The organism is Parabacteroides caeci, from assembly GCF_023656795.1.
Classification (GTDB): domain Bacteria; phylum Bacteroidota; class Bacteroidia; order Bacteroidales; family Tannerellaceae; genus Parabacteroides; species Parabacteroides segnis.
This window is the reverse complement of sequence record NZ_JAMOKT010000055.1, coordinates 1-47519: the sequence shown is the minus strand read 5'-3', so window position 1 is coordinate 47519 and position 47519 is coordinate 1. Positions and strand designations below refer to the sequence as shown.

Below are 47519 nucleotides of genomic sequence, written 5' to 3'. Positions count from 1 at the left end.
GCATTTACAAGAGCTGTTTAATAAGACTAATTTCAATGATGTCAAAGAACAATTTAATCCCCTTATTCCGGGATTATTTGATTAATTAATAACTCGTCCCGATTTTAACGGGACACTAGTGAGTTGAGTTTATTATTTATTACTGTATATAAATTGTTCCTGATTCAACCTTGCAGATCAACGTGCGGTCGCCGGTCTGATACTTTTTCCCTTCCAAGGAACGGACTTCCACCTCACGCAAGGCTCCGTTCTGGGCGACCTGAACGATATAGCGAACTCCATCGTGTGCATAGATCGTACATTCCCGGCCCACCAGGGCTTCTGTCTTTTCCGGTTTATTTTCTTTCTGAAGCTGATAGGCTTTCTTATAGAGAAACCATAGGATAAAAACGAAGAGCAACCCGATCAGTATGCCGATCAGGAAAGTAGAGATGGCCGTACTTTTGGCAATATACATATACCATCCGAAACCGATGCAGAAGTGGGTTAATCCTTTAAAAGATATTGCGCTGCTGAGATCGACATCAATATCCGTGTCCGTATCCAAGTCTCCGAAAAAGATAGACATGATAAACTGTATCAGAAATATGGCGGAAGCAACAACTGCGATACCAAGAAAAATAGTATTGACCATGGCATTGAATTATTAGTTTACACGAAAATAAGGATTATTTTATTAAAACGGGCATATATAAGAAAAATATGTATGTTTGTAGTAAATATATCATATCCTCTTATGCTTCGTTAAGATACGCAATTGAGAAGATGCCCAAAAAGATGAAAGTGTTGGCAATGGCTAGATAAGTCCGTTCAGATAGTCGATAAACCATTGGTTTCTTGACGGGTCGCCCCAATAAAGATGGGTGTATCCGGCTAAGACGTTCTTATATCTGTATAAAGGGGTAGCGACAGGGCTTCCTTTGGCTGTACAAGCGGTAGCGACAGAAGCTAGTTCCTCTTTCTGAGGCTCAATACGGGAATAATGGAACTCGTGTCCGGTCATTACATAATCATTATAATATAATGTACGGTATCCCAAACGAAGTTTCATTTGCTCCATAGTAGTCGACTGGTTCAGTAAACCGACCATCGGAAAACTATTCCCATCCGACGATTTTATTCTATTGCATAAATACATCATTCCTCCGCATTCGGCAAGTAGCTTCCCTCCTGCTTCTGCATAATCGCGGACGGATTGAAGCATGGAACGGTTTGATGATAAACCGGAAAGGTATAATTCGGGATAGCCTCCGGGCAAGTAAACAAAATCGGATTCCGGTAATACGGAATCGTGAAGCGGACTGAAAAAGGAAACTTCTCCCAGCCTGTGCAACAATTGAATGTTCTCCTCATACGCAAAATTAAAGGCGGCATCACGAGCGATCAAGATTTTCAAAGGAGAAGGTAGCGTTTGTTCAGGCTGAACAATATGAGAGTTAGAAACAGGTTGGCAGGCGGTCAATGCCAATAGTCTGTCGATATCGACATGTTTCTCTACCAGGGCGGCTACACGGTCGGCAAATGTATCAAAACAAAATGCCTCATCCAGGGTTAAGCCCAGATGGCGACTCGGTATCTCTACGTCGGCCTGTTTGGGAAGGTATCCTAACGCTTCGACACCGGCATCTTCACAGGCTTGTTTCAAAAAGGAATAATGAGTTTCGGAAGCTACAAAATTGAAAACGGCTCCAACAATGTTTATCTCCTTATAGAAGTTTTTGAAACCGTACAGCAAAGGGGCAACGGAATAGGCTGTACTTTTTGCGTTTACAATCAGGACGACAGGTATATTTAATGTACGCGCGATTTCAGCACTACTTCCCTGCATAGCATCGTATCCGTCAAAAAGCCCCATCACGCCTTCGGTTACTGCATAATCGGCTACCGAAGTATAGCGTCGATACAAATCACGTATATGTTGTTCGGACATCATGAAACTATCCAGATTGATGGAAGGACAGCCGGCGGCCATTTTATGATGGCGCGTGTCGATATAGTCCGGACCACATTTGAACGGCCGGACTTTTCCATACCGGTTCTTCAACGCCCGAAGCAAACCGAGTGTAAATGTTGTCTTACCGCTTCCTGACGATGCGGCTCCGATCAGTAGATGAGATTTCATAAATTAATCAGATATTTATAGCAACTGGTTGTAACTGGTTCCCCTCTCAAGAAGGGAAATAGTTACTCCCGTCACTACAAATTGATAACTCAATTATTTCTAATATTGTTCCTTCTCATTCGGGAAGTCCTGTGTCTTCACATCTTCGATGTATGCCTGGACAGCACGAGTGATTTCTTCTCCGATATTGGCATATCTGCGAAGGAAACGCGGAGAGAATCCCATATTGATTCCCAACATATCGTGCATAACCAAAACCTGACCGTCTACACCTCCACCGGCACCGATACCGATAATAGGTATGCTCAGTTCGGAAGCAACACGTGCAGCCAGTTCTGCCGGAATCTTTTCCAGCACGATGGCGAAACATCCGATCTCTTCCAACAGATGAGCGTCGTCAATCAACTTCTGTGCTTCTGCTTCTTCACGGGCACGGACGGTATAAGTACCGAACTTATTAATAGACTGCGGAGTCAAACCCAAGTGTCCCATCACAGGAATACCTGCACAAAGGATACGTTCGATAGATTCTTTTATTTCACTACCTCCCTCCAGTTTAATACAGTCGGCATGCGTCTCTTTCATGACACGGATAGCGGAAGCCAAAGCCTCTTTGGAGTTTCCCTGGTATGTACCGAAAGGCAGGTCGACTACCACTAATGAACGCTGTACTGCTTTCATAACCGATTTACCATGGTAAATCATCTGATCCAATGTGATAGGAAGCGTTGTTACATTACCGGCCATTACATTCGATGCTGAATCGCCGACAAGAATAACATCCATACCAGCCTGATCGATCAGTTTAGCCATAGAATAATCGTAAGCCGTCAACATAGAAATTTTTTCTCCACGTTGTTTCATTTCCATCAGGCGATGTGTCGTCACCTTTCTTGTATCATCTAAATCCCTCTTTGCAACTGACATAATGCTTTTTGTTAATTGTTACGGCGGCAAAGTTAAGGATATTCTGTAATTAGCAAGACAAACAATAAAATATTTATGCCGTACAACATATGTTTATTTTTGTATATCTTTGCGCCCGTTTACATATAACGTTTAATATACAAGCAAAGATGAAAAAGTTAATTTTTACTTTGGTGGTTGCATTTATGGCAATCATCAGTGCTGATGCACAGGTTTATGTAGGTGGTTCATTCAATCTTACTCACGACAAGAACGCCGATGTTACCAATTTTTCTATTGCACCAGAAGTCGGTTATAACCTGAACGAAAACTGGGCTATTGCAGCAGAGATCGGTTATACACATTTCAAATCGGACGAGAACAAGGCTAATGCGTTTAATTTCGCTCCTTATGCCCGTTTTTCATTCTTCGAAAAAGGTATTGTCCGTTTATTCCTGGACGGTGGTGTTGGTATCTCCACCTATAAAAGAGAAAGCTACGATAGCGTCAACGGTTTCGAAATCGGTATCAAACCGGGTATTGCACTTGAAATATGCAAGAACCTGACATTTGTCGCTAAATACGGATTCGCCGGTTATCGCGATGATTATAAATATGCCAACAGTACATCCGGTATCAGCCTGAGTTCTGAAGACCTGACTTTCGGTTTCCACTACGAATTCTAATTATCAATCAAACAGGAAGTGCCTGTCTTTATCCTACTCCGGATAGACAGGCTCTTTTTCTTTCTGAACGCCACTTCCTCAAAAAATATCCTGTTGCCCGAAATATATCATTATATTTGCATTCACTGAAATATAATGATATAATATGGACAATTCAGATTTACTATTCCGGAAAGCAAAAGAAGCAGATATAGCACGTATCTGGGAAATCATCGGACAAGCCAAAGCGCAAATGCGACGGTTGAACAGCCATCAATGGGATGAGAATTATCCGGCACTTGAAAACATTGCCAAAGATATTCAATCGGGAAACGGATATGTCTTTTGTAATAAAGAAAATATAGCTGTCACTTATGGCGTTATTTCTTTCGACGGAGAGCCTGCCTACAAAGAAATCGACGGTAAATGGACAAATGATCTTCCTTACATGGTGGTTCACCGACTGGCCGTAGCCGATGAGATGAAACATCAAGGATTGGCGAAACGTTTTATGTTGCAGGCGGAAGAAGTAAGCCAGAACAAGGGCATCTATGAATTTCGCATCGACACCAACTTCGACAATCAGTATATGCTCCGCTTAATAGATTCTTTGGGATTCAGTTACTCTGGAGAAGTTCCTTACAGGGGAGATAAACGCAAAGCGTTTGAAAAAAGCATCCGCCCCCACTCCTCTTCTTTCGGGATTCCGGGTTATACGATCCGGGAAGCTATTTATGAAGATGCAGAAATCATATACGAAGCGATAGATAAACATCGTGAGGATTTACGGATCTGGCTACCGTTTGTCGATGGCTTAAACAGTGTTGCGGATGAACAGTCATTCCTGGAATCTACATTAAAAGTGCCTTATAGAGAACGGGATGTCGTATATATCATTGAAAAAGGCTTTGCGATCTGTGGTCTGATCGGTTTTCATTTCTCAGACCGAGCAAACCATCGTACGGAAATAGGATACTGGCTGCTTCCGGAGTTTCGGGGAAAAGGTGTTATTACACGGGCCGTCCATTATCTCTGCCAATGGGCGTTCTTTGAAAAAGATTTCAACCGCATCCAGATACGATGTGCTGTTGGCAATCAACCCAGCAACGCCATTCCTCAACGTTTAGGCTTCACACTGGAAGGAACAGAACGTGACGGAGAATTACTTTCTTCCGGTGAATATACGGATATTCATGTGTATAGTATCCTTAAAAAGGATGTCACATGTGCATAATTTGCACATACCACTTCACTTGGTAAAAGTAGTAGTTAATTTAATCAATTAAAATAATTAAGATGGAACAAGAAATTCAATTAAACGAACATAATAAGGCTGAATATCCCCCGATGCACACAGCCGAACATATTTTAAATCAGACGATGGTTCGCATGTTTGGTTGTCCGCGTTCGAAGAATGCCCATATAGAAAGGAAAAAGAGCAAGTGCGATTATGAATTATCGGAAGCGCCTACCGCTGAAATGATGGCTGAAGTAGAACGCCGGATAAATGAAGTAATAGAACAGCATCTGCCTGTAACGATCGAATTTATTCCGAAAGCGGAAGCCGGAGCCATTGTCGATCTCAGTAAATTACCGGAAGATGCAAGTGAGACATTACGTATTGTTCGTGTCGGAGATTATGATGCCTGTGCATGTATTGGTGCACATGTCAGCAACACTTCTGAAATAGGGCGGTTTAAACTATTGAATTACGATTATACTGACGGACGGTTACGCCTGCGGTTCAAACTGGAAACTGCATAAACAAAGATATAACTATTAAAGAAAGGCTCTTATCCCAAACACAGGTAAGAGCCTTTTCTGATATTAATCGAATTAACGGGAACGAACTTCCCTTCTCATAAAAGAAACGTAAGACAAGGCAAAACAAACAACTGTCGCTGCAATCAACCCTGTCAGCTGCGGCCAGACAACGATCAGGCTCTGGCCTAAAGGCAACGGACTGGGGATAGCCCCATGCACCTGTTCCATCGTCAACGGTCCCAGACTTCTGACAGAAGGCATCAGCAAGGTAGTCGTTGCATCGCTGAACAACTGGCTCGGCGCGAAGCGCAACAGGTTAAGCATAAAGCGCTGATAGCTGATTATCTGGTAATCGCTGGCAAATCCGGAAGGACTGAGTGCTTTCCCTATCAGATTGATGATCATATTATAGAACACACTGAAAAATAACCAAATGGCCACACAAGCCAGTGCAGATGTCGCAGCCTGACGGAACTGTATGGAAAAGAATATCGACAGGTTCAGCCAAAAAGCAACATAGAAGATACTGACAATGATAAAGAACACCATCCGCAAAAACTCTTCCGCCGTCGGAGGAATACCGATCGCTATCAATCCGAATCCCATCACCAAGAATCCCAAAGAAAACAACATGATGCCAATAACAATCAATGCCCCGACAAATTTGGCATTAATCAGGTAATCACGATGGATAGGTTGAGACAGGATACGACTCAATGTACCTCTGTTTTGTTCAGAATTGATCGCATCGAATCCTAACGCAATCCCCAGCAAAGGCCCCAGGAAGCTGATAAAGACAACAAAAGAAGGTAAAGTTCCATCCGAAACGGTAAACAGTTTCAGGAAAAGGAACGCATTGTCTGGGTCATTAGGCTTGATAGAGTCTCCGATATTAGTCAGAGCAGTATATAACGACCCCATACAAGTCAATGCAATAAGGACGATCATGATAATAAAACGCCAGCTTCTCATATGATCGGAAACTTCTTTATTCACAATTACCCAAAAGGGATGATATATTCTATTCATGACCTTTACCTCCTTCGAAATAATGATTATAAATATCATCGAGTCCGTGCTCTTTCTTCTGTTGCTCCGTCAGTTCAATGTCGGCCAATAGTTTACCACTGCTGAACAGACCGACACGGTTACAGACCTGCTGAACCTGGTCCAGATGATGGGAAGAGAACAGCACCGTCAGCCCTTCTTCATGACTCAGCTGATGAATCAGGTCCATAAACTCACGGACACCGGCAGGGTCTATTCCAGATGTCGGTTCGTCCAGAATGATCACTTCCGGATCTTTAATCAGGACATCTGCCAAGCCTAAACGCTGACGCATACCCCGCGAATATTTACCGGCTTTCTTATTCCCTTCATTCATCAGACCGACTCTTTCAAGCAATTGAACAGCTTTTTCCTTTGCATCCTTCTTCGGAATACCATTCAGCTGAGCCGTATATACCAGATTCTCTATCCCGGTCATGTCGTCATAAAACCCGACATCTTCCGGCAGATAGCCAACTATCCGTTTTACTTCTATCGGGTGCGTGGTAGAATCTACTCCACATACTTTCACAGAACCCGAAGTCGGTTCAGTCAGTCCCAGCATCATCAGGATCGTTGTAGACTTTCCAGCTCCGTTAGGCCCCAGTAATCCGAATATGTCCTTTTTATTAATGATCAGGTTCAAATCATTTACCGCAGTAAAACCACCATACTTTTTTGTCAGTCCGGTAAGTTCAATAACTGGTTGACCCATGGCTTACCTCCTTCCATATTTGCGGAACAGATAATAGACGCCTCCCAATACCAAAACAATGATCAGAACACCAACCCAGCCCCAGATCATCGGAGTTTTTACGGAAATACGAAAATCGGTTGTAGCATTTACCTCCGGAGTCTTGACAGTCATCTTTGTTACATAATCTCCGGGAAGAGCCTTTTTAGAAGCCTTTACTGTAGCAACAACGTTTGTAGTCTGTCCGGCTCCCAGCTTCATCACTTTTGCCGGTTCGAAAGTAACCTCCCAGTCTACCGGTTTGCTGGCAGAAAGCTCTATATCTTTTAGTTCGGCAGAACCGGTATTTTTCACAACCAGATCGATCCGTTTCGTCTCACCGGCTGTTATATCAGAACTGAGCAAACCTCTAGGAGTAGTCAATTCCATTTCATAAGAACCGGTTACTACCACTTCCAGGTCCAGATCGGCAGAAGTGGAACCCGTCGAGGCATGAACAGGTATTTTATAACTTCCTGCTGCAACATTAGCCGGCGGGTTGACGTCGATAGTTATATTCTGGGTTGCATTAGGTTCTACCTGTGCAGATGTTGCCTGCTTATAATTCGGCTTGAATACCACATTCCATCCCCGCTGTACATCGGCTGTCAAAGCATAGAGTTGCTGCTCCGCTGTACGGTTCTTGATCGTTGCGTTGAATGTAAATGTTGATTTGGAATTTCCCTCCATATTCGGCTGCGTAGTCGTGAAATCGGTCTGGTAAGTTCCCTGCTTGGAGACGGTAATCGTAAGCGGGAGTTTCGCCATTCCGTCGGCAGAGACCGTAAAATTATAAGTACCTTTATTCACTTTCACCGGTACTTCGACCTTTAAAGAGAAATTTTTCTTTTCATCCGGCAAGACCGACAACTGACTGATTGTAAAACCTCCGGACTTCACCTCATAACTCCATCCCCGAGGCATTCCTTCCACGGAAATTGTCGCATTCTTCACTTCATCACTCTTGTTGATGACGTCAACACTGTAATCAATCGACTCTCCCGGCGGAACAGAAATCTTTGTGTAGGGAGTGTACAACATCACGCTCTCTTTTGTGTCCGTAGCGTGGATCTTACAAGGGATAACACCCAATAACAGTACCAATAGTAGGTTTAAACAGTTAATTTGCATTTTCATAATGATTTTTATAGAGTATACAAAAATGATTACTTAATTAGCTGATGACAAATATATAAACTGTGATTATTAGCAATCATTAAAAGTGTTAAAAAAAAACTATTACGCAGGTCCTTCTTCCTTTAAAACCTTCTCTTGTTGGCGACAACAGAAAGTTCAGTACTCTATACATTATATATAGACAAAACCAGAAGACGCCATTCGGATGCTAAATAGACCGAATTATTATGTAAATGTAACACTGAAATAAAATATTTTTATGTAAGTTTGCGAGCGCTAAGAAAGACATTTTATACAGAAATTTAAATACAAGAGTTATGCAATCAATTGACAATTTCAATTTTGCCGGCAAAAAGGCATTTGTAAGAGTTGACTTCAACGTTCCATTGGACGAAAACTTCAACATCACAGACGACACTCGTATCCGTGCCGCTCTTCCTACTCTTAAGAAGATCCTGGCAGACGGTGGCAGTGTAATTATCGGTTCACACCTGGGCCGTCCGAAAGGCGTTACAGATAAATATTCTTTGAAACATATCCTGAAACACGTTTCTGAACTGCTGGGCGTAGAAGTTCAGTTTGCTAACGACTGTATCGGTGAAGAAGCCGGCGCTAAGGCTGCTGCATTGCAACCGGGCGAAGCATTGTTGCTGGAAAACCTTCGTTTCTATGCGGAAGAAGAAGGCAAACCAAGAGGTTTGGCTGAAGACGCAACAGACGATGAAAAGAAAGCTGCCAAGAAGGCCGTTAAAGAAAGCCAAAAAGAATTCACAAAGAGACTGGCTTCTTATGCAGACTGCTATGTAAATGATGCATTCGGTACAGCTCACCGTGCTCACGCTTCTACAGCGCTGATCGCTGATTACTTCGATACTGACCATAAGATGTTCGGTTACCTGATGGAAAAAGAAGTAAAAGCTGTCGATAAAGTAATGAGCGACATCACTCGTCCGTTCACAGCTATCATGGGTGGTTCTAAAGTTTCTTCTAAAATCGAAATTATCGAAAACCTGCTGGGTAAGGTAGATAACCTGATCGTAACAGGTGGTATGACTTATACTTTCACAAAAGCTATGGGTGGTAAGATCGGTAACTCTATCGTTGAAGACGATAAGTTGGATCTGGCTCTCGACCTGATGAAGAAAGCAAAAGAAAAAGGTGTAAACCTGGTATTGGCTGTAGACGCTAAGATTGCTGACGCTTTCAGTAATGACGCAAACACTAAATATGCTGACGTAAACGAAATTCCTGACGGATGGGAAGGTCTTGACATCGGTCCTAAGACTATCGAAATCTACGCTGACGTTATCAAGAATTCAAAGACCATCCTTTGGAACGGTCCTACAGGCGTATTCGAATTTGAAAACTTTACTGACGGTTCACGTGCAGTAGGTAACGCTATCGTTGAAGCTACAAAGAACGGTGCATTCTCTCTTGTTGGTGGTGGCGACTCTGTTGCCTGCGTTAACAAGTTCGGTATCGCAGACCAGGTTTCTTATGTATCTACAGGTGGTGGTGCTTTGCTGGAAGCTATCGAAGGTAAAGTTCTTCCGGGTATCGCTGCTGTAAAGGGCGAACCGTATAAATAAGAAAATACTCTTATCTAAATAAGCGCAAAGGCTGTCCCTGAAAAGGTGACAGCCTTTGTTTGTTTCATCCTATAGAAACAGTTGTTTCATTATGGGGAAACATTTGTTTCTATAGGTAGAAACACTTTTTACCATAGAAGGAAGAATCATTCGGAAAGTGTCATTCTTCTATGGAAACTTATACTCGGATCAGAATATATTCTAATATCAGTCTTGCATATTGGAACTCAATCTAAATATTTTGTACCTTTGCCCGACATTATTCGAAAATCATTGAAAACAACATAGAATTAAAGAAAATGGCAAAAGAGCTGAAAGAACTGACTAAGAGAAGTGTGAACTACTCTCAGTGGTACCAGGATTTGGTTATTAAAGCGGATCTGGCAGAAAATTCTGCTGTACGTGGCTGTATGGTTATCAAGCCTTACGGATACGCTATTTGGGAGAAGATGCAACGTATCCTCGATGATATGTTCAAAGAAACAGGACACGTAAACGCTTACTTCCCTCTGTTGATCCCGAAATCATTTTTAAGCAAGGAAGCCGAACACGTAGAAGGTTTCGCCAAAGAATGCGCTGTTGTTACACATTATCGTCTGAAAACGAACCATGACGGTACAGGTGTAGTTGTCGACCCGGCAGCTAAACTGGAAGAAGAACTGATCATCCGTCCGACTTCTGAAACAATCATCTGGAACACATACCGTAACTGGATTCAGTCATACCGCGACCTGCCTATCCTATGTAACCAATGGGCAAACGTGATGCGCTGGGAAATGCGTACACGCCTGTTCCTCCGCACCGCAGAATTCCTGTGGCAGGAAGGTCACACGGCTCACGCTACCCGTGAAGAAGCAGAAATCGAAGCAAAAAAGATGCAGGAAGTATACGCAAACTTTGCTGAAAACTATATGGCAATGCCGGTTATCAAAGGTGTAAAATCTGCCAGCGAACGTTTCGCAGGCGCTTTGGATACCTACACTATCGAAGCGATGATGCAGGACGGAAAAGCGTTGCAGGCAGGTACTTCCCACTTTCTGGGACAGAACTTCGGTAAGGCTTTCGATGTTACTTTCATCGACAAAGAAGGCAAGAGTGATTATGCATGGGCTACTTCATGGGGGGTTTCAACCCGTCTGATCGGTGCCCTGATCATGTCTCACTCGGATGATAATGGTCTGGTATTGCCTCCGCACCTGGCTCCTATCCAGGTAGTGATCGTTCCGATCTATCGCAGCGAAGAACAGTTGGCACAGATCAGCGAAAAGGTAAACGGTATCGTAGCCAAACTGAAAAAGATGGGTATCTCCGTTAAATACGACGATGCAGATAACAAGAAACCGGGATGGAAGTTTGCTGAATACGAACTGAAAGGCGTTCCTGTACGCCTGGCAATGGGTGGACGCGATCTGGAAAACAACACGATCGAAGTAATGCGCCGCGATACGCTGGAAAAAGAAACCATCACTTGCGACGGTATCGAAGAATACGTACAGAATCTGTTGGAAGAAATCCAGCAGAACATTTTCCAGAAAGCTCTCGATCATCGTACAGCTTGCACGGTAACTGTCGATACTTACGAAGAGTTCAAGGAAAAAATAGAAGAAGGCTTGTTCATCATGGCTCACTGGGATGGTACTCCTGAAACAGAAGAGCAGATCAAGAACGAAACCAAAGCAACTATCCGTTGTATCCCATTGGAAGGCGACAAAACACCGGGTAAGTGTATGGTTACCGGCAAACCTTCCGCACAGCGCGTATTGTTTGCACGGGCTTATTAAGCAACATAGAATAAAAAACAATAACTATTCAAGAGGATATGCCATGATGGTGTATCCTCTTTGACGTATTATAGTCTACACACTACTACACTGGAAAGTACTGAAAAACCGACTAAAGAAGGAGGGAAATATATCAAATTTTACACGCTTTTTATCTACATATATGAAGGTATCATTTTATAAAGTAAAAAAGTCAAAATTAGAACTAGAGCCTACACCCAAAGCCCTAATTTTGTAAAATAAAGGAATATATATTATTCCGGTCTATACCTAACTTAATACGAATGCAGATGAAATTAACCTTCTCCCCCTTATTGGCCGTCCTGGTTATCATACTGGCAGGATGTACTTCCGGCCATACGGTCAGTATCAAAGATCTTCGGGTTGAAATGAAAGAAAACCCGGTAGGCATTGGTGTATCACAGCCCCGCTTTATGTGGAAAATCTCTTCCGGATCACCCGATCTCATGCAGACCTCCTATCAGATACAGGTTGCCGAATCTCCCGATAACCTGAAAAACGGAAAAGAACTGCTTTGGGACAGCGGTGAAGTGAAAAGCGATGAGTCCATACTCATCCCCTACGGAGGCAATCCGTTACAATCCAGAAAACAATATTATTGGCGCATTAAAGCCAATACGAATCAAGGTTCAACGGATTGGAGCCCGATAAACACCTGGTCGATGACCTTGCTCAATCCTTCCGACTGGAAAGCAACCTGGATCGGAGAAAACAATCTTTCCAACCCCGGAGAGACGAAAGAAGGGAAAACACGTCTTGCCGCCCGCTATCTCCGCAAAGAGTTTGTTGCGGATAAACCGGTTCAGAAAGCTGTTCTATACATTTCCGGCCTTGGTTTTTCCGAATCCTATATCAATGGGAAGCCCGTTAGCGAAGATATTTTCGCGCCCGGACCATCCTGGTATCCCAACCGTGTATATTATAATGTATATGACGTGACAAATCTGTTGTCAAAAGATAAAAATACAATAGGCGTTGCCTTAGGTAACGGTCGTTATTTCGCAATGAGAGACCGACAGGAAACTCTGCCCTCCCTGCTTGCACAACTGGAAATCGAGTATGCCGACGGCTCGCAAACCGTCATAGTCAGCGATACCTCATGGAAAGTAACCTCCAAAGGCCCGATCATCGCCAACAACGAATTTGACGGCGAAGAATATGACGCCCGCCTGGAACTAAGCGGTTGGAACAAAAATGGTTTCGACGACTCCAAATGGCTCACGACAGATGTCATGACAACTCCCGCCGGTAAATTAACCGTACAGTCAAATCCGAACCTCCGTATCCAGGAAGAAATCAAGCCGGTCAGCATCACCGAAAGACCGGACGGCAAATATATTATCGATATGGGACAGAATATGGTCGGCAGGTTGGCTGTCAGCCTGAAAGGAAAGAAAGATCAACCTGTCACCATGAAATTTGCTGAATTACTCAAGGAAGACGGTTCGCTTTACCTGGCAAACCTGCGTAGTGCCAATGTGACCGATATATATACCCCGGCCCGCGACGGTCAGTTCAGCTGGGAACCGATATTTGTCTATCACGGATTCCGTTTCGTTGAGATTTCAGGACTTGACTATAAGCCGGAATTATCCGCCTTTACCGGAAAAGTAATCTATGACAAAATGAAAACGACCGGAAAGTTTGAAACTTCCAACCCACTGGTCAACCAGATCTATAAAAATGCCTATTGGGGTATTCGCGGCAATTACCGGGGCATGCCAACCGACTGTCCGCAGCGCGACGAACGCCACGGATGGCTGGGAGACCGTGTAACCGGAGCTTACGGGGAAGCATTCATCTTCAACAACGCCCTCCTGTATAATAAATGGTTGCAGGATATCGAAGACTCCCAAAGCCCGGAAGGAAGCATCTCCGACGTATCTCCCCGTTACTGGACGATATACAACGACGATGTCACCTGGCCTGCCGCCTATTTCTATGTAGCCAACCTCTTATACCGCCAGTTCGGAGATAAGAGTGCCATCATCAGACATTACCCGTCTATGAAACGCTGGATGGAACACATGCAGCAAACAGCCATGCAGGATTATATCATCGTAAAAGACACTTACGGCGACTGGTGTATGCCCCCGGAATCACAGGAGTTAATTCATTCGCAGGACCCAGCCCGTAAGACTGACGGTGCTATCCTGTCCACCACCATGTATTACAGCCTGCTGAATATGATGAGCGAATTTGCCCGGTTAAGCGGACAGGAAAACGATATTGCAACCTATCAGGAACTGGCAGCAAAGATGAAAGAAACCTACAACGCGAAATACTTCCATCCGGAAACAGCCCAATACGGTAACAATACGGTTACAGCCAACATCCTGTCATTACGTTTAGGACTCGTTCCGAAAGGATATGAAGAAAAAGTGTTTGCCAACATTGTCAAGAAAACGGAGGGAGACTTCGGCGGCCATGTCAGTACCGGTGTCCTGGGCATCCAGCATCTGATGCGCGGTCTCACAGAATACGGCCGGGTAGATATGGCCTGGAAGATTGCGACAAACGACACCTACCCGAGTTGGGGATACATGGCAAAGAAAGGTGCCACCACCATCTGGGAACTCTGGAACGGAGATACCGCCGACCCTGCCATGAATTCCGCCAACCATGTCATGTTATTGGGCGACCTGGTCATCTGGTACTACGAAGACCTGGCAGGAATCAAATGCGCTCCGGAATCCATCGCTTATAAAAAGCTGATCATGGCTCCGGTATTTCCCGAAGGGCTGAATGCCGTTTCGGCCTCCTACGAATCAGTCTACGGAAAGATCAAAAGTGCCTGGAAAAAAGAAAACGGTACTTTCAGCTGGGATATTACAATCCCCGGTAATACCTCTGCCGTCGTACGGATACCGAAAGAGTTCCGGATCAAACAATCCAACCAATCGGGTATCAGGAGGGTGAATGACACTGCCTCCTATACGGAAATCGAGATAGGTTCGGGCTGTTATCACTTTAATAACTAAAAATAAATATGAAGAAAAGTCTGTAAATGATATCTTTGATCTTAATCATTGGTTTGCCATTTACAGATTTTTTTACTCCGTCAAAAAGATCGCCCAAGCTATAGAATACGAATAATTTAATTACCTTTGGGAGTAAAATAAATCAGTACCTGTATGGAACTCACTCTCCCTTCCAAGTTGAATGCCTCCGAAACGATCGTGCTCGACACCAATGTGCTTGTCGTTATCGGGGCAAATGGTGCCGGCAAAAGTTCGTTCGGCAGAGATCTGCTGGAGCGTTACTCCGACAACAGTAAAAAGATATCCGGCATGCACTCCCTGTTTATCAGCAGTGAAGAACCTGTGCCTGTCGAAGGCAATGAACTGGCACGCCTGCAATCGATGATCGCGGAACGCATCTTCATGCCCCGCCTTTCAGAATACGAAAAACTGATCCTTCACCTGCAAAGCGAAGAATTTGAGGCGGCAGTAAACTATAAGGAAGCCTGCAAGCTGACCCCGGACCTGGAACCGCCCGTTACCAAAATAGACCGTATACAGGCCATCTGGGAGAAAATGTTCCCACATAACCGCCTGGTCAGGAAGTCCGGCTTTATTGAACTAGCTTCCACCAGCCGCGACGGCGATTCTTATACGGCCGGCAGAATGAGTGACGGAGAGAAGATCGTCTTCTACCTGATAGGCGCCGTACTCTGTGCCCGTCCCAACGAACTGCTGGTGATCGAAGAACCGGAAATACTGCTTCACAACTCGATCAAGAACCTGCTTTGGGATGAGATCGAAGCTATGCGTCCCGACTGCACATTCGTTTATCTGACGCACGATATCGACTTTGCCACTTCTCGCCCGGAAGGCAAGCGGATATGGATCAGGGACTACAATGCCGACGCCCATGTTTGGGACTACCAACTGATAGAAAACAGCGACAGCCTTCCCGAAGAAGTATATATAGATATCCTCGGGAGCCGCAAGCCGATCCTGTTCATCGAAGGGACCGACTCCAACAGTATCGACAACCGCCTCTACCCGCTGATCTTCCCCGATTATATGGTCAAGCCGATGGGTGGCTGCCAAAAGGTGATTGAAACGACAAAGGCTTTCCGGCAGTTGCAGGACTTCCATACGCTGGAATCCATGGGGATCGTAGACCGCGACCGCCGTACGCAGGGAGAGATCGACTATCTGCATGACCAGCATATCTTCGTTCCCGACGTAGCCGAAGTGGAAAACCTGCTGATGCTTGAACCGGTGATACGCACCGTGGCACGCCGTATGATGAAAGATCCCGATACCGTATTTACCCTGGTAAAGGAAAATGTAGTCAAACTCTTTGAGAAGGACCTCGAAAGCCAGGTTATCCTGCATGCCAAACACCGCGTCCGCAAGAAACTGGAAACAACGGTCGACCGCAAGATAACGACCGTCGAACAACTGACCGAGCATGTGGAAAGCATCCGCTACAACGTCCATGTCGATGAAATATACAATGGGATAAAAGATAAATTCAACCAGTACATCGAAACGGGAGATTACAAGAATATCCTTCGTGTGTATAATCAAAAGGGGATGCTGCCGCAAAGCCGTGTATGTAACTTCTGCGGTATCAGTAACAAGGAAAGTTATTTAAACTTCGTTCTTTCCATTCTGAAAGAAAACAAAGAGGATGCGGAAGTCATACGTTCTTCCATCAAAGAATCTTTAGGGACATAAAAAGTTATCAAAAATGAGGAAAAAGTCCGCAAAAAATCGTTCTTTTGCAAACTGATATAACGACATTAACTGGTTTAGTCCTCTTACAAAAAGAATATGCGTACACCGACATTACAATATCTCTACCTGCAAAAGCCGGTAACAATGATTATTATAATCTGTATAATCTCCGTGCTTCCCTGGATCGGCTTGGGTGATTTCTCCACTAAAGGAGAGCCGCGTGAAGCATCTGTTGCCATATCCATGCTTGAATCAGGCAATTGGATATTACCCCAGGTTTATGCCAACGAATTTGCCTATAAGCCGCCGATGGCACACTGGCTGATGGCTGCTTTCTCTTATCCGCAGGGATACGTATCGGAGTTTACCTCTCGCCTGCCGTCTACAATCGCTTTTATCTGCCTGATGGGATGCACGCTCATGTTTTTCGGGCGAAGGATAAAATTCCAGCAGGCGTTTATAGCTACTCTCCTACTACTCACGTGCATTGAAATGCACAGAGCGGCGATGACTACCCGTGTCGATATGCTACTGACGACATTCATTGTCATCGGCCTCTATCAGTTGTTCCGATGGGAAGACCGGCTGGAGTTAAAAGGTCTGCCGGTTATTATCCCGGTATTGTTGGGGTGTGCGGTTCTGACTAAAGGGCCTGTAGGAGTTATTTTGCCTCTATTCGTGTTCGGTGCTTATCTGCTGATGCTTCGTAAATACAGCCTGCTGACAATCTTCAAGGCACTACTTTATATCGGCGTTTCGTCTCTGTTCCTGCCTCTGCTGTGGTATATCGCAGCCTGGAAACAGGGAGGGGATAAATTTCTCGATGTCGTACTTGCCGAAAACTTCGGACGTTTTTTCCATCTCAATACGCCCGATATCAATTATGACCTGGGACACGAGAATGGCGTATGGTATAACTTTATGACGCTGGCCGCCGGATTTATTCCCTGGACCATCTTCTTTTTCTTCTCCCTGTTCGGTTTGAACTGGCAGAGAAAAAAGGTATCGTTCAAACAAATGCTAAAAGACAGCTGGAATAATATTCTTTCCATGGAAAAGGAAAAACTGTTCAGCCTGGTAGCATTGGTTTGCATCATCTTCTTTTATAGTATCCCTTCCAGCAAGAGAAGCGTATACCTGATGCCGGCTTATCCGTTCATCGCAATATTCCTGGCACAATACGCCATTTATATCACGGAATACAGGACAAAGGTAACCCGTATCTTCGCTGCCTTCCTGGCATCGGTCACAACTGTGGTACTGATTGCCATCGGATTGACGATGATCGGTGTTATCGACCCCGTGGCTATTGCTTCACAGTACACAAGCCGTACCTCCACCCTGGCACAGGTCGAAGCTGTCAGCAACATATTTTCTTTCAGTTACGGACTGACGGTTTGCATTGTTATCGTCGTTTTGGTGGCGCTGCTGACGGTGCTTTACCAGATGTTCAAAAAGATAAACATCAAGATCCTGTATGCTACGATTGCCCTGAGTTTTACGATCAATTTGCTGATCGACGGGGTTATCATGCGGGGTATCCGCCAGGATGGTTCTGCCCGTCCTTTTGCGGAAAAGGTAATGAAAGAATATCCGCTGAATGAGAATAATATGTTCGTTATGAACAATCTCAAGAAATACAGGAACCTGTACGGGCTTAATTTCTATCTCGGCAACCGCTTCCATAACTTCGAACAGGAGATGCCGGAAGAAGGATTTTTCTTTGCAACTCCCAGCGACCTGGAGGTTGTCCTTAAAAATTATGAAGGCCAATATACTTTTAATATATTGACCTCCTCTGAACGTATCATCCACGAAGTGCGCCGCCCGGTTGTCCTGTGCAGCTTCCTCCGTGTAAAATAAGATTATTTTAATTCTTTGATTTTGATACTGCGGAAAGCAACTTCATCGCCATGATCCTGTAACAGGATATGTCCCTGGGGAGCTTCACCGAAACGTCCTGCCTCGTTATAAGACGGGGCAGCATATTTACTACCTTTCACCAACTCACGAAAAGCATCTGAACCACGATCGTATTCCAATGTTTTAAAGCCGTTCAGCCAATGTTCCACATGGTTATTGGGGAATACTTTCAGGACAGCCTGGTTCCAGTTGCCCACACCGTTGAAACGTTTGTTACCGGCCGGCATCATGTCGTAAAGGCTTGCCAGGGTGCGGCTGCCGGGAGTCGTTGTGTAGAGTTTGGCATCCGGATGCAGTTTGTCATCTAATATCTGGTATTCGAGGCCGTAGGCGGAGCCGCTAGGTTTTTCTGCTTCCGTCACGAAATATTTGATTCCGCTGTTTGCTCCCGGAGTAATTTTAAATTCCAGGCTTAACTCGAATGCTGCATATTCTTTATCGGTCACGATATCACCTCCGTTGGTAGACTCGCCGCCACCGGATTTCAGGACGATCAACTGTCCGTCTTCCACTTTCCAGCCATGATCCGGGAAGGCCTCTTTATGGGCGCCACGCCAGCCTGTAGTTGTCTGTCCGTCGAACAGGAGGTTCCATCCGTCCGCTTTTTCAGCATCCGTCAGGTAGTTGGGGACACGGTTCACTTCAGGAGCCAGGGTTCCCTGCATACGTTCTGCCTCCAGGTTCTCGGTCTTTATGCGGATATTACGCCATTTGATTTCTTTTCCTTCCAGATCGGTATTCTTTCCGATGCCATGCACCTGGAAAGCGATGAAGCCTTTGGCTGTTTCGTCATCATAGAGATTGGCCGTGTTCACACCGTTCAGCCAGATGCGGATATTGTTGCCGATCGCTTCGATACGGTATTTATTCCAATCTGTCTTCTTATAGGCGGCTTGTCCCGGTTTGTTATCGACAAGCGTCACCAGCCAGCCACGGCGTGCCTCGTCGTAAACGCCTCCGCTCCAAGCTCTGTCGGAAGGGTCCATTTCGCATTGGTAGCCATGCACACGCCCGTTTTGGTAATCCGGACGGCTTTCGCTGCGGAACTGCACACCGGAATTCAATGCCGGGTCGCAGAGGGCTTCAAATTCCAGGATAAAATCGCCATACTCCTGTTCGGTAGCCATAAAGCTGTTCGGCTGGCCCGTCACCGAAGTTCCGACCAGACAGCCGTCTTCCACCCGGTAGGGCGCTTCGCCGTTCAATTGCTTGAAACCGGTAAGATCTTTACCATTGAATAACTTTTCCCAGCCGTCATTCGACTGACAGGAACAAAGCAGCGCGAGAGACAGGGCTGCTAACTTCAAAGATGCTTTCATTCTGTTTTTCTTTTAGGTATTATAAATAAGAAAATTGTTTTACTGGTCTGTCAACTAACACATGTGTACGGGCACAAAGATAAAATATTATTCATAAATGCACAGCAAAAGTGTTGCTATTTTACAACAGGTAGAAGCTTTTTCAAAGAATAGCCTTATCTTTGCGTGCAAAATGTAATCAATAAAGGTATTTTTATGAAATTAAAAACGGCTCTCTTTGACTTTGACGGCGTGCTGGTCGACACAGAACCCATTTACGATATTTTCTGGAATGAAGCAGGCGAACGTTACGGAACAGGTATCGACAACTTCGCTGCCGTCATCAAAGGCACTACACTCCCCTATATCATCGAAAAGTATTTTTCCGACCGCACGGAAGAATTTCGTCAGATGATCATCAAAGAATCGACCGAATACGAAAGCACCATGCCCCTGCCCGCCATGCCCGGCTCCCTGGAATTTCTGCACCTGCTGAAAAAGAACGGTGTACAGATGGGATTGGTCACCAGCTCGGACAATACAAAGGTTGAACGGGCATTCAAACTGCATCATCTGGAAAACATGTTCGATACAATCGTGACCGCAGACCGCATCACAAAGGGGAAACCTGACCCGATGTGTTACTTGCTGGCCGCAGACGACCTGCATGTCTCCCCTGCCGACTGCCTCGTTTTTGAAGATTCATTTGCCGGCATACAAGCGGGAACGGCTGCCGGCATGCGGGTTATCGGCCTGAGCACCACCAACCCGGAAGAATCATTGAAGGATAAAGTATATGAAGTGATTCCGAACTTCGAAAAGGTTACTTTCGAGGATTATCTGAAGTGGTAATGAAATAGAATAAAAAAAGAAGGTTGCGGCAGCCTATGTAAAAACGGGCTTAACCGCAACCTTACCCAGTTTATTCAATCTCCGGTCGGTCGCTTTCCTTCTTTTTCTTCTGTCCCATACGCTGGTTGTAGGCTGTCTGCGCATCGGATATCAGAGCGTTGACATTGCGGATAAAAGCAGTAGCTTCGTCCGAAGGATTCGCCAGGCTCCAGGCAAAAGCCAGCGAGGTTATATCGTCATAAATATCATCACCTTGGGCACGCACGATCTTACTGTTGTCTACACTACTAGCCAGACGTTCGGCAGCACGTTGGGCCACCAGTGATTCATATAGATTATTCAAACGTTCCAGTTCATTCGAATAAGGGGTCAGGCTCAAAGCCTGTACGGCAGATGCATTTTCAGGTTTTCTCAGATCGACCAAGAGTCCTTTGATCGTTTCTGTTTCCTGATTGAGCGGGAGGCGTGCGATTCCGGTATATGGTTTCACTACGTTCCGCAGAAACTTACCGGCTTCCTGTTCTGCCTGGAGTGGCAGGGTAGCGGAATTGTTTATCCGGTTCAAAGCATAGACGGCAACGTTGTCGCGTTGCTTGTCAGTGTCGTTCAACGTTTCAGTTTCCTGGCTGATACGGCTCTGGTTGTTCAGATCGGTGAGTTGGTCGATCACTGCATCGAGGGCAGTAAGTTGAGCGGCCGAAACGCCCAATGCAGGGACACCGTTCGATTCATTGACGCTGAGACTTTCGATTTCGGGTCGGTCGCCACCCTGCTCCGGGAACGGAAGGAGGGCACGAAAACGGCGGAGAAAACTGAGGTACTCGGCGTTGTTGAAATTATTTGCAGAAAAATCGGTGAATTTTAAGTATGTTCCCATGATTTCTATTTTTTGTTAACGAGGGCAAGGTAAGCATTATATTTCAAAAGATAACTGTTTTGTCAAAACAATTTCCAAGAAGATGTAAAATCGTTTCCCAAGTCGGGAAAGTATCTTGCAGGGGTGTAAAGTCGTTTCCCAAACCGGGAAAGCATTTTGCAAGAGTGTAAAGCCGTTTCCCAAATCGGGAAAGTACTTTGCAAGGGTGTAAAGCCGTTTCCCAAACCGGGAAAGCATTTTGCAGGGGTGTAAAGCCGTTTCCCAAACCGGGAAAGCATTTCTCAAGGCATCAAACTATCCATAAAATCATTATTATGTTCTTCTTCGATCTTTCCCTTTAATTTTACTTTATAACTGTCTTCACTCAAGTTGAAAAAGTAATAGGCGAGTATCGTAAAAGCTCCCCCAATAAATAAAAAAGAGGTATATAATAAAATCTCGAGATAATCTCCAAGATTATCATAATAAATGATATTCCATAAATAAGGTAACAGGAATAGTACCAAAACAGCCAATGATGTGATCACAATTATTTTTGTCATGAACATCTTTTTATATTTCTTGTCTTTATCCAACGCTATATCCATTTCAATGCCTATATCTAAACTTCTGAATCGTATATAATCTTTTACTTTCATTTTCATCAGTCCAAAGATATCTTGCTTAATCGTCAAAATCAGTTGTTCCAATCGATCGGATGGTTCCGGTTGCTTCGGTGCTTCCGGTTGCTTCGGTTGTTCCGGTTGCTCCCTGCTATCCAATTGCTTTTTCAATTCATTCAACTTTCGCTGAGCATCTATTTTCTGTTCCCATAAATTCCGTCGTTCTCCTATCAGAGCTATATTCTGATCTAACTCTTTTATCAGTTTATTTCTCAGCTGCGACACTTCTTCACGAGCTTCGTGCTTCTGTAGCTCCAGCTGTTCCTTGAGTTCAACCACTTGTCCGGAGTATTTTTTCGTCATTTCCTTTTGTTCTGCGAGTAGATGTGAGACTTCAGATTTCTGTTTTTCTCTTAGTCGCTTCTGTTTTCTGGTGACTTCTTCTTCCAATCTTTGCTCATTTTTTGCCCAAAGTTCTGCCAGACGGGTAACTAGTTTCCCAGACAAATCTCCGCTGGTTCTCATTGTTTCCAGCTCCTCAAGAATCATCTTTTGTCCAATTTTCAAATTTTTCAATGCCTCCATTTTTTGTCCTTTTGCCGCCTGTTCATGTTCCCATTGGCTGGCATAGGCATTAAAATCTTCCAGAACCATGCAATCGAATCGATCCTTATAAGCGGCATTTATCAAAAACAAATAACCGTTATCCTCACGCAATTGCAGGACTAATACTACTCTATTCCAGAAAAAAAGACGCAGGTCGCATATGAAGTCCGATTTTACCAGATGCACCGATTGGTTATAGGAGTTATATCGCCAGGTTCCTTTCCTCTTTTTACCCTTGTTCGAGATTGTCAAAAATCCGTCTTCCCAAAACGTCAAAATCTCATCTACGCCATTTTCACCGAGTACGAACCATTTGTGTTCGCATAATAGTCCTCTTACATGCTGTCCTTTGACAACATTGCGGTGACTCTCCGATATTTCTTGCTGGAATATTTTCATTCAGATCAAATTTAAGTGACAAACTCCGTTTGAAAAACAACACTCGCAAATATAAACAAAAAAAGGGGATAAACATTTCTGCTCATCCCCTTTTCTGTTTTTTTATTGTAAAAATTGATCTATCAGAAATTATATCCGATGCGAAGCGCCAAAAGCGGCTGAGATAATCTCAAGTCTCCCCAGGTTTTGAGTATATTATATTTGAATTCCAAACCGACACTCAACTGATCGGTTGCATATACTTCACCTCCTAAACCGATATTGGCACCTAAACGAGTCTTATTCAGACTTGCACTATTACCCAAACTTACTTTCCAGAATGAAAGGTCAAGACCTGCCAAAGGATAGAAACCGAACATATCACTCAATTTGAATACATAGTGGGCATTCACGTCGATAGCCCAGGCACTCAAACCATCATCTTTCACAAAATAAGACAAAGATGGCGCCAAACGAACCTCATCCGTCAGATTATAACGATAATCCAACCCCAACAACGCATTTCCATTCTCGTTAAACCCATAACCAAGATTAAAACCGAAAGACGATTGTCCTTGCTGAGTCTGTGCAAATGCACTCATGCTGATAATTGCCAGCATGCACATAACAATTAATTTCTTCATACTCTCATTAATTTAGTTCAACATTATGCGCAAATATAATTATTTTACTTTAAGTCTGTCACCTGCACTTTTCACAATACTGCGATAATAATCCTCATCGTAGCCAGGGAAATCAGGATATTCGGACAGCCCGTAGCCATTTTGCTTGAACTGGCCGTTTTCTTCTTTCTTAACGTTTCCGTCCATGTATTTTACTAAAAGATACTCGCCGAGCTTCTTCCAGCGGGCAGTTGCCTGATCGGCAGTCGTCGTGCTGAACCAGGTCAGGAACCGGACTGCTTCCGCCGGATTCTTGGCATACAAATCGGAGGCTGCCTTGTCGATAGCCGGAATTACCTCTTTATAACTGTTTTCCAATTCCTGCTGAACCGGACGAATGTCTTTGATCATAAAACTGTATTTGCCGTAAGCCTGGTTTGCTACCCAGTTGTGAATCCAGAATGCGGAAGTCCACGAGAAATTCATAATGTCCCCGTTTCCTACCCGGTAGCACTCGGGCGATTCCGTGATAGAGCAATACAGCGGAGTGAACACAGCCATATCGGCATCATCCACACCGAACCAAAGGATTCCACCGATCGCATCGGGCAACCAGTTACGCATCTGCGGAACGATTACAAAACCGGTCTGCTGCGTAGCGATGGCACGTTCGTTGGTATATTCTTGTCCATCTACCTTAAACGTCATCGGACGCCAGCGATACGGCACTTTATAAGAACCGGCTCCGGCGTCTTTCGTCATATCCAGATCGGTTCCTTCAAAATGGTCGCGCATACCGTTCTGAACGTCCTGAACAGACAACAGACGGTCCGGCTTCACATACAACGGCATCGGCTCCTTGGAAGGATCACCCTTGATAAAGTCGGTGTACTTATCCATTGTTTTATCGTATTTACGGAAGAAAGACCATACACGTGCTTCACAACCTCTCAATGCGCTGAAGTCGTAAGGACAATAGGCCTTCTGGAAACTGAAGTCTTTATCTTTTCCGCTGAAATACCCTTTTTCGCGGGCCAAAGAAACAACATCGGGCGAATACATACAGTTTTCCTTGTCATCAAAAGGAATCTGCTGGATGCGCGACTGGTTGGCATGTGCAGAAATGCAATCATCCGGAATACGGATGGCCACCCAAACAGCCCCTTTGTTACCCGGACCTTTACCGATCAGCTCCATCACCCATGCTTCGTTCTTGTCGGCGATAGAGAAAGTCTCGCCGCTGCTGTAATAACCGTAGTCCTTCACCAGGTCGGTCATTACTTTGATTGCTTCGCGAGCTGACTTTGAACGCTGGAGGGCGATGTAGATCAGGCTGCCGTAGTCAATAATACCTGTTGTATCCACCAGCTCCGGACGTCCACCCCACGTACTTTCCGTGATAGCCACCTGATGTTCATTCATGTTGCCGACAACCGAATACGTCTGTTCCACCTGCGGAATCTGTCCCAGCGGCTTATTTGTATCCCATTCCCTGACTTCCAGCATGGCGCCTTTCGGCCAGGTCGCTGCCGGCCAACGGTATAACTCGCCATACAGGGTATGCGAATCTGCTGCATAACTGATCATCACCGATCCGTCGACCGATGCCTTCTTCCCTACCAGCAAACCCGTACAAGCCATTGCCTCCATTCCGGAAAGCAAAACGGCACAGGCTGCTGCGATAATCCATTTTCTTTTCATATAAATAAGTTTAAGCGAATAATAGCATATATACTGCCGCACCGCAAATATAGCCAATCAATGCCAATATTGAAAATCGCTTTGTATAGTACATGAAATCTATTTTCTCCAATCCCATCACCGTGACACCTGTTGCCGAACCGATAATCAGGATGCTACCGCCTGTTACGGCACAGTAAGCAAGGAATGTCCAGAATCCTCCGTCGGAAACAAAAAACTGTGCATAGGGTGCCAAATCCGGTGCTTGCTGCACGATCGGATACATACCCATCGTTGCTGCCACCAACGCCACGTTATCCACGCAGGAAGATAAAGCTCCGATCACAAAGCTGATTAAATAAGGTTCATGCACATGTTTGTCGAGATAGGCGGACATGATCCCCAACTGTCCCGATGTCTCCAGGGCGCCTACCGCCATCAAGATTCCCAGGAAGAAAAAGATCGTTGCCAGGTCGATGTTCGGCAACAACTGGGTAATACGCAGCTTTTCCGATTCATGCACATGCAAACGGCTGTACATGACATCGGTATATATCCATAAAATAACCAGTCCCAGCAATACCCCCAGGAACGGAGGCAAATTGGTCAGCATCTGAAAGACCGGAACCAAAGCCAATGAAAGTACGCCGATCACAAAGATCACCCGGCGTGAATGATTCGGTATTTCCGGAATAAACTCATCGGCAGCCTCTTCCTCACTCATGACACGCAACTGGGCATCTTTCTTGAACAACCAGAAATGGGCAATGGAGAGCGGAACCAGCATATTAACCAATGCAGGAATAAATACATGCGAAATCTGATGCATAGCCGTCACATTCTTTCCTACCCAGAGCAGGATTGTCGTCACATCACCGATGGGCGACCATGAACCGCCGGCATTGGCTGCGATAATCACCATACAAGCATATTTCAACCGGTCGGTCCTGTCGGGAACCAACTTACGAAGTACCGCCATAATCACGATCGCTGCCGCCAGGTTATCCAGCAAAGCGGAGAAGAAGAAAGTGGCAAAACTGATATACCACAACAGTTTCCGCTTGTTGGAGGTGCGGATATATCCCGTCACGGCCCTGAAACCACCGTGTTTATCTACAATATCGACAATCAGCATGGAACACATCACAAAGAACAAGGTCTCTGCCACATTTCCCAGATGGTAAACAATAGAACGGTTGGTTATAAAATTAATAAACTGGTCTTTTGCAGGCAGATTTGTCATTTCGGGGTTCTGCATCAGAAACTCTTCGAACAGCGGGTTCGAACGTTCAACGAAAATATTATAAGCGTCGAACATCAATATCATCCATAAGGAAATGGCCATAAAAAGAGCTGTTGCCGCTTTGTTGATCTTTATCTTATCTTCAAGCGCAATAGCCAGGATGCCCACGACAAAAATAATTGGCATTAATATAAACATAGGTGTATTTTATTTAGTCTACCCTTCCGTAAAAGGGATTAATTAATGATATACGTACAGTTCAAATATTATCAAATATGAGTGTTTGTTTATAGCAACTGGTTGTAACTGGCTCCCCTCTCGAGAGGGGGAAGGGGGTGTGTCATATCCCCGCCATACAACCACCATAATCAGAGTCACTTGACTATTACAGGTTCATTTGCCGTTTGCTTCAGCTGACGGTTTACAAGTTGTTTCTCTCTTTTGGCTTCAGCCACATTTCTCCTAGATAGAAAACTGTAAGAAATGGAACTAAAGTCCAATAAGATAGACACTTTACTTATCCGTCAGCTGAAGCAGACGGCAAATAAACCTGTAACAAGGCTTGTTTTATTGACTGGCTTTAACACACCCCCTACCCCCTCTCAAGAGGGGAGCCAGGTACAACCAGTCAATAAACAGATAGCTCAATTATTTCTAGCTTTGAGACTCACTTTTTTCTACTTCTATCACAATGTATACAGATAACCGATCTCTTCCGCCCAGATCGATTCGTCAGGGGTTTCAAGGATCAGAGGGATGTCGTCAAAACGAGGATCGGCCATCAACATCTTAAAGGTTGTCATCCCCATCACCCCTTTTCCGATACTGTCATGCCTGTCTACCCGGGTCGCCAAGTCTTTCTTCGAATCGTTGATATGCATTCCGCGCAAATAGGAAAATCCGATCACTTCATCGAAGTGGCGGAAGGTTTCGGTAAAGCCTTGCTCCGTTTTAATATCATAACCGGCAGCCAGCGTATGAGCCGTGTCGATACAGACACCGACGCGCGTTTTATCTTCTACCCGATCGATGATGGCTGCTATTTGTTCGAATGTATATCCCAGGTTCGTACCCTGTCCGGCCGTATTCTCTATAACGGCACAAACACCTGCGGTCTGGTCCAACGTCCGGTTAATCGACTCGGCAATACGAGCCAGGCAATCGTCGACCGACAATTCGTTCAGATGGCTTCCCGGATGGAAATTCAGCCGGTCCAGCCCCAGTTGTTCGCAACGCTGCATTTCGTCCAGGAAAGCATCGCGCGACTTCTGCAACCCGTCCGGGTCCGGATGTCCGAGGTTAATCAGGTAACTGTCATGAGGCAGGATATGTTTCGCCTCGTAACCGAACTCCTCACAACGTTCTTTGAATAAGGAGATACTTTTCTTCGTCAACGGGGATGATTTCCACTGACGTTGGTTTCGGGTAAAGAGGGCGAATGCTTTTGCCCCGATAGCATTCGCGTTCAGAGGGGCATTCTCAACCCCGCCCGACGCACTTACATGTGCTCCGATGTACTTCATTTGTTAATCGTTTACTTTATTCTTTTTGTCTACTGTTCATTTTTTTCATCTTCGGTCTTACAACCGGCAAAATGAAACTTCTCCGTCGCCTGTTCTTTTGTGACGACAAAATATACGATGTCCGCCCGCGAACAAAGTTCGTTCTGCGAATTGTATATCTCCGTCTCTATGAATATGGCATTCCGTTTCTGCTCTTTGATACGCCCCCGTATCATCAAGCGCGGTTCCCGGGTCGAGATACTTTTCAGGAAACGGGCATCCAGCCGTGAAGTCACGCCCGACGTCTGTAATTTCCTCAATACCACCCAACCAGCCAGTTCATCCATCATGGTAGTCTGGATTCCCCCATGCAATGTCTCCAACCATCCCTGGTAATGGCTTTCCGGCTCCCAGAAAGCAACTATATCTTCACCATCTTCGTAAAACTCCATGTGCAGACCCTGCGGATTTTCGGGTGCACACCCGAAGCACATATAGCCATCCAACCCTTTCCAGGGATTAATAATCTTTTTCATACAACAACAGCTTTAAACGGATTGTTTCTTAAATAAAGAGAATTTTATACTATAAGCCGATTACAAATATAACAAACTTATGCCGTTTTTCCCAAAGGCACAAAAAAAACAGAGATAAGGGCCGGGGCCTTACCTCTGTTTCCATACTGATAATCAGATATTTTATTTTCTTTTAATCTTCAATCTCAGGCATCAGGAAATCTACGAAGCACAGGGCAGCCAGAGCTGTTCCGTATCTCTTTTCGATGGTAATACCTTCGGTAATGAAGTTCAGTTCACCCAGATAATACTTACCGTAAGTCTTCTGGTGCAAGTCGTTGATTACACGGATCAGACGTGATTCCAACTCCTCGATACGATAACGGCCGCTGACCTCGCATACCAGGGCTCCAACTTTCTCATCGAAGTTTTCGTCCTTGTACATCCAGGCGTAAACCACACCGGCAGATACAAACTCATCCTGATAACCATGCGATACCGCCATAATGGTTTTCAATTCCGTACCAAATGGAGGAAGATCGATCTCGTCCATGGTTGCAAGATGTGCAGTTGCTGGAATAACAGACGAATAAGTCATAATGTTAAAGTCTGAAATACCGGCATCATAAAGAGCCATGTGATAAGAACCTGCATGCTTTTCCAGGTCTGAATCACCACTACCCTTTGTAATAAAAAAGGTGTTTGGAATTAAATTCCCAACTTTCTTTACCATCTACAAATATGTTTTACTTAATTAATAATATGAGGGCACAAAAATAGAAACTTCTTTGGGATTATTTTCTTTACAAATGATAAAAAAACAGCTTTTTACATATTATTATTCATTTTATTTTAAGGCATATCGTATAAGGTATAATTATCAGCCGTCACGAAGACTTCTGCCAACGTCCATAAATTTCACTTATCGCCCGATTGACAAAAGTGATGGGAAATACCGGCTTTCCGGGTGAACAAATAAGAAACCCGCCGTGTTAGAATAATAGAAACAACATAAAACTTATTAGTCATGCTTACATTATGCCTCAGTTTATTATTGTTGGTAACTAATAATAGTAATAATAGTAGTAGTCAAATAACAGATAAAAAAGAAGAAATTATGAAATTCGAATTAATTAAATTGCCTTATGCGGCAAATGCATTGGAACCGGTTATCAGTCAAGCAACAATTGAGTTCCATCACGGAAAACATTTACAGGCTTACGTAAACAACCTGAATAACCTGATTCCGGGTACAAAATTTGAAAACGCTCCCCTAGAACAGATCGTAGCAGAATCCGACGGCGCTATCTTTAATAATGCCGGACAGATACTCAACCATAATTTGTATTTCACCCAGTTCTCACCCAAAGGCGGCGGCGAACCTAAAGGAAAGTTGGCAGAAGCCATCAAAGCAACCTGGGGTTCGTTCGATAACTTCAAGAAAGAGTTCAACGCAGCAGGCGCCGGTCTATTCGGTTCCGGATGGGTATGGCTGGCAAAAGATAAAGACGGCAAACTTTCAATTACCAAAGAGCCAAACGGCAGCAACCCCGTTGCACACGGACTGGTTCCTCTCCTGGGATTCGATGTATGGGAACATGCGTATTACCTGGATTACCAGAACCGCCGTCCCGATCATCTGAATGCCTTATGGAATATCGTTGATTGGGATGCCGTTGGCGAAAGATATTGATATTAATAAGTAGTGTGATTTAAACCAGATAAGGCCGTCCGGGGGAAACGTTCTCCGAACGGCTTTTTGTTTACCGATCACCCAAAGGGAAAAATGTCAATTATTAAGGAAATACAGCAAACAGTTACAAGCATATAAGGTCGTAACTTTGTTATGTAAAAACAGAAAGAGGAATAATAACTAAACAATAAGGAGTTAGAATCATGAAAGTAAAAGAGTTGACAAAACAAGAATTTCTAAGTAAAGTAGCCAATTATGAAGCAAGTCCCGATAAATGGATATACGAGGGTGACAAACCTTGTATCGTCGATTTCTTCGCTACCTGGTGCGGTCCTTGTAAAATGATTGCTCCTATCCTGGAAGAGCTGGCAGACGAATATGAAGGAAAAATAGATATCTATAAGGTCGATACGGAAAAAGAAGAAGAACTGGCTGCTTCTTTCGGCATCCGGAGCATTCCTTCCCTCCTGTTCTGTCCGATGGGCGAACAACCGCAGATGGCAAGAGGTGCCATGAGCAAGGCTGATTTCAAAAAAGCTATCGAAGAAGTTCTTTTGAAGAAATAAACAATGCTATCATATTTACTTACGAAACTCCTGAAAGTGCAGGCTATCGAAAGAGCAGCCGGCTTTCAGGAGTTTTATTTTGTCTACAATTTATCCGTGTAAAATATCTTTCATGTCAATCACAGGCCAAGGCTTGTAATCACGCCAGGCACCGCGGGTAAAATCAGGAATAGCCACAGAGCAACTCTTGTTCAGGACAGAACGTTCGCTCAACTCGACGATACACGACCAGGCAGCCGCATCGTAGACACTCTGATCCAGCGGATAACCGTTACGCAGACAGTAGATAAGACGCCAGTCCATGATAAAGTCCATACCACCGTGACCACCGACTTTCTTTGCCCGTTCGCCGATGTATTTGCTCAGCGGGTGTTCATAATCCGCCATCACTTCCTTTTGAGGCCCTTCTTTCAGGAAAGAATGCGTATCGGGCTGTACAGCCACCTTCTGCTCCGGATATTTAACAGCCATCCCTTTCGTCCCCTGCACCAGATGGATACGGGAATAAGGACGGGGCGATGTCGTATCATGCTGAATCATAATAGACTTGCCGTTCACAGTATGGATAATGGTCGTATTCATATCCCCCAGGGCATAACGTTCCGATTGGGTGATACGTTCGTCATCTTTCAGATTTTCCTTCGCCCAAAGAGCCAGGCCAAACTGGTTGGTCGAAACGGATGACAGGTAATCCATCCGGTCTCCCTGGTTGATTCCCAGAATCTGGGCAACCGGGCCGAGCCCATGTGTGGGATACGGATTGCCGGTATGGTATTTACTGTATTCCAGACGCCAATGTTTATAATAACCTTTAAACTTCGAGCCTCTCAGGTCGTGGATATAAGCACCTTCGGTATGAATAATTTCTCCCAGCAATCCCTGGCGGGCCATATTCAATGTGGCCAATTCAAAGAAATCGTAACAACAATTTTCAAGCATCATACAATGAAGCTGCGTTTCTTCGGCCTTGTCGACCAACGCCCAACAATCCTTTACCGTTAGCGCAGCCGGCACTTCGATGGCAACATGTTTTCCATGATCCATTGCATAAAGGGCGATAGGCACATGCAACTCCCAAGGGGTGGCATTATAAATCAGGTCGATATCATCCCGTTCGCACATTTTCTTCCAGTCTTCTTCTCCGGTATATGCGACTGCTTCTTTCCGGTTACTGTTTTTAAGTGTTTTCTGGCTATTCTCAATCCGTTCGGGATTCAGATCACAGATAGCCACAATCTCCGTTCCCTCGATCTGTGCCATACGCTTTACCGCGCCTGCCCCTCTTCCCAGACCGACAACACCGATACGGACGGTACTCAAAGGTTTACAACGCAGTCCTAAAACGGATTTTCCTTTTGCCGGGGGAAACAGGTCTTCTGTCTGTGAAAAAGAACTCCCGCTGACCGGCGTATTGGCAGCATTCATCTCTTTGCCTACAACGATAGCAGCACTTCCCGCCAATGATCTTCTTAAAAATTGTCTTCTGTTAATGCTCATGATAATAGATTTTAGATTAAGTGATATTATATGAGTCGGCAAAATAAGAATTTATTTTCACTTCTACTATTTTTCTTAAAAAAATGTCTAATCTTTTCTTATTATTAATCAGGGAGATAGATTGTATTTGAAAAGAAAGATGAAAAAAAGTATACAAAAAAACACTCTCCCCTATTGCAAGATTAGAAATAATAACTACCTTTGCACTCGCAAAACAGAAATACTGAATGCCTCTTTAGCTCAGTTGGCCAGAGCACGTGATTTGTAATCTCGGGGTCGTTGGTTCGAATCCGACAAGAGGCTCAAAGGAAAAGAGAGATTTTCCTATAAAACATAAGTTTTGCACTGGGCAGTTACCAGAGTGGCCAAATGGGGCTGACTGTAACTCAGCTGTCTTTCGACTTCGGTGGTTCGAATCCATCACTGCCCACAGAGAACCTCAGGAATTTAATTTCTGAGGTTTTTTGTTTTATGTCGTTTCGTGTTTCTGACTATCCCATAAAGAACAGGAGTGTCAAGAGTCTCATCAGTCTCACCCCCATTTCTGAAAATACGCTTTTTCCAAAAATTACATATAATATATTGATATACATTTATATACGCCCTATTTTAAGATTTAAATTCAAGCATAAAAACCCATTTTTTCTCTTTATTTCGGACATTTTTAATGAGTAGTTATTCGTTAACTCACCGGTGCCTATCCGTTCTTCCTCCGGTGCTTACCCGTTTTTCATATTATGCTTACCCAATATAACAGAATAACCATACTCCAAGAGAAGAAGTGCGTCCGAAACTTTAATAAAAAAAGGAATAAATTGAAGAGAGAAAAAAGAGAATATAAATATAATAATCTATATTTCAGATATATAAGTGCAGAAATCTTTATCTGAACAAAAATGCAGAAAATGAAAAAGGGGGGTGAGACTGATGAGACTCTTGAGACTCTTTCCTTTTGACGCACCCCCCTTTTTAGAAAACGTATTTTCCTATTAATGGAAATATACGAATTTATACAATAGAATTTTTCTTTGTAAACTCGATGATTTCGCTGATATAACCGAAAGCAAGACCTGTCACGGTATCCGCACAGCCGTAATAGATAGCGATACGGTCAGATTCGGGATCATGCAGGGCTGCACACGGGAATGTCACGTTAGGCACGTCACCTACACATTCGTAATCCTTTTGCGGAGAAAGCAGGTACGGACCCGTACGGTATTTTATTTTCCAGGGCTGATCCAGATCCAACAGGGCGGCACCGAAGCTATATACATAACCATTGCATGACTGCAACACACCATGATAGATCAGCAACCAACCTTCCGAGGTCTCGATAGGAATAGGACCAGCACCGATCTTCAGACATTGCCAGGCACTCACTTCAAACGGAGCCGGAGCCATCACATGACGATGTTTTCCCCAGAAGCACATATCAGGCGATTCGCTGTAAAAAATGTCGCCGAACGGAGTATGGCCATTGTCACTCGGACGGTTCAGCATGGCGAAATTACCGTTGATCTTACGCGGGAACATCACACCGTTACGGTTGAAAGGCAGATAAGCATTTTCCAACTGGTGGAATGTTTCGAAATCGAATGTATAAGCCACACCGATCGTCGGGCCATGATAGCCGTTACACCAGGTGATATAGTAGCGGTCTTCGATGAAGCATACACGAGGGTCATACGCATAAACGAATTTGCCTATCTCTTCGTCCTCGCATTCGAACTCCAGCTTTGTCTCAGAAATATTCCAGTGGATGGCATCCGCACTGAAACCGACATGCAGACGCATACGGCGGTTGGTATCATCACAACGGAACACGCCGGCATAACCTCCCTTGAACGGAACGACAGCACTGTTGAACACACTGTTTGATGTAGGGATAATATCACGGGGGATCACCGGATTATTCGAATATCTCCAGATCACATCTTTACAATCAGCCGGGCGGTCTTCCCAAGGCATATCGGGCAGCGGTTCGCCAACAATTTTCAGTTTATCCATTTCTTATTGATTTGTTTTATTTGACAATACAAAGTTAGCGAGAAAAAATGATATATGGAAAAGTAAGGCAAAGATATTGATAGATAGGTGCTTTTAGGGATTATCATCAGAAGTTCGACGACGGTAAAAGTCATATTCCGGCCATGTTGGTACTTCGCTACGTTACCCATTTGTTACCATGCCCTGTAATGTGTCACGGGGATGTGGAAAAACATAGCAAATCGCTATGGTATAGTGAGTTACTAACAACTCACGCAAGAAAAACCGAACCGGAAATAAATTGCAGTATTTTGCATTTGTTTGCGTACCAGCCAAAGGCTCTTCACCAAGTAATTTTGAAACCAAAAAAGTTCAGAACGATGAAGAGTACATTTTCAGTTATCTTTTACCTCAAAAGGCAGGTAGTGAAGAAGGACGGGACAGTGCCCGTCATGGGTCGTATCACGGTGGACGGAAGCCAGACACAGTTCAGTTGCAAGCTGACCGTCGATCCGAAGTTGTGGGACACCAAAGGCGGGCGTGTCACGGGCAGAAGCACGGCGGCACTCGAAGCGAACCGCCTGCTCGACAAGATGCGGGTGCGCATCAACAAGCACTATCAGGAAATCATGGAGCGTGACAACTACGTCACGGCGGAAAAGGTCAAGAACGCCTTTCTCGGACTTGAGCACCGCTGCCACACGCTGATGCAGGTGTTCAGCCAGCACAACGAGGACTACGAGAAGCAGGTGGAGGCAGGCATGAAAGCCAAAGGCACGCTTGCCAAGTACAGGACTGTTTACAAGCACCTGCAAGAGTTCCTCAACATCCGCTACCACGTGAAGGACATCGCCCTGAAGGAGCTTACCCCGGCGTTCATCTCCGACTTCGAGATGTTCCTCCGCACGGACAAGCACTGCTGCACCAACACCGTGTGGCTGTACGTGTGCCCGCTCCGGACGATGGTGTTCATCGCCATCAACAACGAGTGGCTCACGCGCGACCCGTTCCGCGAGTACGAAATCAAGAAAGAGGAAACGGTACGCAGTTTCCTGACGAAAGACGAAATCCGCCAACTGATGGAGGGGAAACTGAAGAACGCCAAGCAGGAGCTTTACCGCGACCTCTACCTGTTCTGCGCCTTCACGGGCCTGTCATTCGCCGATATGCGCAACCTCTCGGAAGAGAATATCCGAACCTACTTCGACGACCACGAGTGGATCAACATCAACCGCCAGAAGACGGGCGTGGTGTCCAACATCCGTCTGCTTGACATCGCCAAGCGGATTATTGACAAGTACCGGGGGCTATGCGAGGACGGCAGGATATTCCCCGTCCCCCATTATATGACCTGCCTGCACGGAATACGTGCCGTCGCCAAGCGTTGCGGCATCACCAAGCATATCACGTGGCATTGTTCCCGTCATACGGCAGCCACGACGGTGTTCCTCTCCAACGGTGTGCCCATCGAAACAGTGAGTTCCATGTTAGGGCACAAGAGCATAAAGACCACGCAGATTTACGCGAAGATAACCAAGGAGAAGCTCAACCAGGACATGGAGAACCTTGCCGCCAAGTTGAACACCATCGAGGAATTTACCGGGTGTAACATCTAAAACAGAACAGTATGAAACGAGGAATAATTATCATAGAGGACAAGAAAGTCAACGTAACCGGTAACGAGGTATGGATGACCGCCACCGAAATCGCCGGACTGTTCCACGCAAGTGTCCCGGCAGTGAACTCCGCCATCAAAGCCGTCCGCAAGTCGGACGTGCTGAACGACTACGAGGTGTGCCGCTATATACGGCTTGAAAACGGTCTGCACGCGGATGTGTATGCCCTTGAAATCATTATCCCCATCGCTTTCCGGCTGAACACCTACTGCACGCACATGTTCCGCAGGTGGCTGGTGGAGAAGGCCCTTGCCAAAGAAAAGCAGCAGGCATACGTGATGCTTATCCACAAGGCAAACGGGTATTGCTGAACACATATGGACATTGACGATGCCGGCAACACAAAGAGGAAACGGACGCTCCACGACCGGGGTTGTCCGTTTCCTCTTTGTACATACAATCGCCTTATCTCATCCTTCCAGCGGTTTTCTATAATTCGCTTCCAACACTTCTCGCAGTCCCGATTCCGGATAAAGCACCTTTCCCGCCAGCAGGATAAAAGGCAATATCCTGTTGTTGCGGTATTCCTGCAAGGTCCGGCGGCTGACGCGCAACAGTTCCGCCACTTCCTTGTCCGTCAGGTATCGCTCCCCATCCAATGGCGGGCGGTAACTTTCCAAAAAACCGGAAAGCCATTCGGATTCTTTCTGCATCTTTTGCAGCAATACGGCTACCGATTCACAATCCATCGTGATAACATTGTTGTCTTCGTTCATAAGCCTATCTGTTTTAAGTTAGACCCGGTCATTTGTCAGTGGGGCAAATTGTACCGATAAGCGGTATAAGCCTTTTTACATCTTCCGGTTTGTAGTAAAAACGGAAGCCGATTTGCGAATAACCGATAAAGCCTCTGTCCCGCAGTTTCTGCAACGTGCGCAGGCTGATTCTCAACTGCCCGCAGACCTCTTCGCCCGTGAGCCATTTCCCAAGCCGCTTTCCATCGCCTTTGCGCTGTAAGGCGGCTACCTTCTCCACGAAGGCATCCGTTTGTGCCCTCATTTCCTCGAAGGTCTTTTTCTCGATAGATACTATTTCCATATACAAAACGATTTTGAATTTTCCGCAAAGGTAACGGCACGAACCGAAACACCAACCGGTTTTGTCTGAATGGCAGCTTGTTGCGTCATTTGGCCGGGTTACGGAGCCATTTCCATAAAAATCTTGCGTGAGTCACGTAGTGAGTTGTTAAAGCTGCCCTTGTTTATTGCCGAACTTTGCCACAGAAACAATAAAAACAACTGTATATGAAAGTGATAACAATCGAGAGTTCCGCATATCAGGCTATGATGGAACAGATGGCGGAGATAGCCGGATATATCCGCGAATTGAAAGAGGAGAAACAACGTCAGGATGCGGCAACGAAAGACTGCCTGCTCAATACAGCCCAAGCCGCCGAACTGCTGAACGTGAGTACCCGTACCCTGCAACGGATGAGGGATGACCACCGCATAGAATATGTGATAGTACGCGGCACTTGCCGCTACCGCCTCTCCGAAGTGCAAAGATTGCTGGAAACGAATACCGTCAGGAACAAGGAAGAAACGATAGACGCCCTGTTTCATAATTATTCCCTGCGGACGGGTGGCAGGAAAACCGGCAAAGGAAGGAGGAAATGAGATATGGAACTGCTTACCCGCAACAACTTCGAGGGCTGGATGCAGAAAGTCCTCGACCGCCTCGACCGTCAGGACGAGCTGCTGCTGGCGATAAAGACACAGGGGCAACAACCGCCGTCCCTGTCCGAAGGCATCCGGCTTTTCGACAATCAGGACCTGTGCATGCTGCTCCAAATCAGCAAGCGCACCCTGCAACGCTATCGCAGCGAGGGCGCACTCGCCTACAAGACCTTGGGCAAGAAAACCTATTACAGCGAAACGGACGTGCTGGACTTCCTTTCCAGACATGTGAAGGACTTCCGACAGAACGACATCGAGTTCTACAAGGCACGCATCCGCAATATGTTCAATAAATAACGACCAATTAAAATTTTTATCAGATGGAACAAAAGAAGAAAACAGGCGGTAACCAGACCGCATAGAGACAAAGAAAACGCAGGATTACACTTGAAGAGTACAAGGAAAGATACCTGCAAGTTCCCAGAATCACGAACCGCAAGCCCGTGTTCATCAGCGAAGAATTGCGCAACAGACTCGACAGGTTGGTACGCTATCACGGAGAGCGTGGAATGAGTGCGTCCGGTTTCATCAAGAACCTGCTACGGCTTCATCTGGACGCACATGAGAGAAACTTTGAAGCATGGCGCAAATTGTAATAAACCAATTAAAACAAAAGTAAATGGCAAAGAAAAAAGACGAGAAGGACGTGCTGGTTGTCCGTGACGAGAAGACGGGCGAAATCAGCGTGGTAGCCGGGCTGAACGCGGACGGCTCACCCAAGCGCACCCCCGCCAAGGCGGAGAACGCGCGGAGTTTCCTGCAATTTGACCGGCACGGCGACGTGCTGGACAACTTCTTCAAGAACTTCTTCCGGCAGTGCAAGGAACCCAGCCGCTTCGGATTCTACCGCGTGGCGGCGGACCAAGCCGACAAACTGCTGGAGGTGATGAAGGAACTGCTGAAGAACCCGGACGCCAACAGGGAGCTGCTCGCGCCCCACAAGGTGGACACCTCCGGCTACGAGAAGCAGGTGCAGGAGGAACAGGCGGCACAGACCGCCGGCCAAGAACAAAAACCGGAGGAAAAGCCGGAACAAAAGGAACAAAATCAAGACGAACCTAAAAAACAGGAAGAAATGGAACAGAAACAGGAACAGAAGCAGGAAAACCCGCAACAAAAAACGGGCAGGCAGGGCTACCAGCCCATCGACGAGAGCAAAATCAACTGGCAGGAACTGGAAGAGAAATGGGGCGTGAAGCGCGATGACCTTGAAAAGTCCGGTGACCTGACCAAGATGCTCAACTACGGCAAGTCCGACTTGGTGAAGGTCACGCCCAATTTCGGCGGCGAGGCTTTCGAGCTGGACGCACGACTCTCCTTCAAGAAGGACGGTGAGGGCAACGTCAGCCTCGTGCCGCACTTCATCCGCAAGGAGCAGAATTTAGACGAGTACAAGGAACACAAGTTCTCCGACGAAGACCGCAAGAACCTCCGTGAAACGGGCAACCTCGGCAGGGTCGTGGACCTCGTGGACAAGGAAACGGGCGAAATCACCCCCTCGTTCGTCAGCATCGACCGCAAGACGAACGAGATCACGGATGTCCCGGGAAGCAAGGTGCGCATCCCGGAGCGTATCGGCAACACGGAAATCACCAGGCAGGAGCAGGACATGCTGCGTGCCGGGCTGCCCGTGCGCGACAAGCTCATCGAGCGCAAGGACGGCAGGAAGTTCGTCACCACCCTGCAAGTGAACGTGGAGCGGCGCGGCGTGGAGTTCGTGCCGGGAACCGGCAGGTCACCCCGTATCGCACAAGCGCAGGAGAACAAGGAGAAACAAGCGCAGGCGCAGGGTACGGAGAATGCCGGGGGCACGAACAAGGAGCAACGACGTAACACGTGGACGAACGCCGACGGCAGCATCCGCCCCATCAGCAAATGGAGCGGCGTGGACTTCACCGAGCAGCAGAAAGCCGACTACGTGGCGGGCAAAGCCGTGAAACTGGAGAACGTGACCGACAAGCAGGGCTTCCACGCCACGATGTACATCAGGTTCAACCCGGAGAAGGGACGCCCGTACCGCTACGACACCAACCCCGACGACGCGCAGAAGGTAGCCCCGTCCAACGAGAGCCGCACGCAGGTGGCGGTGAACAACGAAGGCAAGACCAACGAGGCGACCAAGAACCTGAAAGAACCGTTGCGGAAGGGACAGACCGCCCCGAAAGACGGGACCCAGCAACAGCAGCAGGATCAGCCCCAAAGAAAAAGCAAGGGCATGAGGATGTAATCCGGTGTCCGCCACTAAATCCAAAGTAACAAGTAAAAGTAAACAATCAAACAGCAAGAAAGTATGAAGACAATCATTGCAGAAAAGCCATCCGTGGCACGTGAAATCGCCCGCATCGTGGGCGCGACAAAGAGAGAGGAAGGATATTTCGAGGGAGGCGGCTATGCCGTGACATGGGCGTTCGGACACCTCGTGCAGCTCGCCATGCCAGACGGCTACGGCGTGCGCGGATTCGTCCGTGACAACCTGCCGATTATCCCTGACGATTTCACGCTCATCCCCTGTCAGGTAAAGACGGAGAAGGGCTACAAGCCCGACAGCAGTGTTGCTGCACAGATAAAGATCATAGCCTCCCTGTTCAACAGGAGCGAACAGATCATCGTGGCGACCGATGCCGGACGCGAGGGTGAGCTTATCTTCCGATACCTCTACCATTACATCGGATGCACCACCCCGTTCGTGCGCCTCTGGATAAGCTCGCTTACCGACAAGGCTATCCGAGAGGGGTTGCGCGACCTTGAAAACGGCGGCAAGTACGACAACCTCTTCCTTGCCGCCAAAGCGCGGAGCGAATCCGACTGGCTCGTGGGCATCAACGGCACACAGGCCCTCTCCATCGCCGCCGGACACGGCACATACTCCGTCGGACGGGTGCAGACCCCCACGTTGGGAATGGTGTGCGAACGCTACTACGAGAACCGCCGTTTCACGCCCGAAGCCTTCTGGCAGCTCCATATCGCCGTGGACGGCAATAATGACGGAACAGTGAAATTCTCCTCCTCCGAAAAATGGAAAGAGAAAGAGCCTGCAACGGCACTATATAATAAGGTAAAGGAAATAGGCACAGCCACTGTCGTGAAAGCCGAACGCAGGGAGAAGGCGGAGGACACTCCGCTCCTGTACGACCTCACAACCTTGCAGAAAGAAGCTAACGCCAAGCACGGCTTCACGGCGGAGCAGACGCTTGAAATCGCGCAGAAGCTCTACGAGAAGAAGCTCATCACCTATCCGCGAACCGGAAGCCGCCACATCCCCGAAGACGTGTTCGCCGAAATCCCCAAACTGCTTGCCTTCCTCGGCAGTCTGCCCGAATGGAAAGGCAAGGTGCAGGCGAAAGCGCAGCCGACACGCCGCAGCGTGGACGGAAGCAAGGTGACCGATCACCACGCCCTGCTCGTCACCGGAGAGAAGCCGCTATTCCTCTCCAAAGAGGACAGCACCGTCTATCAGATGGTTGCCGGACGCATGATAGAAGCCTTTTCAGATAAATGCGTCAAGGACACCGCCACCGTCATGGCGGAGTGTGCCGGGGTGGAGTTCACGGTGAAAGGGAGTGTCATCAAGCAAGCCGGATGGCGTGCCGTCTATGGCGAGGAGAACAAGGACGACAAGGAAAACAAGGAGGAATTCATCATCCCCGATTGGCAGGAAGGTGACACGCTGACGCTGAAAGGTTATTCCATCACGGAGGGAAAGAGCAAACCAAAACCTCTGCACACCGAAGCAACCTTGCTCTCGGCTATGGAGACGGCAGGCAAGGAGATTGAGGACGACGCGCCACGTCAGGCGTTGAAGGACTGCGGCATCGGCACGCCCGCCACCCGTGCGGCGATTATCGAAACGCTCTTCAAGCGCGGCAACATGGAACGCTGCAAGAAATCGCTTGTGCCGACAGAAAAAGGTCTTGCCCTCTATTCGGTCGTGAAGACGATGCGCATCGCCGACGTAGCCATGACGGGCGAATGGGAGAAGGAACTGGCACGTATCGAACGTGGAGAACTGCCTGCCGACACTTTTCGTAAGGAAATAGAGGTGTACACACGGGAAATCACCTCCGAACTGCTCTCATGCGACAAACTGTTTTCCCGCCGGGATTCCGGCTGCAAGTGTCCCAAGTGCGGGACAGGCAGCATGCAGTTCTACGGCAAGGTGGTACGCTGCGACAATGCGGAGTGCGGGCTGCCCGTGTTCCGTCTGAAAGCGAACCGTACCCTTTCTGATGACGAGATCAAAGACCTGCTCACCGACGGGCATACGAAGCTGCTCAAAGGCTTCAAGAGCAAGCAGGGCAAGAGCTTCGATGCCATAGTCGCCTTTGACGGGGAGTTTAACACGACTTTCGTGTTCCCCGAAAGGAAAACGACCAAGAAATTTTCAGGACGGAAGAAATAGTATTAACTTTTGAGAAAGTAGGCTGCATCCGAGCAAGAGAAATAAACGGGTTTATTTCGTATTGTCTTCGATTTGCACTACCTTTGCCACTGGTTCAGAGTAATGAATTGTTCTTCGATACCGGATTACACTCATACTTTGGATTTAGTGGTGGCACTCGGAGGGATACCGGGTGCCTTTTCTTTCTCCTTTTCAGACGATTATCCACGTCATTATCAATCCACTAAATTCCAAAGCAATGAACAACAAGAAGAAAAACGAGGGTCAGACCGACTTTTCCTATTACGGTCTGTACCTGCTGGACTACCTACGCAACAACAAGTTTGAACAAGCGGCCGATACCGCCTTCATCCGTGAGCGTGCCGATCGTGCCGCCGAAACGTATGAACAGGCGCGGCTTGACGGCTATCCTGCCGAGGGTGCGCAGGAGCTGGCGATGAACACCCTATTGGGCGGGCTTCACTATTCCAAGTACGCCATCCTCCGCGAGGTCGTGGAAACAGAGTTTGCCGACGAAGTGCCGGATGAGAAACGGGAAGCCTTCATCCAAAAACTGCTGCCGCTTGTCGATGCGGTATTCTCCATTTACGACCTCTCGGACGACAACTTCGCCCTGTCGCCCGACTACGGCCTGCTCTACACGGAGCTGACGGGAACCGTCGTGCTTTACATCGAAGAGTATGGCGTTTAACCGCAAACAGAAACTTCGGGACAACATCGAAGCGATACGGACGGCGTTCATCCTTGACAGGGAACAGCGCACCCCCACCGCACGCGAAAGGCTTTTGCTGGAGCGATACTGCGGTTTCGGAGGGCTGAAGTGCATACTGAACCCCGCCAAGGAACTGACGGATGCCGTCCACTGGGCGAAATCCGACCTCGAACTGTTTGCCCCTACGGTGGAGCTGCACAGGCTGGTGCGCGAGAACAGCAAGGACGAAGCGGAGTACAAGCGGTACGTGGACGCCATGAAGCAGTCCGTGCTGACCGCCTTCTATACCCCGCCGGAGATAACCGGCACTATCGCGGACGTGCTGCATGAACACGGCATTCGCCCCGACAGGGTACTGGAGCCGTCGGCGGGCGTGGGCGCGTTCGTGGATGCCGTGCTGGAAAACAAGCCGGACGCGGACATCATGGCTTTCGAAAAAGACCTGATGACGGGCAAGATACTGAAACACCTGCATCCCGGACAGAAGATAAGGGTACAGGGATTCGAGAAGATAGAGAAGCCTTTCACGGACTATTTCGACCTTGCCATCTCGAACATCCCGTTCGGCGACGTGGCGGTGTTCGACCCGGAGTTCACGGGCAGCCAAGACCCGGCAAGGCGTTCGGCATCGAAGACGATACACAACTATTTCTTCCTGAAAAGCCTTGATGCGGTGCGTGAGGGCGGCATCGTGGCGTTCATCACCTCGCAGGGGGTGCTGGACGCACCGTCCAACGCCCCCATACGCGGGTACATGATGAGCCATGCCAATATAGTGGGTGTCGCACGCCTGCCGAACAACCTCTTCACGGACAACGCGGGCACGGAGGTGGGCAGCGACCTGGTTATCCTGCAAAAGAACAGCGGCAAGAAACGGGAGCTGTACGATTACGAAAAGCTGTTCGTACAGACGGGAAAGACACCGATAGGCAGTTTCGAGAACGGGTATGTCGGCAGCATCGGCATGATTCCCCACTCGGACCTGATACGCGACACAGACCCTTACGGGAAACCAGCCTATAAGGTCATGCACCGGGGCGGCATTGCGCAGCTGGCGGAGGACTTGCGTGAACATCTGAAGATAGAGCTGCACCAACTGGACAGGGAGCTGTATGAAAGGCACAGTCTTCATTCGGAACAAGGGAAAAGCACGGAAACTGAAATTATTTCCAGTTCGGTGGTTACTCCCGAAATACAGCCACGCCATGAAATGGCAGCGAAGCCCGAAACGGCAGCACCGCAGCCCATAGACGAGAAGCCGGAGATAGAGCCGCGCCGCCCCAATTATTCGGAGGGCGTGCAGCTCTCCCTGCTCGACCTCTGGGGCATGACGGAGGAAGTCCGCAAGGAGCAAACTCCCAAGAAGAAAAAGGCGGCGAAGAAAGGAAGTTCGGCAAAACGTGTCCTTCCCAAACCGCAGGCGCAGGTTGCGCCGAAGGTTACGACCGCACCGCCACAGCCGTCTGCCACCCCTTTGACGGAGAACAGGGATAGCCATGAAACAAAGCCGGTGAGTGTTGAAGCCAAAGGCGACCCCGATGATATTTATGCCACTCTGGATTGGGAAACCAACCCTCCCATCAACGGCTTCTACGAGATGATGATGGACTTGACACCGGAGCGGCGCAAGGAGCTTCGGGAACTGGCGGCGCAGCATCAGGAGAAACGGCAGGATGTCCCGGACATGAAAGCCGCACCGGAGCAGGAAGCACGGCAACCCGAAACGCAGCTGGAAGTCGCCGCCACTCCTGCCGCTCCCTCAACGGAAACGGCCGCGACCTCCCTTTTCCCCGAAGTGGAAGCGGAAAAGCCGAAGGAGGAAGCCCCCGACCTTAGGCCGCGTCCCTACCACCGCACGCCGGAAATGCACCTGCGTGAAGGCTCGCTGGTGGCAAGCAGGGTGCGTGACATCGGCTATCTGAAGGACATCACCCCCTACGGCGCGACCTTCCAGCCGCTCGGACTGACCGGCTATCAGAAAGAGAAGGCGCTGCAGTATGTTTCGCTCCGTGACGCATACGAGCGGCTGTACCGCTATGAGTCGAACAGGCGCGAGGAAAATGTCCCGTGGCGTGAGCATCTGAACACCTGCTACGACGAGTTCGTCATGCGCTACGGCAACCTCAACGCCAGGCAGAACGTGAAACTGGTGATGATGGATGCCGGAGGGCGGGACATCCTCTCGCTGGAACGTGCGGAGAACGGAAAGTTCGTCAAGGCGGACATTTTCGAGCGTCCCGTTTCCTTCTCGGTGGAGTCCGCCGTCAATGCCGGAACGCCCGAAGAGGCGTTATCCGCATCGCTCAACAAGTACGGCACGGTCAATCTCGACTATATGCGCGAGATAACCGACAGTACGGAGGAGGAACTGCTTGGTGCCCTCAAGGGGCGCATCTTCTACAATCCGCTCGTGACCGGCTACGAGATAAAGGACAGGTTCATCGCGGGGAACGTGATAGAGAAGGCGGAACGCATCGAGGCATGGATCGACGGCAACCCCGAAAGTGAGCGGTTGCCGGAAGTAAGGCAGTCGTTGGAGGCTCTGAAAGAAGCCGAGCCGGAGAAAATCCCGTTCGAGGACCTCGACTTCAACTTCGGGGAACGCTGGATTCCCACGGGCGTGTACGCCGCCTACATGAGCCGCCTTTTCGACACGGAGGTCAAGATAGCCTACTCCGCAAGTCTGGACGAATTCTCGGTGGCGTGCGGCTGCCGCACCATGAAAATCACGGACGAGTTTTTAGTGAAGGGCTATTACCGGAACTATGACGGGATGCACCTGCTGAAACACGCCCTGCACAACACCTGCCCGGATATGATGAAGTTCATCGGTAAGGACGAGCATGGCAACGACATCAAGGTACGCGACAGCGAGGGCATACAGCTCGCCAACGCCAAGATTGACGAGATACGAAACGGGTTCTCCGAATGGCTGGAAGAGCAGTCGCCGCAGTTCAAGGAACGGCTTACAACGATGTACAACCGCAAGTTCAACTGCTACGTGCGCCCGAAATATGACGGCTCGCACCAGACCTTTCCCGACCTCAACCTCAAGGGGCTGGCAAGCCGGGGCGTGAAGAGCATCTATCCCTCGCAGAAGGACTGCGTATGGATGCTGAAACAGAACGGTGGTGGCATCTGTGACCATCAAGTGGGGACCGGCAAGACGCTCATCATGTGCATCGCGGCACATGAGATGAAGCGTCTGAACCTCGTCCACAAGCCGATGATTATCGGGCTGAAAGCCAATGTCGCGGAGATTGCCGCCACCTATCAGGCGGCCTACCCCAACGCCCGCATCCTCTATGCCTCGGAGAAGGACTTTTCGACCGCCAACCGCGTGCGCTTCTTCAACAACATCAGGAACAACGACTATGAGTGTGTCATCATGTCGCACGACCAGTTCGGCAAGATACCGCAGTCGCCGGAGTTGCAGCAGCGGATATTGCAGGCGGAGCTTGACACGGTAGAGGAAAACCTCGAAGTCCTGCGGCAGCAGGGCAGGAACGTGTCAAGGGCGATGCTGAAAGGACTGGAAAAACGCAAGCACAACCTTATCGCGAAGTTGGAAAAGGTGGAACACGCCATCCAATCGCGCACGGACGACGTGGTGGACTTCAAGCAGATGGGCATCGACCACCTGCTCGTGGACGAGTCACACAACTATAAGAATCTGACTTTCAACACCCGGCACGACCGTGTGGCGGGCTTGGGCAACAGCGAGGGAAGCCAGAAAGCCCTGAACATGCTCTTTGCCATACGCACCATACAGGAGCGCACGGGCAAGGATTTGGGAGCCACCTTCCTTTCCGGCACGACCATCAGCAACTCGCTGACGGAGCTGTACCTGCTCTTCAAGTACCTGCGCCCGAAGGAGCTGGAACGGCAGGACATCCGCTGTTTCGACGCATGGGCTGCAATCTTCGCCAAGAAGACGACCGACTTCGAGTTCAACGTGACGAACAACATCGTGCAGAAAGAGCGTTTCCGCTACTTCATCAAAGTGCCGGAGCTTGCCGCCTTCTACAACGAGATAACCGATTACCGCACGGCGGAGGACGTGGGCGTGGACCGTCCGCTGGGGAACGAGATACTGCACCACATACCGCCCACGCCGGAGCAGGAGGACTTCATCCAAAAACTGATGCAGTTCGCCAAGACGGGCGACGCCACGCTTTTAGGCAGAGAGCCGCTATCGGAAACGGAGGAGAAGGCGAAGATGCTCATTGCCACCGACTACGCGCGGAAGATGGCACTCGACATGCGCATGATAGACCCGCACTATGAAGACCACCCCGATAACAAGGCTTCACACTGCGCCAAGATGATAGCGGAGTATTACCGCAAGTACGACGCGCACAAGGGCACGCAGTTCGTGTTCTCGGATCTGGGGACGTACCGGCCGGGCGAGGGGTGGAATGTCTATTCGGAGATAAAGCGCAAGCTGACGGAGTACTACGGCATACCGGCTGGCGAGGTGCGCTTCATTCAGGAGTGCAAGACGGACAAGACACGCAAGGCGGTGATAGACGCCATGAACGCCGGAACGGTGCGTGTGCTGTTCGGCTCCACGAGTATGCTCGGAACGGGAGTGAACGCGTAGAAACGGTGTGTCGCCATTCATCACCTCGATACGCCGTGGGTGCGACATGAAGTCGCATAGATAATTGTTGGAATGATACTCTAAGTATCAGCTTTAACCCGCTGTTCCGTCAGCGGTAGCCTACCGACCGATGCACCTTAATGTTGTATTAAGCGG

37 protein-coding genes, 2 tRNA genes and 2 pseudogenes are annotated in these 47519 nt (G+C 47.4%); 22 read left to right on the top strand and 19 right to left on the bottom strand.

Going from position 1 to position 47519, the window contains the following annotated elements; genetic code table 11:
• Positions 1–139: 139 nt before the first annotated feature.
• The 3 genes from NBH15_RS22350 to panB all read right to left on the bottom strand — a co-directional run bounded on the left by NBH15_RS22350 (position 140) and on the right by panB (position 3049).
• Positions 140–634, bottom strand: coding sequence for a hypothetical protein (locus NBH15_RS22350; RefSeq protein ID WP_250823584.1), 495 nt, complete (start codon positions 632–634; stop codon positions 140–142).
• Positions 635–796: 162 nt separating this feature from the next.
• On the bottom strand, positions 797–2122 hold the full coding sequence (locus NBH15_RS22345; RefSeq protein WP_128134874.1) for a cobyrinic acid a,c-diamide synthase CobB: 1326 nt from the start codon (positions 2120–2122) through the stop codon (positions 797–799).
• Positions 2123–2221: 99 nt separating this feature from the next.
• Entirely contained in the window at positions 2222–3049 is an 828-nt protein-coding gene (panB, locus tag NBH15_RS22340; protein WP_048316368.1) for a 3-methyl-2-oxobutanoate hydroxymethyltransferase, read from the bottom strand.
• Positions 3050–3198: 149 nt separating this feature from the next.
• On the opposite strand from panB, the gene NBH15_RS22335 reads away from it, so the two are divergent.
• From NBH15_RS22335 to NBH15_RS22325, 3 genes are all read left to right on the top strand, one after another.
• Positions 3199–3714, top strand: a complete 516-nt coding sequence (locus NBH15_RS22335; RefSeq protein WP_128134875.1) for an outer membrane beta-barrel protein — start codon at positions 3199–3201, stop codon at positions 3712–3714.
• Between the two features lie 145 nt (positions 3715–3859).
• Positions 3860–4927 carry a GNAT family N-acetyltransferase gene (locus NBH15_RS22330; RefSeq protein WP_128134876.1) on the top strand — a complete coding sequence of 356 codons (1068 nt, stop codon included), beginning with the start codon at positions 3860–3862 and terminating at the stop codon, positions 4925–4927.
• Between the two features lie 62 nt (positions 4928–4989).
• Complete coding sequence (locus tag NBH15_RS22325; RefSeq protein WP_007656048.1) at positions 4990–5457, top strand: alanyl-tRNA editing protein; 468 nt, start codon at positions 4990–4992, stop codon at positions 5455–5457.
• A gap of 72 nt (positions 5458–5529) precedes the next feature.
• On the opposite strand, the gene NBH15_RS22320 is transcribed toward NBH15_RS22325, so the two are convergent.
• The 3 genes from NBH15_RS22320 to NBH15_RS22310 are packed head-to-tail and all read right to left on the bottom strand — an operon-like array spanning position 5530 to position 8374.
• Positions 5530–6486 carry an ABC transporter permease gene (locus NBH15_RS22320; protein ID WP_186961772.1) on the bottom strand — a complete coding sequence of 319 codons (957 nt, stop codon included), beginning with the start codon at positions 6484–6486 and terminating at the stop codon, positions 5530–5532.
• Complete coding sequence (locus tag NBH15_RS22315) at positions 6479–7219, bottom strand: ABC transporter ATP-binding protein (RefSeq protein WP_128134877.1); 741 nt, start codon at positions 7217–7219, stop codon at positions 6479–6481. The genes NBH15_RS22320 and NBH15_RS22315 overlap by 8 nt, the downstream gene beginning before the upstream one ends.
• Positions 7220–7222: 3 nt before the next feature.
• Positions 7223–8374, bottom strand: coding sequence for a COG1470 family protein (locus NBH15_RS22310; RefSeq protein WP_186961773.1), 1152 nt, complete (start codon positions 8372–8374; stop codon positions 7223–7225).
• 317 nt (positions 8375–8691) lie between these two features.
• Here NBH15_RS22310 and NBH15_RS22305 point away from each other — a divergent pair, with 317 nt between their 5' ends.
• The 5 genes from NBH15_RS22305 to NBH15_RS22285 all read left to right on the top strand — a co-directional run bounded on the left by NBH15_RS22305 (position 8692) and on the right by NBH15_RS22285 (position 18319).
• Positions 8692–9963 (top strand): phosphoglycerate kinase, encoded by a 1272-nt coding sequence (locus NBH15_RS22305; protein ID WP_128134878.1) that lies wholly within the window; start codon positions 8692–8694, stop codon positions 9961–9963.
• Between the two features lie 299 nt (positions 9964–10262).
• Positions 10263–11744, top strand: coding sequence for a proline--tRNA ligase (gene proS / locus NBH15_RS22300; protein ID WP_007656038.1), 1482 nt, complete (start codon positions 10263–10265; stop codon positions 11742–11744).
• 290 nt (positions 11745–12034) lie between these two features.
• Positions 12035–14746 carry an alpha-L-rhamnosidase gene (locus tag NBH15_RS22295; RefSeq protein ID WP_250823583.1) on the top strand — a complete coding sequence of 904 codons (2712 nt, stop codon included), beginning with the start codon at positions 12035–12037 and terminating at the stop codon, positions 14744–14746.
• Positions 14747–14899: 153 nt separating this feature from the next.
• Positions 14900–16456 carry a DUF4435 domain-containing protein gene (locus tag NBH15_RS22290; RefSeq protein ID WP_250823582.1) on the top strand — a complete coding sequence of 519 codons (1557 nt, stop codon included), beginning with the start codon at positions 14900–14902 and terminating at the stop codon, positions 16454–16456.
• A 96-nt stretch (positions 16457–16552) separates the two neighbouring features.
• Positions 16553–18319, top strand: a complete 1767-nt coding sequence (locus NBH15_RS22285) for an ArnT family glycosyltransferase (protein WP_287624639.1) — start codon at positions 16553–16555, stop codon at positions 18317–18319.
• A gap of 2 nt (positions 18320–18321) precedes the next feature.
• Here the strand turns inward: NBH15_RS22285 and NBH15_RS22280 are convergent, their stop codons facing one another.
• On the bottom strand, positions 18322–19698 hold the full coding sequence (locus NBH15_RS22280; protein ID WP_186961778.1) for a 3-keto-disaccharide hydrolase: 1377 nt from the start codon (positions 19696–19698) through the stop codon (positions 18322–18324).
• Positions 19699–19893: 195 nt separating this feature from the next.
• On the opposite strand from NBH15_RS22280, the gene NBH15_RS22275 reads away from it, so the two are divergent.
• Positions 19894–20529 carry an HAD family hydrolase gene (locus NBH15_RS22275; RefSeq protein ID WP_128134881.1) on the top strand — a complete coding sequence of 212 codons (636 nt, stop codon included), beginning with the start codon at positions 19894–19896 and terminating at the stop codon, positions 20527–20529.
• A 70-nt stretch (positions 20530–20599) separates the two neighbouring features.
• On the opposite strand, the gene NBH15_RS22270 is transcribed toward NBH15_RS22275, so the two are convergent.
• The 8 genes from NBH15_RS22270 to NBH15_RS22235 form a co-directional block, all read right to left on the bottom strand.
• Positions 20600–21406, bottom strand: a complete 807-nt coding sequence (locus NBH15_RS22270) for a DUF6261 family protein (protein ID WP_250823580.1) — start codon at positions 21404–21406, stop codon at positions 20600–20602.
• 281 nt (positions 21407–21687) lie between these two features.
• Positions 21688–23013 (bottom strand): hypothetical protein, encoded by a 1326-nt coding sequence (locus NBH15_RS22265; RefSeq protein WP_250823579.1) that lies wholly within the window; start codon positions 23011–23013, stop codon positions 21688–21690.
• A 122-nt stretch (positions 23014–23135) separates the two neighbouring features.
• Entirely contained in the window at positions 23136–23636 is a 501-nt protein-coding gene (locus tag NBH15_RS22260) for an outer membrane beta-barrel protein (protein ID WP_250823578.1), read from the bottom strand.
• A 39-nt stretch (positions 23637–23675) separates the two neighbouring features.
• Entirely contained in the window at positions 23676–25316 is a 1641-nt protein-coding gene (locus tag NBH15_RS22255; RefSeq protein ID WP_128134884.1) for a dipeptidase, read from the bottom strand.
• A gap of 10 nt (positions 25317–25326) precedes the next feature.
• Positions 25327–26736, bottom strand: coding sequence for a sodium:proton antiporter NhaD (gene nhaD / locus NBH15_RS22250; RefSeq protein WP_128134885.1), 1410 nt, complete (start codon positions 26734–26736; stop codon positions 25327–25329).
• Positions 26737–27224: 488 nt separating this feature from the next.
• Positions 27225–28061, bottom strand: coding sequence for a deoxyribonuclease IV (gene nfo, locus NBH15_RS22245; protein ID WP_010802820.1), 837 nt, complete (start codon positions 28059–28061; stop codon positions 27225–27227).
• Positions 28062–28090: 29 nt separating this feature from the next.
• On the bottom strand, positions 28091–28576 hold the full coding sequence (locus NBH15_RS22240; RefSeq protein WP_186962071.1) for a PaaI family thioesterase: 486 nt from the start codon (positions 28574–28576) through the stop codon (positions 28091–28093).
• 172 nt (positions 28577–28748) lie between these two features.
• Complete coding sequence (locus NBH15_RS22235) at positions 28749–29288, bottom strand: pyruvoyl-dependent arginine decarboxylase (RefSeq protein WP_122352532.1); 540 nt, start codon at positions 29286–29288, stop codon at positions 28749–28751.
• Between the two features lie 294 nt (positions 29289–29582).
• Between NBH15_RS22235 and NBH15_RS22230 the strand changes: the two genes are divergently transcribed.
• A complete protein-coding gene (locus NBH15_RS22230; RefSeq protein WP_284705610.1) occupies positions 29583–30248 on the top strand; it encodes a superoxide dismutase in 666 nt (221 codons plus the stop codon).
• 203 nt (positions 30249–30451) lie between these two features.
• Positions 30452–30814 (top strand): thioredoxin, encoded by a 363-nt coding sequence (gene trxA, locus NBH15_RS22225; RefSeq protein ID WP_250823577.1) that lies wholly within the window; start codon positions 30452–30454, stop codon positions 30812–30814.
• A 90-nt stretch (positions 30815–30904) separates the two neighbouring features.
• Here the strand turns inward: trxA and NBH15_RS22220 are convergent, their stop codons facing one another.
• Complete coding sequence (locus tag NBH15_RS22220) at positions 30905–32311, bottom strand: Gfo/Idh/MocA family protein (protein WP_250823576.1); 1407 nt, start codon at positions 32309–32311, stop codon at positions 30905–30907.
• A gap of 229 nt (positions 32312–32540) precedes the next feature.
• Between NBH15_RS22220 and NBH15_RS22215 the strand changes: the two genes are divergently transcribed.
• Together NBH15_RS22215 and NBH15_RS22210 are read left to right on the top strand one after the other, a co-directional pair.
• Positions 32541–32614: transfer RNA gene (locus tag NBH15_RS22215), tRNA-Thr, on the top strand.
• Positions 32615–32658: 44 nt separating this feature from the next.
• Positions 32659–32741 (top strand) — tRNA-Tyr (locus NBH15_RS22210).
• Positions 32742–33319: 578 nt separating this feature from the next.
• On the opposite strand, the gene NBH15_RS22205 is transcribed toward NBH15_RS22210, so the two are convergent.
• Positions 33320–34318 (bottom strand): glycoside hydrolase family 130 protein, encoded by a 999-nt coding sequence (locus NBH15_RS22205; protein WP_250823575.1) that lies wholly within the window; start codon positions 34316–34318, stop codon positions 33320–33322.
• 359 nt (positions 34319–34677) lie between these two features.
• On the opposite strand from NBH15_RS22205, the gene NBH15_RS22200 reads away from it, so the two are divergent.
• Both NBH15_RS22200 and NBH15_RS22195 read left to right on the top strand, forming a co-directional pair.
• Positions 34678–35913 (top strand): site-specific integrase, encoded by a 1236-nt coding sequence (locus NBH15_RS22200; RefSeq protein WP_250823574.1) that lies wholly within the window; start codon positions 34678–34680, stop codon positions 35911–35913.
• Between the two features lie 11 nt (positions 35914–35924).
• Positions 35925–36284 carry a RhuM protein gene (locus NBH15_RS22195; RefSeq protein ID WP_250823573.1) on the top strand — a complete coding sequence of 120 codons (360 nt, stop codon included), beginning with the start codon at positions 35925–35927 and terminating at the stop codon, positions 36282–36284.
• A 99-nt stretch (positions 36285–36383) separates the two neighbouring features.
• Here the strand turns inward: NBH15_RS22195 and NBH15_RS22190 are convergent, their stop codons facing one another.
• Complete coding sequence (locus tag NBH15_RS22190; protein ID WP_117991320.1) at positions 36384–36689, bottom strand: helix-turn-helix domain-containing protein; 306 nt, start codon at positions 36687–36689, stop codon at positions 36384–36386.
• A gap of 28 nt (positions 36690–36717) precedes the next feature.
• Entirely contained in the window at positions 36718–37017 is a 300-nt protein-coding gene (locus tag NBH15_RS22185; RefSeq protein WP_250823572.1) for a helix-turn-helix domain-containing protein, read from the bottom strand.
• 200 nt (positions 37018–37217) lie between these two features.
• Between NBH15_RS22185 and NBH15_RS22180 the strand changes: the two genes are divergently transcribed.
• The 7 genes and pseudogenes from NBH15_RS22180 to NBH15_RS22150 form a co-directional block, all read left to right on the top strand.
• Positions 37218–37589, top strand: a complete 372-nt coding sequence (locus NBH15_RS22180; protein WP_117991319.1) for a helix-turn-helix domain-containing protein — start codon at positions 37218–37220, stop codon at positions 37587–37589.
• A 3-nt stretch (positions 37590–37592) separates the two neighbouring features.
• Positions 37593–37946, top strand: coding sequence for a helix-turn-helix domain-containing protein (locus tag NBH15_RS22175; RefSeq protein WP_117991317.1), 354 nt, complete (start codon positions 37593–37595; stop codon positions 37944–37946).
• Between the two features lie 80 nt (positions 37947–38026).
• Positions 38027–38245, top strand: a pseudogene (locus tag NBH15_RS22170) (DUF3408 domain-containing protein); the annotation flags it as partial.
• Positions 38246–38268: 23 nt separating this feature from the next.
• The gene (locus NBH15_RS22165; protein WP_117991314.1) at positions 38269–39876 is read left to right on the top strand and encodes a DUF3945 domain-containing protein; all 1608 of its coding nucleotides are present in this window, start codon (positions 38269–38271) and stop codon (positions 39874–39876) included.
• Positions 39877–39939: 63 nt separating this feature from the next.
• Positions 39940–42048, top strand: a complete 2109-nt coding sequence (locus NBH15_RS22160) for a type IA DNA topoisomerase (protein ID WP_250823571.1) — start codon at positions 39940–39942, stop codon at positions 42046–42048.
• Between the two features lie 238 nt (positions 42049–42286).
• Positions 42287–42739: a DUF1896 domain-containing protein gene (locus NBH15_RS22155; RefSeq protein WP_117991312.1), complete on the top strand. Its 453-nt coding sequence runs from the start codon at positions 42287–42289 to the stop codon at positions 42737–42739.
• A pseudogene (locus tag NBH15_RS22150) lies at positions 42729–47360 on the top strand (helicase-like domain-containing protein); the annotation flags it as partial. The gene NBH15_RS22155 and the pseudogene NBH15_RS22150, both read left to right, overlap by 11 nt.
• Between the last annotated feature and the right edge of the window lie 159 nt (positions 47361–47519).

Excerpts from the sequence above, each read along its gene's own strand:
- NBH15_RS22155 (WP_117991312.1), top strand. The coding sequence starts at position 42,287 with ATGAACAACAAGAAGAAAAACGAGGGTCAGACCGACTTTTCCTATTAC.
- NBH15_RS22275 (WP_128134881.1), top strand. The coding sequence starts at position 19,894 with ATGAAATTAAAAACGGCTCTCTTTGACTTTGACGGCGTGCTGGTCGAC.
- nfo (WP_010802820.1), bottom strand. The coding sequence starts at position 28,061 with ATGAAGTACATCGGAGCACATGTAAGTGCGTCGGGCGGGGTTGAGAAT.
- NBH15_RS22195 (WP_250823573.1), top strand. The coding sequence starts at position 35,925 with ATGAAACGAGGAATAATTATCATAGAGGACAAGAAAGTCAACGTAACC.
- NBH15_RS22330 (WP_128134876.1), top strand. The coding sequence starts at position 3,860 with ATGGACAATTCAGATTTACTATTCCGGAAAGCAAAAGAAGCAGATATA.
- NBH15_RS22160 (WP_250823571.1), top strand. The coding sequence starts at position 39,940 with ATGAAGACAATCATTGCAGAAAAGCCATCCGTGGCACGTGAAATCGCC.
- NBH15_RS22345 (WP_128134874.1), bottom strand. The coding sequence starts at position 2,122 with ATGAAATCTCATCTACTGATCGGAGCCGCATCGTCAGGAAGCGGTAAG.
- NBH15_RS22270 (WP_250823580.1), bottom strand. The coding sequence starts at position 21,406 with ATGGGAACATACTTAAAATTCACCGATTTTTCTGCAAATAATTTCAAC.
- panB (WP_048316368.1), bottom strand. The coding sequence starts at position 3,049 with ATGTCAGTTGCAAAGAGGGATTTAGATGATACAAGAAAGGTGACGACA.
- NBH15_RS22190 (WP_117991320.1), bottom strand. The coding sequence starts at position 36,689 with ATGAACGAAGACAACAATGTTATCACGATGGATTGTGAATCGGTAGCC.
- NBH15_RS22200 (WP_250823574.1), top strand. The coding sequence starts at position 34,678 with ATGAAGAGTACATTTTCAGTTATCTTTTACCTCAAAAGGCAGGTAGTG.
- NBH15_RS22350 (WP_250823584.1), bottom strand. The coding sequence starts at position 634 with ATGGTCAATACTATTTTTCTTGGTATCGCAGTTGTTGCTTCCGCCATA.
- NBH15_RS22315 (WP_128134877.1), bottom strand. The coding sequence starts at position 7,219 with ATGGGTCAACCAGTTATTGAACTTACCGGACTGACAAAAAAGTATGGT.
- NBH15_RS22265 (WP_250823579.1), bottom strand. The coding sequence starts at position 23,013 with ATGAAAATATTCCAGCAAGAAATATCGGAGAGTCACCGCAATGTTGTC.
- NBH15_RS22320 (WP_186961772.1), bottom strand. The coding sequence starts at position 6,486 with ATGAATAGAATATATCATCCCTTTTGGGTAATTGTGAATAAAGAAGTT.
- NBH15_RS22295 (WP_250823583.1), top strand. The coding sequence starts at position 12,035 with ATGAAATTAACCTTCTCCCCCTTATTGGCCGTCCTGGTTATCATACTG.
- nhaD (WP_128134885.1), bottom strand. The coding sequence starts at position 26,736 with ATGTTTATATTAATGCCAATTATTTTTGTCGTGGGCATCCTGGCTATT.
- NBH15_RS22260 (WP_250823578.1), bottom strand. The coding sequence starts at position 23,636 with ATGAAGAAATTAATTGTTATGTGCATGCTGGCAATTATCAGCATGAGT.
- NBH15_RS22255 (WP_128134884.1), bottom strand. The coding sequence starts at position 25,316 with ATGAAAAGAAAATGGATTATCGCAGCAGCCTGTGCCGTTTTGCTTTCC.
- NBH15_RS22290 (WP_250823582.1), top strand. The coding sequence starts at position 14,900 with ATGGAACTCACTCTCCCTTCCAAGTTGAATGCCTCCGAAACGATCGTG.
- NBH15_RS22220 (WP_250823576.1), bottom strand. The coding sequence starts at position 32,311 with ATGAGCATTAACAGAAGACAATTTTTAAGAAGATCATTGGCGGGAAGT.
- NBH15_RS22285 (WP_287624639.1), top strand. The coding sequence starts at position 16,553 with ATGCGTACACCGACATTACAATATCTCTACCTGCAAAAGCCGGTAACA.
- NBH15_RS22180 (WP_117991319.1), top strand. The coding sequence starts at position 37,218 with ATGAAAGTGATAACAATCGAGAGTTCCGCATATCAGGCTATGATGGAA.
- NBH15_RS22310 (WP_186961773.1), bottom strand. The coding sequence starts at position 8,374 with ATGAAAATGCAAATTAACTGTTTAAACCTACTATTGGTACTGTTATTG.
- trxA (WP_250823577.1), top strand. The coding sequence starts at position 30,452 with ATGAAAGTAAAAGAGTTGACAAAACAAGAATTTCTAAGTAAAGTAGCC.
- NBH15_RS22325 (WP_007656048.1), top strand. The coding sequence starts at position 4,990 with ATGGAACAAGAAATTCAATTAAACGAACATAATAAGGCTGAATATCCC.
- NBH15_RS22230 (WP_284705610.1), top strand. The coding sequence starts at position 29,583 with ATGCTTACATTATGCCTCAGTTTATTATTGTTGGTAACTAATAATAGT.
- NBH15_RS22305 (WP_128134878.1), top strand. The coding sequence starts at position 8,692 with ATGCAATCAATTGACAATTTCAATTTTGCCGGCAAAAAGGCATTTGTA.
- NBH15_RS22240 (WP_186962071.1), bottom strand. The coding sequence starts at position 28,576 with ATGAAAAAGATTATTAATCCCTGGAAAGGGTTGGATGGCTATATGTGC.
- NBH15_RS22165 (WP_117991314.1), top strand. The coding sequence starts at position 38,269 with ATGGCAAAGAAAAAAGACGAGAAGGACGTGCTGGTTGTCCGTGACGAG.
- NBH15_RS22280 (WP_186961778.1), bottom strand. The coding sequence starts at position 19,698 with ATGAAAGCATCTTTGAAGTTAGCAGCCCTGTCTCTCGCGCTGCTTTGT.
- NBH15_RS22235 (WP_122352532.1), bottom strand. The coding sequence starts at position 29,288 with ATGGTAAAGAAAGTTGGGAATTTAATTCCAAACACCTTTTTTATTACA.
- NBH15_RS22205 (WP_250823575.1), bottom strand. The coding sequence starts at position 34,318 with ATGGATAAACTGAAAATTGTTGGCGAACCGCTGCCCGATATGCCTTGG.
- proS (WP_007656038.1), top strand. The coding sequence starts at position 10,263 with ATGGCAAAAGAGCTGAAAGAACTGACTAAGAGAAGTGTGAACTACTCT.
- NBH15_RS22335 (WP_128134875.1), top strand. The coding sequence starts at position 3,199 with ATGAAAAAGTTAATTTTTACTTTGGTGGTTGCATTTATGGCAATCATC.
- NBH15_RS22175 (WP_117991317.1), top strand. The coding sequence starts at position 37,593 with ATGGAACTGCTTACCCGCAACAACTTCGAGGGCTGGATGCAGAAAGTC.